Below are 57,538 nucleotides of genomic sequence, written 5' to 3'. Positions count from 1 at the left end.
AGAACGCTTCGGCGGCGTCGGCGCCGACCGGCAGCATGCCGATGTCATCGACCACGATCAGATCACAGCTGCAGATGCGGGCGACCGCGCGAGCGATCGACCCGTCGACCTTGGCTTTGCCGATCGTGGCGGTCAGCGACTCGAGGGTGAACCACGACACCCTCAGATCGTTCTCGATCGCCGAATGCGCGAGCGCTTCGACGAAGTGACTCTTTCCAGTACCCGATGGTCCAGCGACAGCTAAATTCTCTTGTCGCCCAACCCATTCCAGGGTAGCAAGCGCGTTCTGAGTGGCCTCGGTGATAGTGGACTCCTCCGGCCGCCAGGACGAAAATGTCTTGCCAGTTGGGAAATTCGCCGTCTTGCGTCGCATCCGCCGGGTCGCCGAGTCGCGGCCGGTGACCTCTTCGGCGAGTAGCACCCGCAGCACTTCGGCGGGGTCCCAGCGTTGGGCGCGGGCGGTGGCGAGCACGTCGGGTGCGGCCTTGCGCAGATAGGGCAGGCGCATCCGGCGGCAGATCTTGTCCAGCTCTTCCGGCAGCGCCGGTGGCCTCGGGTGGCTCATGCGCCGAACCTTTCCCAGTTACTGGTGCCCGGCTGCGCCGAGTGCGTCTCGTCGGCGCGCGTCTCGTCGGTGAGGCGAGAGAACTTCGCGAGGTGATCGAGGATCGCGGCCAGGTCGCCGTCGTCGAAGCGGCCCGCGACCGCAGCTACCCCGAGTGCTTCCTCGACCGCCTCTGAGCTAGTGAGGGCGGCCAACTCGAGGGCGCGGGTCATTTTCGCGCGGATCCTCGACACCCCGGAGGCTGAAGCCTCGACCAGCCAGCGGTGCGCGCCCTCGCCGAGTTCGAGGAACGCGATCTCCTCGACGGTGCGGGGCCGTAGTTTCCGCACCCGCGGCAGATCACCGCCGACGTGGTGCGGATAGTGCTCATCGAGGATGCGCGGGTTCCCTGGCGTCGAGAGCCGGTGCCGCGCGATCTCAGCCAACCCGGCCGGGGTCGGCCCGGTGATCACCAACTCCTCACCGGCAACCCGGCACCAGACTTTCCTGCCTTGGTGCCCGTCCGGGGTCGAATACCGCACCGACCCCCATCGGATCGTTTGATCGTCGGTGACCAGGCGTTCCTCACCGAGCGCCATCGCATGCGGCTCGGCGGGCAGCACATGCAGATGCTCACGTTCGATCCCCAGCCGGATCACCGGCGCCACGCCGGTCTCGCGGTGCGGGCGGGCGTTGATCCGCTCGCACCACGCCCAGCACGCGTCGGCCAGATCGGTGAACGTCGCATACTCCGCCAACAGGTTCGCCGTGGTCGGCACCAGATCGGCCTTGGCGATCTTCACCGTGTGTTCCGCCCCGCCCTTGGATTCCGGGTCGAACGGCTCACACGTCTCTACCTTGCAGCCGTAATGTCTTCCGGCAGCAATGATTTCGGGATGCCGCACCGGAATCCCCGCGATCCGGTCCACCGTCACGGTTCTCGGGTTGTCGGTCAGCAAATACGTTGGCGCACCACCGATCCGGCGCAACGTCACGTCCACACCTAGCACCAACGAACCCAGGGTTTGATCCCACGACGGGATCACCACCCGGAATCGTGACCACGCCAGCCACGCGCAGAACAACTGCGTGCGCCGACCCGCCACCCGCGGGCCCTCACCCCAGTCGAACTGCAACCACATCCCCGGCTCCGGCAGCCACGGCCGGTATTTTCTGCGGTGCCCGGTCTTGAACGCCGCTTTCGCCCTTGCGACCGCGCGCCGCGTGCTGCGGTCGGTGCCGGTGAACCCCATCGCCGTCAGCCGCTGATGCACCACATCCGCACGCACCCGGCCCCCGGACTTGTCCACCCATTCCTCGATCTTTCCCATGAACGGGTCTATCGCCCGCGGTCGCCGCAGCTTTGCCAGCGGGTCGTGGCCCGAGTCGCGGACCGCGACATACCGGGCCACCGTCTTCTCGTCCACACCCGCCAGCTCCGCGGCCGAATGCGCGCAGCGTGTTAAGTCGAACGCTTCCAGAATCTCCATGATCTCCCTGTCAGACTTGGTCAACGGGATCCCTTCGACGCGTCAGTTGGTTTGGCTCAGCAACCAAAACTCAACTCGCTCGAAGGGATCCCGTTTCGCATTTGCTCAGGCGTGTCCCGCAGACCTCGGATGTCCGCCCACCCGGAGAAATCATGTCCGCCGACCCGGAGCCAAATGTCCGCCCAACCGGATTATTACGTGTCCGCTAGCACCACCAATACCTTGCAAAGGAGTTGCTATGCCACGAGCCGAGATATCGCTTGGCGGACTCGGTAACGTCAGCTGCAAACTCCAGACGTCTGGCAGATACAAAGGAAAGTACCGAGCGCGAGGAACATTTCGACACCCCAACACCGGCAGGGACTATCCACTCGACTTCGTCGCCGAATCAGAAGGTAAGGCCAGAAAAAAACTACAGGACGATTATCAGGCGCGGCTGCAGCTCGCGGGCAAGAGCCTGGGTACTGGCAGCGGATCAATCACCCGGAAGTCCAAATTCTCCTGCCTGATCGACACATGGATCGAGGAGAAAGCACTCGAAGTCCAGGAAGGATCACTCGACCGCAGCACATTTGAGGGGTACCTGGATGAAATCAACGCGGCACAACCCCGCCTCCGGAAGGACGGGACCCCAGACAGACGCTACAGCAGCGACACCATCAAGATCCAATGCCACTTAGCTTGACGTGTTTTCGCAGGTCATCGGCATGATTGCGATGTAGTGCCAGCTGGTTGGTCTGTGAGACTGGTTGGTGTGGAGCGTTTTTGGGCGTGTCGGTGCCGGATCGTGTCGGTGCTGGGGTTAGCGTCGCCGACGTGGTGGATGTGGGTGCGGTGTCGTTGATCGATCAGGTGTCGTTGGGTGTGTTGACCGCTGTGGTGGACCGTGATGCGGTGGAGATGGCGATTTCCGAGCACGGCAAGGCGCCCAAGCGTCGCGGTGGGACGTTGCCGCCGCATTTGGTGATGTATTTCGTGGTCGCGTTGGCGTTGTTCGCAGGTGTGGACTACGAGGGGGTGATGCGGAAACTGGTTGGGCCGCTGCGGCTTTGGCGTTGTTGGGATCCGAAGTGGAGTTTGCCGACCTCGGGTGGGATCACCCAGGCCCGGCAGCGGCTGGGGTTCGAGCCGATGAAAACACTGTTCGAGCGGATCGCGGTGCCGGTGGCGTCGCGGCTGACCCTGGACGCGTTCTACGCGCGACGCAGGCTGGTCTCGATTGATGGCATGGTGTTCGACGTGGCCGACACCGAGGCCAACGCAACGGAATTCGGTAAACCGAGCAAGGGAGTGTTGCCACAGGCACGGGTGGTGACGTTGACCGAATGCGGCTCGCATGTGAGCCTGGGCGCGGTGATCGGGCCGGTCGTGGGCAAGGGCACCGGTGAACGCACCGCGCGGCCGAACTGATCTGGTTACTCGAACCCGGCATGATGTTGGTGTGTGACCAGGGGTTCTACAGTTTCAAACTGTGGTGCCAGGGCGCCGACACCGACGCCGACCTGTTGTGGCGTCTCGGTGACATTATGGACCTGCCGATCGTGGACCGCCTCGGTGACGGCTCCTATGTGACACTGCTTTTCGCGCCCAAAACCCCGGCGAAAATGCGGGCCGAGCTGCTGGAGGCGGCCATAGCCGGGGAGGAGTTGGACTGGGACCGGACTCGTTTCGCCCGCGTCATCGAGTACGAGATCACCGACCGTGGCGAAGGCGGTGAGCTGATCTGCCTGCTCACCACCATCCTCGACCCGCACGAGGCACCCTCGCTGATCCTGGCCGAGGCCTATCACCAACGCTGGGAACACGAAGCCGCGAACAGGCAAATCAAGACGCAGCTCCGCGGCCCCGCCAAAACCCTGCGCTCGCAAACCCCGGACATGGTCCGCCAGGAAATATACGGATTCCTCATCGCCCACTACGCGATCTGCTCGCTGATCTGCCGGGCCGCGGTCGAGACCGGCATCGATCCCGACCGCGTGAAGTTCACCCAGACCGTCCGACTCGCCCGCGACACCATCGCAGGCCCGGACGGTTTTTCCCCCTGACCGCCAACTCGAGCTCCACACCGAACTCGCCGAACAGATCACCGCAAAACGCCACCTCAACCCCCGCCGCCACCGCTCCTACCCCCGCGTCGTCAAACGCGCCAGACACAACAGCTTCCGAGTAAAACGCAAGGCAGACAAGGGAACCCGTCACACCGGACCCGCTACCATCCGGCTGGCCAACCAAAGCTGCATCACGCCGACACAACGACGACCATCCGCAAAACCGCCGGTCACAGCTCTATAGGGGGCGAGCTAAGCGGCATTGCATCAAGATCAGGCCAATGTTGGGTGAACTGCGAAACTGGGAAGTCGACGCCAACCGCCTTGATCGGCACCTCAAGTCCATTCGCGCCGCCGGATACACACGCAAGACCGAGGTGCACCATTTGATTCTCAGCGGAATCGTCCAATTGGGCGTCAAGTTGGGTGCGATGCCCATCGATCCGATGAGCGTGGTTCGGAAAGGCGGTCGACGGCGACGCGGCAAAGCAAAGGCAATGGACGAGGAAACTCGCGACGGCTTACAGGCCCAGCTGAAGAAATGGCTCGCGGGGGAAGAGATACCTGGAACTCCCGCCTATACGCATGGCCCGAAACGCGACCCCGACATTCTGCGTATCGCCGACATACTCTTAGCTTCAGGCTGTCGACCATATGAGGGCCTTGCCTTCCGCCGGTGCGATGTCGTCAAGAAGCCCGATAAATGGCAATTGATCGTGTGCGGAACCATCAAACGGAAAAAGGGGAAGCAAGGTCTCTACCGCCAGAACTGGACCAAGACCGACGCCGGCTACCGCATCGTCTTACTGCCGGGGTGGGCGGTGAACACCCTGAAGGAGATGGGGGCCGACGAATGGAGCGAGGACGACCAGGCCCCGCTATTTCCGTCTCGAAGAGGCGGGTGGCGCGATCCGCACAACACCGCCCGCACGTGGCGAGCCGCGCGCGGCTCCAAGTACGCGTGGATCACCGCGCGGACGATGCGCAGGACGAATCTGACCGCAGTCGCGGAGGAGTACGGAACGGAACAGGCCAGCCGACAAGCCGGCCACGCTGTGATCAGCACCGGTGCCGACATCACCGACCGCTACATCGACCGGCCACGGCAAGCTCCTGACTCTACGACCGCCCTCGAAAAGCTCCGCTAAGGCGAAACATGGGGGATTGAAGAATGGGGGAAACCATGGGGAAATCTTCCACTTTCAACAAGTCAGGCCCGGCAATGCCGGGCCTGACCTGCATAAACAGTGGAGCTAAGGGGACTCGAACCCCTGACCCCCACACTGCCAGTGTCAGTAGTGCTTTCCAGCGGGTGATCCCCAGTCCATCCCGTCCAGGTCAGGGGCGGTATCCCGTCCAGGCAGCACCGCTCCGTCCATCCCGTATGTACCCGTCTTGGCAAGATCTCGGCAAGATGGCGGAGACAGAAAACCAGCCCCTGACCTCGGCACAATCGAACGGCTCGGCAGGGTCGCGATGCGCCGTCCTCGCCCAGTTCCAGCGCAGCACTGATCAGCGCGCAGGCGCCGGCGCCGTGCACAACTTGCAGGGCAATGGACTTCTTTACGAGTGCCCCCGACGGCGAGCTACGGTGTTCAGCTGGCACCTTCCCGTCCAGGTCAGAGGGTATTTCACGTCCCACAGATGTCATCGTGTCCAGCGTACGATCGCACGCAGGCAAACTGGACGTCTGATGCCGGGCGCGGGCGGCATAGCGTCCGTGATGTCCCCACAAGTACAAACTCTCCCGTAATTTCGCCCTGCCGTGCCGAACCGCATGAGGCATTACGCATCGCATAGTGGCATCACGAACAAAGTCCCGTCGCGAAGCATTCGCACGAGACCGCGGGGTGTCCTACCGGATTGTGGTCCGGCCGAGATCGATTACGAGTATGAGGGCGGTGCGTTCAGTGGGCGATATGGCTGATCGGGAAACAGTGCAACGTGAGGTCAGCGAGGTGCTGGCGCGCGCGAGGGCTGCGCAGTCGGCGATCGCGGACTACAGCCAGGAGCAGGCCGACGAGCTGTGTGCGGCAGTGGCCTGGGCGGTATGCCGGGAAGATCGCGCCGAGGCGCTGGCCGCGCTGGCCGTGGACGAAGGTGGCTTCGGCAATGTCGCGGACAAGGTGATCAAGATCAAGAAGCGGGTGCTGGGCGTGTACGCGGATATGCGCCACACCCGAACCGTAGGCGTAGTTGAGGAGGATCCTCAACGTGGCTTGGTCAAGATCGCCAAGCCGGTGGGCGTTGTGGCAGCGCTGATTCCGACCACGGGTCCGGATGCCACTCCACCGTTGAAGACGTTGTTCGCGCTCAAAGGGCGCAATGCGATCGTGGTCGCCCCGCACCCGAGGACGGTGGAAACCACCGCCGCGGTGGTGAGTTACATGCGCGCGGCGTGCACGCAGGTGGGTGCGCCCGCGGACCTGGTGCAGATGCTGCCGGCCCCGTCGATCGCCAAGACCCAGGAACTGATGAAGCAAGCCGACTTGGTCGTGGCCACCGGCGGGGCGAACATGGTGCGGGCCGCCTACTCCTCGGGTACACCGGCCTACGGGGTGGGTGTCGGTAATTCGGTGCACGTGGTCGACGAGACGGCCGATCTCGACGACGCCGCGGACGCGATCGCGCAGGCTAAGACATTCGATTACGCGACGAGTTGCCTGGCTGACAATGCGGTGGTCGCCGAGCAGACCGTCTATCAGCCGATGCTGGAGCGGCTGATCGCGCGCGGCGGGCATCTGTGCACCCCCGACCAGAAATCGGCGCTGGCCGTGGCGATGTGGCCGTCCGGCGGTGAGATTCCGACGCCGGACGTCATCGCCAAGTCCGCGCAGCGGATCGCGGAGCTGGCCGGGTTCTCGGTGGCGGCGGACCGGACGTTTCTGATCGTGGAGGAGGACGGCGTCGGACCCGACTACCCGTTCTCGGGTGAGAAGCTGTCCGTAGTGCTGGCTCTCTACCGGTACTCCGGTGGCATTTCCGTGGCGGTGGACCGGGTCAACGAGATCACTGCCTACCAGGGGATCGGGCACACCTGCGGCATCCACACCGATCGCGACGAGCATGTCGACGCACTGGCGATGGGCACCAAGACGGCTCGGGTCATGGTTAATCAGAATCTCAACGACGGTGCCGGCAGTCCGCGCAACGGTTTGCCTTTCACGCTCAGTCTGAGCTGCGGGACCTGGGGCGGCAACATAACCACGGAGAACATCAACGCCCGCCATTTCGTGAACCTGACGTGGGTATCTCGGCCGCTTGCTCCGAAGGCGATGGACGAGCAGGAGCTGTTCGGCCAGTTCTGGCAGCGTCATGGTCGCTGAGCCACGCAGGCCGCGGCCGCCGGCAGCGCCGATGAACGGGGAACGTTGGTGACGATCAGTAGAAGGACCATGCTGGTCGGCTCGCTGGCTCTGGCTGGCGGCGCCATTCTCGACGGATGCACGCCCGACTCCGGTTCGGTGGGCGGCAAGACGCCGATTCGCATCGGCCACCAGTCGGCGGTGGCCATGCGGGCGGTCTTCATGGAGGCCACGGGGTATGCAGCTCGCACTATGGGCGTTCCGGTGAGCTTTTCGCTCATGGCGAGCGGGCCTGCAACGGTGCAGGCCTTTGCGCAGGAGCAGCTCGATATTGCCTACCTCGGTCCGGTCCCGGCATTGATCGGTATCGACAAGGGGGTTGCCCTGCGGGTCGTAGCGGCAGCTCACTGGTACGGATACAGCCTTGTCGGACAGGCGGGTCAGGTAAAAACCTTGGATGAGCTCGGCGGTGATCGGAAGGCGGCGGCCAAGCAGTTTCAGGGAAAGATCGTCGGTGCCTTCGCGAAGGGGTCGACCCAGGACGTGATTTGTCGCCATTTCTTTTCCGAGGCCGGGATGACGGAGGGGCGGGATTATACGATCCGCAATTACTCTGGCCCGGATGCCATCCAACTGCTGCGGGCCGGTGCGGTGTTCGGGTTCGTGGAGTTCTTCGAGAATGTCGCCATTGCGGTGCAGGAGGGTTACGTACCCATCGTTCAGGGCGCGCAACTGTGGCCCGGACTGGATAATGTCATCGTCGTCCGGAGTGGGTTCCTCGATGGGAACCGGGATCTCGTGCGGCGTTTCCTTGCCGTGGACGCGGATGTAGCCGAATTTCAAACTGCCTATCCCGCGGAATACGCTCGCCTGAGCGCCCCGGCGCTCAAAATGACCGAAGACGACGCGATCCGTCGCGTCGGCTACGACACGCACTACTGTCCCTCGCCCACCGATGCGGCGATGAATGCGGTATACGACCTGGTGCCCACCATGCGAGCGATGGGATATATGACGAGCGACCCGGATCGGGCCGCCGTCACCGACCTGGACATTGTTCGCGGAGTCGCCGGCCCTGGCGTCTCGTGCTCAGGAAAGGCCGAGCCCGATGCCGCGCTCCATCAGCGTATCCTCGGCCGCTGAAACGGCAATGCCGCGACCACGGCGACTGGACAGGCGCCGCCTCGCCGGGCACCGGATGGGCCGCGCAACGGCAGGCGTGGTCCTGCCGCTGCTGCTGGTATCGGTGTGGTGGGTGGCCAGCGCGGCGCATTCCCTGCCGAACTACCTGTTACCGCCGCCGGGGCTGGTCGGCCGGACCTTGGTGCAGTACTGCACCTCTGGGGCGTTGGTCCGTGATGTCGGTGCCAGTTTGCTGCGAGTCGGGATCGGTGTCGGCCTCGGTGCGCTGCTCGGGCTGCTGGTCGGCGCCGTAATCGGATGGTGGCCCAAAGTCGCACCAGTGCTCGAACCGACGGTCGACGTATTGCGTCACGTGCCGCCGCTGGCATGGGTGCCGTTCGCCCTGCTGTGGTTCAAGGGCGGCCTCGCTTCTGCGGCTTTCATCGTCATGCTCGTCGCGTTTTTCCCGGTTTTGACCGCTACGACGTATGCCATGCGTTCGGTACCTCAGCAACTCGTGGATATGGCGCGCACGGTCGGGTGCACTCGCGTGCGGATGCTGTGGTCGGTGGCCCTTCCGGCCGCGCTACCGGGCATTCTCTCGTCGTTGCGGGTCGCTCTCGGCGGCGGATGGATGGCCGTTGTCGCTGCCGAATATTTCGGGTATCGCGACGGCCTCGGGGCGTTGGCCTTCAACGCCTATCAGGTACTCAGGACGGATCTTCTCATTGTTGCCATGGTCGTGATCGGCATAGTCGGCTTCGGCCTCGACGCGATGATCAAAGGCGTTGTAAAGCGATTTGTTTGGTGGGGTGGACGATGATGGAAGTTGAGCTCCGAGATGTTCGCAAGGTCTTCCGGACCGAGGCGGATACCGATGTTACGGCGCTCGCCGGAATCGACATGGTGGTGCGGCCCGGCGAATTCGTGGCGCTGCTCGGACCCTCCGGTTGCGGGAAGAGTACCTTGTTGCGATTGGTGGCCGGGTTGGCGGAACCGTCCACGGGCGCAGTGCTTGTCGGCGGCGAAGCGGTTGGTCCGCCGGGGCCGGACCGGACGATGATCTTTCAACAGCCCGCATTGCTTCCGTGGCGGACAGCTGCGGAAAATATCGTCTTCGCACTCAAAGCGCTCGGTGTGCCGCGAAAGCAGCGGAAGGACCGGGCGCGTGAACTACTTGGCGTGGTAGGGCTGGAAGAATTCGCCGACTCCTACCCACACGAAATATCTGGCGGAATGGCTCAGCGCGTAGCAATTGCGAGAGCACTCGCCTCTCACCCGAGTGTGCTGCTGGCGGACGAGCCGTTCGGCGCCCTCGACGCCATATCCCGCGATGCGATGCAGGCCGAACTGCTGTCGTATTGGGCCGGTTATCACGCGACGGTGCTGTTTGTTACTCATTCGGCGGAAGAAGCCGTATTTCTCGCGGATCGAATCTATGTCCTGTCGACCAGGCCCAGCCGCGTCGTCGGCTCGGTGGAAGTCGGCCTCCCCCGATTGCGAGATCGGACTGGTGCGGAGTTCGGCCGGCTGGTACGGCAGGCCTTACAGCTGCTCGAGGAGGGCAGCGCGGGCTGATTGTCCGGGGGTAGCTATTCAGCTGTCCCCCTTGGGGTTTGATGGCGTGTCGGTTGGATTGTGATGGCCTGTCGGGCATAGTGGCGGGGTGTCTGGAGCGTCGTCGGTTGAGCAGCTCGTTGAGCGGGTGGCCGAGTTGACGGCGCAGGTGAGGGTGGTGCTGGCCGAGAACGCGGAGTTGCGGGCCGCGAATGCGGAGTTGCGGGCCGCGAATGCGGAGTTGCGGGCCGCGAATGCGGAGTTGCGGGCCGCGAATGCGGAGTTGCGGGCCGCGAATGCGGAGTTGCGGGCCGCGAATGTGGAGTTGGGTTCGGAGAACACAGAGTTGAAGGCGCTGGTGGGGTCGCAGTCCGAACAGGCTGCGGCGCAGGCGGATCGGATCGCAGTGCTGGAGCGGCGGTTGGCTGCGGATTCGTCGAACTCGGGGTGGTCGTCGGGGTCGGACTCGCCCTATGACAAGAAACCGGCCAAGAAGCGGTCGTCGCGGACCCGGTCGGGGCGGTCGGCGGGTAAGCAGAAAGGCTCGGCAGGCACGTCGCGGCCACTGCACGATGACCCGAACCACACGATCCGGTTGGAACCGCCCCGCTGCCAGGGGTGTTCGTGTTCGCTCGACGGTGCCGCCGAGGTCGCCTGCGAACGCCGCCAGGTCGTGGACACGGCACCGGCGGCGGCGCCGGTGATCACCGAGTATCGGCGTATCGCCCGCGAATGCGGGTGCGGGACAGTGACTGCCGGTGACTGGGCCGATGCGGCACCCGAGCATGTCGCGGTGATCGCGGCGGCGGGGTCGCCGGTGCGGATCGGGCCGGTGGCTCTGGCCCGGGCGGCGTTGCTGACCTGCGGGCATTACCTACCGATCGGGCGGAGCCGGGATCTGTTCGTCGCACTGTGCGGCCTCGATATTTCGACCGGCTGGCTGGCAGGGGTGCGTGGCCGCGCCGCGCGGCTGCTGGAACGACAGTTCTCCGTCCACATGCGAACTCTGCTGGCCACCGCGCCGGTGTTGCATGCCGACGAAACCACCGGCCGCGCCGCCGCGGAGTTGAAGTACGTGCACGTCGCCTGCACCGACTATCTGACGTTGATGCACGTCGGTGGCCGCTCCGCCGACGATATTGATGCCGGTGGTGTGCTCGGCGAGTTCACCGGGGTACTGGTCCGCGACGGCTACGCCGGGTACGCGCACCTCAAAGCGGCCCACGCGTGGTGCGGTGCGCACCTGCTGCGCGACTTGCGGTCGATCCACGATGCCGATCCAGCCGGGCAGGTATGGGCGAAAGCGATGATCGACTGCCTGCTCGACGCCCACACCGCCGCTGGCCGGGCCCGCGCCGCTGAGGCATCGGCTCTCGACGCCGACACCCTCACCGGGATCCGCCGCGCCTACGCCGGTGCGATCGGGCTGGGCCGCGACGACAACCGTGACCGGAAAACTACCTTGGCCGCCGACGCCCGCAAGCTGGTGGCCCGGTTCACCCGCTACGAAGACATGATCTTGCGGTTCGCGACCGACCTGACCGTCCCGTTTTCGAACAACGAAGCCGAAAGAACGCTCCGACCAGTCAAAATACAGCAACGAACCAGTGGTGGAGCATGGCGAACCCTGCAGGGAATCACCGACTTCGCGATCGTCACTTCCTACCTCGACACCGCCCATAAATGGGGCCTCGACAAACTCGACGCCCTCACCCAACTGTTCACCACCGGTCCGTCGCTACCGCCTGCCCTCACACCCGCAGCCGCCCCATAACCACGCACGCATACCACACCGACCACCGAAAACCTCACCACCCCAGGTGAATAGCTACGTCCGGGGATGCACGGGTGCTCGACTCGGTATTTCCGCAGTTTCAGAGGTAGGAGGTGAGCGAAGCCGTGAGGGCGAAGAAGGAACAGAAGTTCTGGCTGGATTCGATCTCCTTGCGGCTGCGCATTCCTGGATCGGGGCGAGGACGCGGATCTAACGGCGCCACCGTTTGATCAGACTGTCGTCCACCCGCCGTCGACCGTTAATGCCAGCCCGGTGACGTAACTGAGCCGCTCGGAGGCCAGCACCCCCACGGCGTCGGCGATCTCGTCGGGCTGCGCGACTCTGCCCATCGGAATTCTGGCTCGCAGCTTGTCGTGCGATTCGGGGATGTCCAGCCGCCACTGCGTCATCGGAGTCTGTACAAATCCGGGGCATACCGCGTTGGCCCTGATGCCCAATGAGGCGTAGTCGGCCGCCAGCGATTTCGTCAGTTGCAGCGCCGCGCCCTTGGAGGTGGAGTAAGCGCACCTGCCCGGGAAGGCCACGATGCCCGCGATCGAGGCTATCGTGATGATATGGCCGTTACCTTGGCGCAGCATCACCGGTAACGTCTCCCTGCTGCACAGGAACGGGCCGCGAGTGTTGACAGCCATCACCCGATCCCACTCCTCGACCGGGGTCCGATGGCAGACAGTCGCCTCGGCGGAGCCGGTGATGCCGGCGTTGTTCACCAGCACGTCGATCCGGCCGTAGGCGTCTACGATTCGCGCGACCGCGACAGACACATCGGCCGGGTCGGTGATGTCGGTCCGCAGCAGCGCCGCGGCCGGAGTGTCGGCTTCCGTCACATCCAGAACGACCACCGTCAACCCGTCCGCTACCAATCTGCGCACGGTGGCCAGACCGATACCCGAGGCACCCCCCGTCACCACCGCTACCCTGGCCGTGTCAGCGTTCTGTCGCTCAGTCATATGATCGCGTCTTTCGTCTGTGCCCTGGCCGTTCGGTGCTGGCGGATGGTGTCTTGGCTGAGAACGCGCGATGACCGCGACCGGGCGAGAGAGTGGGTGATATCGACCGGCAGTAGTTGACGCCGGTTCCACCGCATAACTTCCTTCGGACGTAACCCTAAACGTCGGCAGAGTGGAATCTGTATGACCCGATGAGACAGGGTGTCGGCCGGTTTTCGTCACATTGGGGCATGATCGCTCCGGTCTTCCGGAGTTTAGGTTTTGAGCAGTTGTCGAACGAAATCCGGAAGCGGCGGAGGGATGCCGGGCCGGGAGAATGGAGGAATTCCTGTGTGGAACTGTCCGGATTTCCTTGTTCTACCGAACCGTGACCAAAAGCCGAGGAACCGCGGCATTACACACGTGCTGGACAAGGGCATGCCGATACCGGTGTTGGACGCGCTGCTCGCCGAGGCCGGCCCCTGGGTCGACATTCTGAAGATCGGCTGGGGGATCGGATATCTGGACCCCATGGTCGAGCGGCGTGTCGAGGTGTGCGCGGCCGCCGGAGTAACCGCCTGCCTCGGCGGTACGTTGCTCGAAATCTGTGCGGCACAGGGCAAAGTTGACGAACTGCGGCGCTGGGCTGCTGATATCGGAATCGGCGCAATCGAGGTATCCAACGGCCTGCAGGCGATGACCTCGCAGGCCAAAACCGAACTGGTCGCGTCGCTGTCCACCGAATTCATGGTGCTCGCCGAAACCGGGACCAAGGACGATGCCACCCCGGTGGTGGTCGCCGACTGGGTAGCCGAGATGGCCGCCGATCTGGCCGCGGGCGCGCGCTGGGTGATCGCCGAGGGCCGCGAGAGCGGAACGGTCGGACTCTACGATTCCGCGGGCGTGGTGCGCGGTGACTTGGCCGATGCGATCGTCGATGCGCTCCCGGTCGAGCGGGTAATCTTCGAGGCTCCGCTCAAGGCACAGCAGGTGTGGTTCGTTCGGCGGCTGGGTCCCGCGGCGAACCTGGGCAATGTGCCGCCGGAGGAGACGCTGGCGCTGGAGACGCTACGGGTGGGGCTGCGTGCGGACACCGCCGTCGTGGGAGCGCACCTATGATCCCCGATCCGGCGGCGAACACGATTACCCGCCCCTATCGCGGTCTCTCGGTGCAGGAGGTCGACGTCCCGCTGACCGAGGCCGATCTGATGGCGTATCTGCTCGGCCGCGAGGTATATCGCCGGACTGCTTATTTGGTGCTGCGCAACGGTGCCGACGCAGCGCTCGTCGCCGTGCGCAAGGCGTCGACGGATCCGCTGTTCTCCCCGGTGGTCGAGGCTCGTCTACTGGCTGGGCCGGAGCAGGTGGTCTACCTCGTCGACCCGGACGTGGATGTCGGCAACGCCAGCGCGCTGGCCGCGGCAGCCCGCCGAAATGTCCGGTCCAGTGCGCGGGCATATGTCGTGTGTGGCCGTTTCGAGCACGTGAATTTTATTTGGGAGCCGCGGCCGATCACCATCACGGTCACCGAAGTCGTGCCGCCGGATCCGCCCAAATTGCTCGCGATGGCGCAGCAGGTGGTCGACTACGACGAGGACCTCCCACCGATCGAACTCGTGCTGGCCGCAGTGGATATTCGGGAGATAGCCGCGCGGAATGTCCGCGACAGCTACCTGCTGCCGTGCCGCGGGTCGGGTGTCGACCTCGACGGCGAAGTGTCCTTCCTGGATACCCGGCCGCCGAAGAACGGCGACTGGCTCCTGATCGGTTGCGACCGTTCACGCCAATTCCACCAGCATTTCTATGGCGACGAGCCTGCGCGGGTCGATATCTGCCCGAGGCTTCGGCTACGCCAGGCCGGGCACACCGGCGCCACGCTCACCAAGTGCTGTCTGTTGGAGCGTGGACTCGAACGAGAGGGCCCCGAGGGCGCTGTGGTGCCGTGGGGAGCCAACCTGGACGAGGTGCGGTTGGCGTTACGCCTGCTGACCGGCGTCCACGCGCCCCTACCCACCGGTCTCGGCGCCATCGTCGAGCAGGCCAGGTAGCCGCGCTATGGGCGCTCATCTCACCGACTCGGTGATCTACGGACACCTCTGGGGGACCGAGGAACTGCACCGGCTGCTCGACGACGAGGGCAGGATTCAGTGCTGGTTGGACATTCTGGCCGCGTTCGCCGAAGCGGAGGCGGAGGTCGGCTCGATGCCTGCGGAGGTAGCCGAACAGATCCGCGCGCACGCCGATGTGGCGCTACTCGACCTGCAGGCGGTGGCCGAACAGACCAGGGCGACCGGCCATTCCACGCTCGGGCTCATTCGCTGCCTGCAGCAGGTGCTGCCGGAGTCCGCCCGCGAATGGATCTACCACGGCGCGACCGTGCAGGACCTCTCCGATACCTGGACATCGCTGGTGATGCGAGCGATGGGCGACATCCTGGAACGCGACCTGGCCCGCATCGAGGCGGCGGCGAGCCTGCTGGCCCGTAAACACCGGGACACCATCATGTGCGGGCGCACCCACGGCCAGCCCGGGCTGCCGATCACCTTCGGGTTCAAAGCGGCGGTGTGGGTGTCTGAACTGCGCCGACACCGTCAACGGCTGGCCGAGGGGCGACAACGTTGGGAGGTTGTCCAACTTGGTGGTGCGGTCGGCACCATGGAGTTCTGGGGTGAACGGGCGCTCCCGTTGCTGACTGCGTTCGCCGACCGCCTCGAGCTGGCCACCCCGGATATCGCCTGGCTGACCGCCCGCGACCGAGTGGCCGAGTTCATCGGGCTGCTGGCGATGGTCGCGGGCACCCTCGGCAAGGTAGGCCAGGAGGTCTACGAGCTGCAGCGGCCGGAGATCGGCGAACTGCGCGAACCCGTTGGTGCGGGACAGGTGGGCAGTATCACCATGCCGCACAAGCGCAATCCCGAACTGTCGGAGCACTTGGTCACCTTGGCCAGGCTGGTCCGTGCGGACGCAAGTGTCGCGTGGGAATCGCTGCTGCACGAGCACGAGCGAGACGGCAGATCCTGGAAGGCGGAGTGGGCAGTATTTCCCGAGGCGTGCCTGTACACGGGCGTGGCCTTGGACTTCTGCCATCGACTGCTCGACGGTGTGGAGGTGGACAGCGAGCGGATGGCGGAGAACGTCCACTCACAGCAGGGTTATCTGCTGTCCGAGCCGGTGATGCGGCTGCTGGCCGACCGGATCGGCAAGCACACCGCGCATCAGGTGATCTATGAGGCCACCCTGGCAGGCCGCTCGCAACGACTCGACCTGAGGACCGCGTTGGCCGCCGACCCCCGGGTCACCGCCGTGCTCACTGCGGCGCACCTCGATGCCTGCCTCGATCCCGTGGCGGCGCTGGGCTCGACCACCGCCTTCGTCGATCGGGTGCTGGCTGCCACCGAGACCGGGAAATCGGTCCCGTGAAAGCGCTGACCACATTGCCCAGGGTGGCGCTGATGCGCGCCGACACCCCGCTGCACCCCGCGCCGAAGCTTTCGGCCGCGCTCGGCGTCGAGGTGTGGTTCAAACGAGACGACCTCACCGGTTTCGGACTGGGCGGCAATAAGGTCAGGATATTGGAGTACCTGATCGGCGATGCACTGCACAGCGGCTGCGACTGTCTGGTCACCGGGGCCGGTCCGCAGTCCAACTGGGCGATGCTGGCCGGGCTCGCCGCCCGGCACTACGATCTGGACCCCTACCTCGTGTTCTACGGTGCTGCGACCCCGCCGACCGGGAACCTCCTGCTCGGCCACCTGGTGCGTACCGACATTCGATTCACCGGCCTGCCGGAACGAAGCTCGGTGGACGATGCTGTCCGCGCGCTCGCCGCGCGGCTGCGTGCCGACGGGCGGAAGCCCTATGTGCTGCCCCGGGGCGGGGCGACCGCCCTCGGCTCGGTCGGCTACGTGCGGGCCAGCGTGGAGTTGGCGGGACAGCTGCTCACCGCGGGGCTGGCGCCCGAGCAGGTGTGGCTGGCGACGGGCTCCTGCGGTACACAGGCCGGACTGGTCGCTGCGGCGCGCTGGCTGTGCTGCTCGTATCAGGTCGTTGGCGTGACCGTCAGCAGGCCGCTCGCGGAGTGCGTCGACCGGGTGGCCTCGCTCGCCGACGGGGCTACCGAGTTGCTCGAGTTGCCGGATCGGCACCCGTCTGCCGGCTCGAATGTGCTGGTGAGAGACGGCTTCCTCGGGCCGGGTTACGGCAGGCCCTCGACGGAAGGCGCACGCGCTGCTGCGTTGGTCGCACGCACCGAGGGGATCTTCCTGGATCCGGTGTTCGGCGCCAAGGCGATGGCCGCGTTGATCTCCGCGTGCCGGGCAGGGGAGGTGGCGGGGCCGGTGGTGTTCGTCGTGACCGGCGGTGTGGCGACGTTGTTCAGTGTGCTGGACGAATCTTCGAATGGAGCGATGTGAACCTACGAACGCCAGAAGGATACTTGGGATCCGAAGGCCGGATCAGTTCCGGCCCGGCACCGGAATTGGTGGCCGCCGGGTACGCGCTGGAGTTGGCCGACGCACCGTTGCTGCACCGCGGCCTCGGGCTCGCCGATCTCGCGCACGTGCTGGCGCTACACGACGCCGGGGTGGTGCCGAGCGCGCAATCCGCTGCGCTACTGAGAGTTCTGCTGGAGTTCCAGGGGACTCCACCGGAACAGTTTCCCTACGACGTGCGCTACGGCGATGCCTACAACAGCCGGGAACGAGAGTTGGAGCGCAGGCTGGGTGATGTGGCCGGCTGGCTGCACACCGGTCGTACCCGCCGAGAGGCAGGCCGGATTGCGTTCCGCATTGCGATGCGTGAGCGACTGCTGGACCTACACGCCCAGCTCGGTGCGCTGCTCAGCGCGCTGGCTGGGGGCGCATGGGAACACGCGGAGACGGTGTGGGCCGACACTACGTACCTGCAGCCTGCGCAGCCCTCGACATTCGGACACTACCTCGGCGGTTTCGGTGAGGAAGCCATCCGCCACCTGACCCGGGTCGAGCAGTCCTACCAGTGGGCGGATCGCTGTCCCAGCGGGGTCGGCGGGGTCGGCGGCAGCAGAATTTCGCTGGATCGAGACCACATGGCCGAGATGCTCGGCTTCAGCGCGCCCGGCGCGCACACCAGGGACGTGATGTGGTCGACCGACGGGCTGGCCGATGCGGTAGTGGCCGCTACCCAGGCCGCGACGACGGTGGATCGGCTCGCCGAGGATTTGGAAATCTTCGCCAGCCCCGCGTTCGGGTACGTCACTGTGGACGCCTCGCTGTGCCGCGCCTCGGTATTGCTACCCCAGAAGCGCAACCCGTACGCGCTCGCGGTGATCCGATCCAGTGCAGGCACGCTCGTCGGCCGGGCTACCGGCCTGCTGGTCACGCAGCGCACGCCCTCGGCACGCACCGACAATTGGTTGCATGCCTACGGTGAAGTCACGACGTCGCTGGAGCTGGCCAGTCGGGTGGTCGCGCTGGGCGCGCAGGTAGTGCGAACGCTGACGGTTCATGTCGATCTCCTGGCCGACACTGCGGGCAGCCAGTTCACCGGGGCAGCCGATCTGGCAGAGGAACTGGTGCTGCGGTTCGGGCTGGACTACCGGTCGGCCTACCGGGTCGTGGGACGGGCAGTTGCGACCGCGGTGGACGCAGGCCGCGATGCGCTCACCGATTCGGATCTCCGCCATGCCTCCGGCAGCCTGCTTGGCCGGTCGTTGGAGCTATCGGCGGACGAGCTGCGCGCCGCACTGGACCCGGCTGTGATCGTCGCAGGCCGTACCGCGCTCGGCGGCAGTTCGCAGGCCCGGGTACGCGAGCACGCCGATACGCTGAGCGCCAGGGCCGCCGAGGCATCGCGCTGGCGTGAGCGGTGCCGCGATCGGGCCGAGCAGGCCGAGCAGGCGTTGACCGCCAAGGCTGAGCGGTTGGTGCGGGCAAGCGGCTGAGCCTGGATCCACCGGTGGAATGGCGAGGGAGGGACCACTCAGAACCTACGCCGGTGGATCCGGGCTGAGCGGCACCCCTCAAGAGTGTCCGCCGCCGGGCGACTCGGCCCCCGGTATCTGCGGATAGCTCTTATCGGTATCCCGACTGCGCAGCGCCGACAATGTGCTCCAGGCCCGAGTCGCCAACTGGAGGTTGAAAAATATCTCCGGGTCGGACAGGTTGTGCCCGGAGATCTCCCGGATTCGCTTCAGCCGGTATTTCAGCGTACTTCGGTGCACGACAAGCGATTTCGCCGTGGCATCGTAGCCACCGCCGTGCTGCAGGTAGCGCGACAGGGTGCGCACCAGATCGGCTTTGCGCAGCTCGTCGTAGGCCAGCAGGTCGCCGATCCACTGCTGCACGAAACGTTCCACCTCGGTGAGGTCTTCGATGCCGAGTAACAACCGGTACACGCCGAGGTCATCGAAGCGAATCGCCCGGTCATCCCACTCGGCCGCGGCAGGCAGCCGCAGCGCCAGCCTGGCCTGTTGATAGGAGCGCGGGAACTCCGAGACGCCTGTGCATCGTTCGCCCACACCGATCCGCGCCCGGCCACCGCCGAGCTCCTTGATGATCGACTGGCGCAGACATTCCCAATCGACCTCGCGATCAGCCAGCAGCACGACCTCCTGGCCACGCATCACGAGCAGTGATCCGGCCGCTTCGGTCTGCGCGGCTCTCCGCACGGCATGCACGAACAGGTCGTTGCTGCGCATTCGTCCACGCCCGTCGATCACTACCACGCGGTGGGGCCGCTGCAGGTCGTAGCCCAGCGCCATCGCCCTGTTCTGCGCACTACCCACCGTGGTGCCGTTGAGCAGTTCCTCCACCAGATCGCGGCGCAACCGCAATTCGCTCTCGGCAATGCTGTGAATTCTGGCCAACTCCATCGCCAGGACGGTCGCGCCGTGTTCCAGGGCCATCAACTCCTGATCGCCAGCCTGGCCCAGCGGATCGATCAGCACGATCACTCCGAGCGCGTCCCGGTGCGAGTTCGCGACGGCCAATACCCGCTTCCCGGCACGGATCGGACGCCCGTCCCACAATGCCTGGCGCAGCAACTGTTCGCGCTGCATCGGCGAATCCTTGGGGTAGAGCTCGGGACGATCGGGGCCAGCCCAGACGTGCAGGTTGCCGTACTGGTCCTCGATGGCCACCGGCAGCTTGGTCAGCTCGTGCACCGCCTTGGCGATCCCCTCCCTGCCCTCGCCGGACACGGCGACCGCGGTCAGCCTCGCGTGGATATCCATACTCCGTTGCAACGCCTCGACGGTGCTGCGAAGCTGATCGTTCACGACGGACAGTTCCCGCGCCGTGGTCTTTTCCTGAAGGTGAAGTCTGCAATTGACCAGCGCGGCACCGGTCTGCTGGACCAGGGTGCGCAGGAGGAACTGCTCCTCGCTCGAGGGTGCCGATTCGGCGGCGACCACGAGGAAGCCCAGGTTTCTGCTCCCGCTGCCCATCGGATACGCCCAGGCCCAGTCGGCTTCGACGAGATCGATCCGCCCGCCGCCAGTCCCCAGCCCGAGGATCTGATCGGATATGACCGGATTCGCGGGCTTGTCGGCCAGTTCGACGCCCACCGCCCAGCAGTTGGCCAGCGAGGCCACCGCCGTCTGCGCGAGCCCCAATATTTGATGCTCGTCGGCGTCGTCGGTCATCAGCCGGTCGAGCACCAGCAGACTACGTAAAGTAGACAGTAGATCCCGGTCGGGCTGGGTGAGTTCACCCAGCCCGATCGGGTTTACCGCCTCATCGTCAGAAATGTTTCCGGCTTGATATGCCATGGGTTGTCCAGCAACTCTCCGCTGAGCAGCACCTTGGAGTGCGTCCGCAGCAGATCGAGCAGAATCCGTCCGTCGATAAAGTGGTCAAGGTCGTAAAGACACAGGATAACCTGCGGATAGCGGGGCAGGAAATTGTTGAGCTGAGATTCATAAACCAACAATTGGTCGACACCAGGCATATCGCGCAGCGCCCAGGTCATCTCCCCCACAGCACGTACAAACCCGTAACCTTCGCCGTGTACTGCCGAACTCATCGTCCGATCCCAGAATCCGATCATCTCCTGCGGCTCGAAATATCCATTCGCCAGGTATGTTGCCATTGAGTACAACAAATCGAACTGACTGACCTTGTCGCAGGGTTCACCGAGCATCGCGTTCAGCGGTTCGAGGACCTTAGTGGTGTCCGGATCGTCCAGAACGCAGATGCATTTGTCGCCAGAGGTGATTGCCTCCCGCAGATAGGGCACTAGAATATCTTCGCGCTGCGCGTTACCCCGGAAGAACGCGCAGATATGATCACCCGGCGCGATCGCCACGTTAGACCATCCGGACGGCAAACCCGCCGCCATATCAACAATGGCTGGTGCGGCCACGACACCGCCCGGCGTCGACGCACTGTCTGGGGAATAACATCGCAGTTCGATCATGGCCTACTTCGTCTCTATCTCGGCACGTACCAGCGCGGCTCCGTCCGCCAGAGCACGCAGCTTGCTGGCGGAGATCATCCGATTCAAGTTAATCAACCCACAGTCAGTGGACAGCGCGAGCTTGTCCGCAGGCACGTATTCCAGTACCTGCCGAATTCGATCGGCCACCTCGTCCGCGGTTTCCGTGATGGTCGACTTCACATCGATCACGCCAGCCACGAACGGCCTGTCCCAGCCGTTCTCCACCAGCGGCTTGAGGTCGTCCGGCCCAAGCCGCCCGACCTCATAGTTCAGCGCGGTGATCTTGGTGTCATTCACCTGAGGGAAGATCGCGGCTGCCCGATCCGGCGTGGCCGATTCCTTGGTTCGCTTGTCCAGCACCCAGGCGCCGAAGTCCTTTTCGTTCTCCTCGGGAAAGTAACCGGGGGTTCCCGAGTAGTTGCCCCAGCAGGTGTGCACCCAGAAATCGCAACCGATGCCTTCCATCGCGGCGTTGATCGCATCGACTTCCCAATCGCCCATTCCGTAGGGCCAGACGAATTCGTCGAGCTGGATGATGTCGCAGCCATTGTCTTCCAGCTCCTTGAAGTCCTCGTTGAAGGCCTTCGCGATGGCCATACCCAGCTCACGGGTATCGCTGTAATAGTTGTTTGTCGCCGCTGCCGCCAGCACCTGTATCCCCACGTAGGACACCTTCACTGGCTTTTTGGTAGCCTTGCGGGTAGCGCGCAGCGTCGCCAGATGGAACGGATGCTCTCTGGTCACCTCCCCCACCACGTTCGGCGAGTACAACGTCGAGTAGATCGGCAGGCCGATGTTCTTCCCCGATGGCTTGAACCCGGTCATCCGCTCATAGTAGTGGTAAATGATCGAGGCGTACGGCGAATCTCCGCCATATACCTTGCCGTCTGCGATGATATCCAGGCCAGCCATCTCCTGGTCGTGCACGATGGCAAGTACCGCGTCCTCGAAGGCCTCCCGGCTGATCGCGTCGTAGATGAACTCCCCCTGGGGGAATTGGGCGAAACCATGTCCGTCATACCACCGAGGATTCGGGTAGTTCCCGACCATGGTTGTGGGCAGCAAGATGTCTTGAGAACCGATACGCACGACGACGCTCTCCTTTATTTTACTTTACTTCGTCTTAACCCCCCTGTTAACAGGTTAGTGTGTTGTAGATCTCATTTCCTGGCCCCTGGGAGCCGAAGAACGCGCCGCCCGATGGACCTGTCAGGACGAAATCTTCCAATCGACCGCGATCGCATCGTCCCGCGACGCCAACACCGGATTCAGCGTGAGCTCACGGACTCCGTCGGTGGCGACCAGCAGGTTGCCGACACCGACCACGACCTCGGCCAACGCGTCCAGATCGACCCGCGGTCCGCCCCTGGCCCCGGTCAGCAACGGGTAGCCACGCAGCTGCTTCAGCAGGGCCCTCGCTTCGGTGTGGTGTATCGGCGCGAGCGCGAAAGCCACGTCGTCGAGCACCTCCACCCAGATGCCGCCCAGCCCTGCCATGACCACCACACCGAAGGACGGATCCCGCAGCGCACCCACCACAACCTCCACCCCGCTCAGCTGAGGCTGCACCAGCAAGCCACCCGCGATGCCGTTCGTCCTCGCGACGGCCAGCAGCTCTTCAGCCGCCGCCCGCACCTGTCGCGGCTCGCTCAGTCCGAGACGGACGCCGCCCAGCTCAGTGCGATGCTCGGCGGCGGCCAGCTTCACCACGGCTGGCCACGCCGCCGCCGCGGCAAGTGCCTGATCCGGGGTGTCGCACTGCGTCGAAGTTGCGGTGCGAACACCGAACTCGGCGAGCAGCGCCGCCACCCCCAGCGCGTCGGTGTGCACCGGGCCAGCTCGCTTGTCCGGTACCGGCGGTGCGGGCAACACCCGGTGTCTGGCCTCCGCGTAACGGCGAGCGTGCCCGGCAACCCGGGCGACTCTGGCAGGCCACTCGAAGCACGGAATTCCCGCCTGCCGCAGCAGGTCCGCGTTGGGCTGCGCGGTGCGCGGCGCGACCCAGCAGACGTACACCGGCACCGCGCGCACCGCCGGTTGCCCATGCTCGCCCAACAGCTCGCTCAGCGCCCGGCTCGTGGGTGTGTCCAGGGCGGCGCGTTGCAGCAGCACCGGGATAATGATGTCGACTTCGCCAGACCGTGCCAGCAGATCCACCAGCGCCGGATACAGCTCGGCATAGCGTGACCAGACGGGTGTGATATCCACCGGATTGACCGAGCTGGCGAATGCTGGCAGGAGCGCGGCAATACGCTCCTGCAGTGCCCGGGACAGCTCGGGAACCGTCAGCGCCTCGTCGGCGAGCATGTCGGCCAGTTCGACGCCGATACCACCGGAGTTGGTCACGATCGCCACTCGGGATCCCGCTGGCAACGGTTGCGTATCCAACGCCTGCGCCACATCCAGCAGTTCCTGACCGGACCGTACCTCCACCACGCCAGCTTGGCGGAACGCGCCACGCCAGATCGCTTCCCTACCGGCCAGCGCCGCGGTGTGCGACACGGCTGCCCGCGCGCCAGCGGCGGAACGTCCGGTCTTCGACACGATCACCGGCTTGTCCGGTGTGGCCAGCCGGGCCTGCTCCACGAAGGCGCGACCGTCCCCGAGTTCCTCCAGCAAAAAGCACAGCGTTGCGGAAGCGTCGTCGAACCGCAACTCGGCCAAGAGTTCGGCAATCGACACATCACACGTGTTGCCGGTGGCCAGGATCTTGGCGAACTTCGAGAACTCGTCGATCGCCATGGTGTAAATCGCCATCCCGTACGCGCCGGACTGGCTCACCAGCGAAATCCCCCCGCCGCCCTGGGGCGTGCCCGCCGCCATCGAGGCGTTGAGCGGCAGGTCGCAATTCTGGACACCGAAACAGTTCGGGCCGATCACCCGCACCGCGCCCGCCGCCCGCACGAGTTCCTGTTGCAGGCGGGCGCCGGTCGCGCCGGATTCGGCGAAGCCGCCGGAAAGCACCACCATCGCCCGCACGCCCTTGGCCGCGGCGTCGGCGGCGACCCCCGGAACCGCCGAGGCGGGCACCGCAACCACGGCCAGGTCGACCTCACCGGGTACATCACGCAACGAAGCGCCTGCGCGCACGGCTACCACCTCGCCGGGAAACGACGCCATATTGCGTGCCAGCGTTTCGCCGAGCGTGCCCGCCCGATCCGACGCGCCCACCAGTGCCACCCGCCGCGGCGAGCATAATGCGGTCAGCAGGCGCATGGGGAGAAATCCCCGTCGCGAAAGCGCCGCTGTAACTCGTCCGCGGTGAACTCGGAACGCCGCACACCCATCGGGTCGACCGCACGAACCGCAGCCAGTTCCGCCGAACTCGGCGGGTGCAGCAGCCCGTGGGTCAGCTCGACCCGCAGATCGAAGCCGGTCGCCGCGCGCACTTGTTCGACGGTGACGTCCGGCCACAGCGCGCGCAGCCGGGCGTGACCGTCGGTGGCGAAATCGAACACGCCCAGCTCGGTGATCAACCACCGCGGCCCCCGACCGGTGTAGCCCAGCTCCACCCGTGTGCCCTCCGGGGTTCGGTGCCCGATATCGGTCAGGAAGTCCACCCGCGGCACCAGCGTTCGGCCCGCACGGTGCCGGGTGCTCCACAACGTCAGCTCACCGACGGTGGCCGACATGTTGCAGCCGCCGCCACCACCACCGAGCTTGACCTTCGGCCGGGTGGGATCGTGGCCGATGCCCGTCACATTGGTATTGCCATAGCCGTCGATCTGTCCACCGGACACGAACATGCGATCGATCGCGCCGCGGGACGCGGCATCGAAGAATTCCTCGAAACGCATCCGGTAGTCGGCATCACGATGCAATGCCAAATCGTTGCCGGTGGGCGGGATGAACACCGGGTCGGGATTGAGAGCATACGTCGCGCCCTCTACCAGGAGCATTCCCCTGGCGTGCGTCCGGCGCGCCACATGCATCGCCACCTGCGCGCATGGGCTGGCGAACCCATGAAAGACGACTTCGCCATCGCGGATGGTACGGGCCAATGCGACGACGAACCACTCGTCGATACTCCATCCGGAGTTCTCGTTCATCGGAACAACTCCTGCCACTCGGATACCGAATTCGACCAGGTGCTCAACCGCTCCGGTTGCACCGCATCGCGATATGCGGACTCCGGGACATGCACATATCGCTCCAGGTAGGCGGCGATCTCGGCCTCTCCGGCGCTGGCCGCCTCGAGGTATGCGGCCAGATGCGGCCGATCGTAGGCATAGCCGGGATAACACGAGGAGGGGTGCGCGCCGAAAGGCACCTCGACGACTGCCGCAACCAGGTGACCAGGGATAACGATGCCCGCTGCGGCCACCTCGTCCGGGCCGGCCAGCCGATCTACCGTAGCCACCACCGTGGTGCTGGCGGTCGCAAAATGCTCGTCCAGCACGTACGGCTGGTCGAAGTGTAGATTTCCGTGCCGGTCGCCGAGTGACGCGTGGATCAACGCGACATCCGGCCGCAACGGAGGAACCGCCACCAATTCCTCCCCGGTGAACGGGCACGTGACCCGGCTGTACTCGGGGTGCAATCGCGTCATACCGGTGCCCTTCACGCCGCGCACGGGCAGAAACGGCAACCCCATCGCGGCCGCGCGCAGCTGAGTCAGCACGGTTGCGCAACAGCTCTCCCGCGCCTCGATGAGGCCGTCGCGCGCCGCCCTGCGAAACGCTGGCGCCAACCCGAGATCCTGCTCGAAACCGACGTAGCTTTCCTCGCAGATTTTCACCGCGCCAGCAGCTATCAGCAGATCCACGTCGATGCTGTGCGCCGAACCGACGAGGTGCAGATCCCGGCGGTTCTGCCTGATCAGTTCGCGGACCAATGCCATCGGTAACCTCGCGCACAGCCCGCCGCCGAGCGCAATCTGTGCGCCGTCGGTGACGGAGGCGACGGCCTCGGCCAGCGATGCGCGCTTGTCTGCCGCGAGGTGGAAGCCGCTCACTGCGCCGTCATCCCGCCGTCGGCGCCGACGGCCGAGCCCGTCATAAAGGAGGACTCGTCGCTCGCCAGGAACAACGCGACGTTGGCGATCTCCGCCGGTGTGCCGAGCCTGCCGATCGGGTACTTCGCCACCGTTTTGGCCAGCCCGACCTCGAGGTCCCCGTCGCCGCGCGCCCGCAGCATCGGCTCCATCAGCGGGGTGTACACCGTGCCGGGACAAATGACGTTCACCCGCACGCCGGTCGCCGCCAGGTCCACCGCCATCGAGCGCGTCAGCGCGACCACCGCACCCTTGGCCGAACAGTACGCGGCGAAGTTCGGCACGCCGACCAGGGCGGCCACCGAGCCCTGGTTGACGATCGAACCGCCCTCCATATGCCGCAGTACCGCCCGCGAGCACAGAAATGTGCCCTTGACGTTGACATCGAAAGCCCGGTCCCAATCGCTCTCCTCGGCGACCGCGACCGAGCCCCGACTGTCCACGCCAGCGTTGTTGTACAGCACGTGCAGCGCACCGAACTCGGCCGCGGCTCGATCTACCGCGTCCTCCACCTGCGCGGCATCGGAGACGTTCACGGTCAGCGCCAGTGCGCGGCCACCCTGCTCGGCAATCAGCTCCGCAGTTTCGGTGGCCGCTTCCGCGCGCAGGTCGAGCACCCCGACCGCTGCGCCTTCCTCGGCGAACCGCAGTGCGGCCGCCCGGCCGATACCCGAGCCTGCGCCGGTGATCAGCGCAGTCTTACCCGCCAGTCTGCCATTCATGATGTCCTCGACCTTCCCTCGAAAAACCGGCCTGTTACCGGTCGTATGGTTGTGCTCTGCGTCCATTCGGGCGCGACTCCAGAAGTTCGGCTCACGTCGCCGCCGCTCCGCGCCATCGAACCGACTGCGCGGCCAGCAACAACGGGTCGTAGACCGGCGCGTAGGGCGGCGCGTAGGACAGGTCCAGTTCGGCGAGCTCGGACACCGTCATCTGGGCCTGCAGCGCCGCGGCAACCACATCGATGCGTTTCGCCGCGCCCTCCTGCCCCAACAGCTGCGCGCCGAGCAGCCGACCGCCCGGCTCGTGCACGAGCCGCACATGCAGCGGTGCCGAGCCGGGGTAGTACTTGGCCCTGCTGCGGCTGATCACGTCGGTTGCCGTGGCAGCAAACCCGGCGGCCTCGGCTTCGGTGAGGGTCAGCCCGGTGCGAGCCACCTCGAGATCGAAGACCTTGACCACGGCCGTACCCACGACACCGGGAAACCGTGCGTCGCCGCCCGCCGCGACCGCGCCTGCCACGCGCCCGGTCTTGTTGGCCGCTGGGCCCAGCGGCACGGACGCCGCAGCGCCCAGCACCCGGTGGTGCACGGCAGCGCAGTCGCCTGCCGCCCACACCGACGGCAGGCTGGTGCGCATCTGTTCGTCCACCTGCAGCGCGCCACCCGGGCCAACCGCTGCACCGGCGGCGGCCGCGAGGGATCCGGCCGGGCGCACGCCTGCACACACGACCACCACGTCCACGTCGCCCGCGGGCCCGGCAAGCAGCTCGGCGACATCGGTATCGAGCAGTAGCTCCACCCGTTCACGCACATGTTCCTCGACCATCGCCGCGATCGGCGGATCCACCGTCGGCAGCACCCGGTCCAGCCGATCGGCCACCGTCACCTGGCAGCCCCTGACCTGCAGCGCCTCCGCCATCTCCAACCCGATGTAGCCGGCACCCACCACCAGCGCGCGGCCCACGCTGCCCACGTCCAGCAGGGCGCGCAACCCGATAGCGTCCTCCAGTGTTCGCACCGTGTAGACCGGCCGGTTCGGCCTGGTCGGTAGCGCGGGCACATTCGGTGTGCCGCCTGCCGCGATCACCAGCGCGGAGTACTCCAGCCGCTCTGTCCGGCCGGCCTGACGGACGCCCAGCGTGCGTTGATCCGGATCGAGGTCCAGCGCTCTGGCATGCAGGCGCAGGTCCAGTCGGCGCCGCTGCCGGAAGAAATCCGGCGGATAGGAAATCAGGTCCTCTGGTTGCGCGATCAGCCCCGAAATGAAGTACGGCAGACCGCACATCCCGTAGCCGGCGTACCCGGTCGCCTCCAGCACGACGATCTCCAGATCAGGCGCCACGCGCCTGGCCGAGGACGCGGCTGACAATCCGGCGGCCCCGCCACCGATTACTACCAAGCGCTCGATCATGAGACGAAATCTATGGTCGAAACGCCGCGCAGCGATATGTCTCGATGAGCCAGCATCTCCGCTAAATATGGTCCGCCAGAGACATATCGCGGGTGAGGCTGTGGCAGCTGGACTGGTGTCTGCCGCGGCGTCTGACCAAGTCTCTTACGACAAGGGCGTTGCCACGGCGCCAGGAGTAAGCCGCGGTGAGGTTCTTTATCCGGCGGGGTAGTCATGCGGTCCGGATGTATCCGGATATGGGTACCCATCCGGGGTCTGGAGACCTGCCGTCGAAAGCCATCGGAACTACACAACCAATAGAGAACGGTGCAACACATGGATATCCGAGATCAGCATCCGAATCTTGCCGAGTGGGACGATTTGATCGAGCAGTGTTTAACCGATCCCGGCTCCGAGCCGCTACTCAACCTCGAAGGCGACGATAACCCGGTCTATGACGCGATCTTCGTAGGAGGCGGGGGCGGTGGCCGGTTCGGTGCCGCTTATATGCGGGCGATGGGCGGGCGGCCGCTGATCATCGACGCGTGGCCCTTCCTCGGCGGCTCGTGCCCACACCAGGCCTGCGTACCGCACCACCTGTTCTCCGAGGCGGCCGAGGAACTCGATCGAATGCGATGGCTGTCCGGCAAACTGTTCTACCCAAAATTCGACCCAACGCGAGCCGGAATTCTCGATCTGGTGAAGCTGTTCCTTACCGGCCGCAACAGCGCGCACGCATTCATGAATTGGCAGACGAAAGAACAGCTCGAAGTCGAATATGTGCTCAACGCACCGGCTACGATCGTCGACGCCAACACCGTCACCGCGGCCGGCCGCACATTTGTCGGGCGCAACCTGGTCCTCGGTATGGGTGCCCGCCCGGCGCTGCCCGATATTCCCGGTGTGGACCTGCACGGCGTCTACGATTTCGTCAGTCTGATCGAGGAATTGGACTACGAGCCGACCCGGTGCGTAATCATCGGCGGCAGCAAAGTGGCGATGGAGTACGGCTCGTTCTTCCAGGCGACCGGCTGCGAGACGACACTCGTGTCGCGTTCACCGTTGATGCGCACGAATGCGCTTCACCATGTGGACGAGGATCTGCGCACCTACGTGGTCGACGGTATGCGCAAGCGGGGCATGACCATCCTCGAGGAGGCGACGCCGGTCTCCATCAACGGCACGGACGGCGTCGTGCGCAGTGTGACAGTGCGGTTGTCCTCGGGAGAGCAGGTCGAACTGGAAACCGACTTCGTCTTCTTGGGCACCGGTGAGCGGCCGAACGTCGCGCAGGCACAACAGGCACTGGGCATCCAGGTGGGCTCGACCGGCCGGGTGGCGGTGGACAAGCGGATGCAAACCACCGTTCCCGGTGTGTACGCGGTCGGCGACATGATCGACGGTCCGATGGAAATGTTCAAAGCCCGCAAGTCCGGGGTCACCGCGGCGCGCAACATTATGGGTGAAGAGGTGGAATTCGATTTCGCCGAATACCCCGACTTCCTGCATACCACCTACGAGGTGAGCTGGGTCGGGCAGACCGAAGCCGAGGCACGCGCCACCCACGACGATGTGATCATCATCCAGATGCCGCCGTATGTGGAAGGACTCGACACCAACCACCTCCCACTGCCCTGCGCCGAGGGAACCATGCTCTACGCATTCACCAACCCTGAGCTATCCGGCTTCCAAAAGCTCGTCGTGGACGGCACCACCCGCAAAGTGCTGGGCGCGCACCACGTGGGATACGGCGCCAAGGACGCATTCCAGTATCTGGACTACCTCATCCACCGGGCGGAGGGGCTCACGATCGACGAATTGGGCTGGATGAATGAGCTGTTCCTCAACCCGGAGCACTTCGTGCAACTGTCCCGGCTGCGCGCAGGCAAGTCCAAGCTGGTTCACCTCTGAGTGAGGATCCGCCTCCGGCCCGCGCCCGGAACGGTTCGTCGGAGCGCGGCGGGGACTGTTCCCCACCACGCCCCGTGCACGAAGATGACATCGTGCCGCCAGAGTCCATCAGTCTCGCCGAATGTTGCCAGCGCGTCCTACGGGTCGGAGCCGAGGGGACGGACCGGGCGTTCGCCGAATTGACGAAGGCTGCCAGTCAACTGACTGGCGCTGCGGGTGCCAGCGTGGTCAGCTGGCAGCCCACCGGCCCGACGGTGGTGGCCGCCGTCGGGGCGACACCGAGCCTGTCCGGTAAGCGGATTCCGGAGGGCATCAGCCGGTCCGGTCGGCGGGCGGTGGCGTCACTGGTCGTGCAGGGGCGCGTCGATCTGGTCGTCTGGTGGGAGGCGGGCCCGCTCGGCTCGGCCGACCAGCCGACAGAGGCACAGCTGACCGATTATGCGGACGAGGGTAGACCGTAAACAACAAGGCAGGTATCGAACATGGCCGTTGACCGTGAAACCGAGCTTCTCGCGAGGCTGGGCCTCGAATAGCGACTGTCCGGGAAACTGAGCAAGCTCACCGGGACTGGGGTGCGCTGTATTATGGCTACCCGTTCGACGCCGAGGGTGCGCTGCTGACCGATGAGATCATCCGATCCCGCACCGGCACACCAGATCCCGCGCTGCGTGTCGTGTCGGCGTCGCCCCGTCGGGCGGCGCCCGCAACCCCGCTGGCATCGTCGCGGGCGACCTCGACGACACCGGCCGGTTCTGCTAGACCCGTTCGCGCCCCGCCCCGTATGCCGTCGGAGGCGTAGTCATGGGAAGCGTGCCTGCGCGCGCATGGGGTCGGCGCGAATCGCATCGTGTTCTACGCCAACTACAGCGGGGACAGGGCCAGCATGCTGATCAAACACGCATGAGTCGCGCTGCGCGCCGAGGGCGCGACCAGTTCGGATGCGTTGTGCCCGTATATCAAAGCCCTGCACTGTCAATGGCCAAGTTTCTCATGGCCACGGACACGCGCTCGCGCCGATCGAAAGCGCTGCGCACTGAGCCGATCGCCCACACCGTCACCAAGGGCGGGCCTGGTTCAGGCCCGCACCCGACGCTGCGGGACCTGCGCACCACAGTGCACGATGTGGGAGCCGGGGCTCGACCTGGTCGTGCGCACTGGACGCCGCAGCGCATTTGGCGTGGCAGCTGCTGCCGCCGATCGCCTCGGGAGCGGTGACGAATTCGATCGCCCGGCGTCAACGCGATGCGACCACGACCAGTCGAGGCGTCGCGGCGCATCGCCATTGAGGCGGCGCGGAGCAACTGTGAACTTGTTCCACGCCATGTCGATTGAGGGATCGGCACGGCTCAGCGGTTCTGCACGAGTCTCAATGCTGGCCGTTCGATTCGGACGGGCTCGGCGACCTGGTCGCTCACGGCGGAAACACTGTGCAACTCTGCTCGATTCATGATCGAGCAGCAGCAGTCGCCGGAGGTCGCAAGCAAGATTCTAGCCGCGCCGAACCGATCAATACCTACGTCGCCAAGAACGGCAAAAAGTCCTATTCGTTTCAGGTCGATGTCGGCGTGCGGCCGGACGGGACGCGCATCCGGCAGCAGTTCACCTACGACACCTTGAAGATGGCCCGCAGCGAATACCGCCGGATCAGCGCCGCCGTGGCCGCCGGAACCTTCGTCGGCCGGATCGACCTCACCGTAAAACAAGTGTGTGCCAAGTGGTTGAAGTCCCGCCCGGACATCCGAGCGAACACGCAGCGGAACTACCGCGATTCGCTGAAGTACGTCACCCGCGACCTCGGCGCGATGAAGGTTCAGGCGCTGCGGCAGGCGCATGTGGACGAGTGGGTGTCCACGATGCTGGAAGCCGGGCCGATGAACGGCAAGCCTCTGGCACCGGCCACGGTGCGCCTGGCTCTGGTGATGCTCCAACAGGTCACCGAGTACGCCACCCGGCAAGGTCTGATCGCCCGCGATCCGGCCGAATACGTCCAGGCACCCCGGCAGCGGCCCACCAAGGTCGCCGCCTCAGACGTGTGGACCAAGGAACAGGTGCAGACCTTCGCCGCCAAGGCCAGCGCACACCGCTTGCACGCCGTCTACCTCATGTCCTGCTACGGGCTGCGCCGCTCGGAGGTATGCGGGCTGCGCTGGACCGACATCGACCTGACACGCGGCACGCTCAGCGTCGAGCAAAGCCATGTAGAGGTGGAAGGCAAGGACCACGCGGTGGACGAACCCAAGACCGAGCGCTCACGCCGGACTCTGCCGATGCTCGATGACGTGGCAACGACGTTGCGGGAGTTGAAGACTCGCCAGAAGCTGGAACGGCTCGCGCTCGGCCGGTCCTGGGACGAAACCACGCATGTGTGCTCGGACGAGACCGGCAAGGCCGTCCTGCCCCGGACCTACACCGGATGGTTCCACCGCATTCGGATCGCAGCCGAGCTCCCCCGGATCACCTTGCGGAACCTGCGGCACACCTCGGTGTCCGTCATGCTTCACGCGGGAATCCCAGCCTCCACCGTCGCCGCGTGGCACGGGCACGATGTTCGCATGACCACGGCCGTCTACAACCGGGTCTATGACGAAGGTCTGACCGCAGCCGCCTCGGCCATGTTCGGCGGCACCGAAAAGACCGTCTAAGACGGGCCGTTAAGGGGGTTCCCCCTACCGTTGGCAAAGAACTTGGCAAGATGGTTGAAACACAAAAGCCAGGACCGATGTCTATAACCGGCCCTGACCTGCATAAATACTGTGGAGCTAAGGGGACTCGAACCCCTGACCCCCACACGGGGATTCAAGGACGCGCGAGACATCTCAGCAGTTCCCAAAACAGCCTGTCACCTGCAATGATGGCAATCATAAACGGCCCACAGTAACCCAAAGAATCCCAGCGTCTTTCATACGAACCGTGGGGGAAACCCTGGGGAACGTCGAATCTGTGTGCCATAGGCAGCGGCAAGTGCGTGAGTGGCGGCTCGCGTAGCCTCAGCCTTCGCGGGCCGGACTTCACCAAGCGGCCTCGGCGCCAGCCGGACCCGCACGTTGCCAGTCGTAGGACCACCGACAGCAGGTGATCCGCTGAGAGAACATGTTCCAGATCCGCTATGCGGACCGATCATGGCGACGGCAGCAGAACGACCGGTAATGCCGATTTCCGGGCATTCGGGAACCCTGCTGCTACCGGCGTGGTCGACCGGACACACGTCCAAACCGGTCTACAGCTGCACTTTTCGCGCCAAACCGCCGAAAATCCGTGCTTCGATCCGGAAATGCAGCGGGCGGCCGGAGGCTACCTCGAGGGGACATGGTTGCATCGCCCAAGCCGATGCGGGTCAGGTCCGCGCTGCCGGGGGTTCATAAGCGGTTGTTCGCGCGTCGGCTGTGGTGCAGGATTCGAGATCGACAGGGAGGCAGGAGGATTCTCCATGGACGAGCAACTCGTATTTACCGATACTCCGTTCGGAGCACTTCTGCAGCTGCTGGCACTGGCTCTGCAACGCTCGGCTGGTGATAGGCCAGCTGTGCTCGTTGAGGAGAGTCCAGACGCAGACAGCCGCTCGCCAGACTGGGGACCTGGCACGATCTACACCGCTGGTGAGAATCTCTCAGCGATGCTGTCGGCACTGCTGGAAACACATCCCGGCGTCGTATGGATTCCTCTGTGGGAGCGCGACGACGCCGAGTGGCGCCGGCCACACTACGACCAGCACCTGCAGGAGCTCCGGCCATATTCGCGTGATTCGGGCCTAGCAGTCCTCTTGCCTGCGGAGGAACTCAGCTCCCGGTCGGCGGTGACGATGCGGCAGAACATGTATGCACACTGGGACGTGGCTGCGGTAATCGAGGCCACAGGTGGTCACCCCCTTGAGCATCCCCGCATGCGAGTCGCAGCTATCGTGCTCCGGGCCAAGGCTGATCCTGCGCCCCCTGTCAGGATGTTCCGCGTTCCGACAGACGCCGACGCCGACGCTGTCAGATCCGACTTCGCGCATCTGGTCAAGCAAGGCGGAGGCCGCAGCAAGTTCGGATACGTTTTGCGCGAGAGACCAGACGCGGACATCGGGCTCAACTTCGACGCTCACGACCCCGCTATCGAGCAGCAGCGCGCAAGCCTGTCAGGGTTCGGCGGTGTGGTTCGCCTGGGCGACCTGTACGAATTCCCGCCCACGATCCGTTCGTCGCAGCTGAAAACAGAAATGAAATGTGCACCCGATGCCGCGGGTGCGGCGCGGGTTCTGCGGGGCCGGGACGTCCGCCGCGATGGGACCCTGGCAGCACCGAGCAAGCACACGCAGTGGGCCTGCATACCCGAACAGTTCCACCTTGCGGTAGATGACGTACTGGTGCAACGCACCTACCGTCGCAACGATTCCGGCGGTCTGGTGCTAGCCACCGTTCGCCCGGAGGACCTTCCCGCCGTGGTTACGTACCCCCTGCTGGTGATGAGACCGCGTGACCAGCAGGCGACGCGAGACAGAGATTTCGCCCTGCGGTTCCTCCGAACTCCTGTTGCTCTGACGCTGCTCAACGCCGCGCTGAGCAGTGCCCACGACATGGTGCATATTCGGGCGGCGCCGTTGGCGGAGATGGTTGTACCGCGGCCGGATCAGGATTTGGCCGACGCGTTGGATGGTCTGGACGCAGCGAAGGAGCGCCTTCAACGATGGCAGGCGCAGGCCGATGAGATCCTCACCTCGGTGTTCCGCAGCGACACGCCGTCGGAAGCTCGGCGACGCGTCATAGAGTCCGGCCGTACCCTGCGGTTACGTGTCGAGGCTGCCTCGTTGTTGGACGACCTCGGCCACACGGTGCGGACGCGTTTCCCGTACCCGGTCGCCGCACGCTGGCGCACCGCCGAGGTACTGCAGAGCACGGCACCAACCAGGGAAGCCTACGCAGCAATTCTGGACGCGACCGAAATCCTGCTGTGCTACAGCGCGCTGGTGACGTTGGCGTTGACCCGCCAGGAGGGTATCGAACTCGGCTCCGCCGGCGAGCTCCGGGCGAAACTTCGCACCGGCCGCACGGGGCCAGGTCTGGGTGAATGGACCGCAGTCCTGACCGAGGCCGCCACCAGTAAGCGGCTCCGATCCATGACGCCGTCACATCCGCTCGGTGATCTGCGTGGCTTGCTCGCCAACGCCGCAGTCAATGGTGCACGGCAACGGCTCTCCGACCGACGCAACGATCAAGCACACATGCGTCACCCCGACGCAACCGATTTGCCCGACGCGGTGCGAGATGCCGCCAATGACTTGAGAGTCCTCCTCGACGCCGCCCGATTCCTGACCGACTGGCCACTTGTGCAGGTAGCAGCGGTGCGGCGCGATTCGCTGACTCGGCGTTCCTACATCGAGTACCGCGAGCTGATGGGTGACCACCCAGTGGTACCGGTCAGCTCGTCCGAACATACGGACAACGAGTTGGAAGTCGACAGTCTCTACCTGCGCGGTCCCGAACAGCGGCTGCATCTTCTCCGGCCATACCTGATCGGCAGGGATTGTCCGGAGTGCCGGAACTGGTCGACGTTCCATGTCGACAGGGCGCCGCAGGGTGCGGTGGTCCTCAAGAGCCTCGAGCATGGTCATACGACGGTAGATCCAACGCTCAGCGACGTTCTCCAGGTCGTCGGTCTGCTTTAGTCACCGTCCAGGCATGAGAGTCCCTGCTACACGGTGGTGGGACCCACTACCCGCCGGACTGTGGTGCCAGGCCCTGTAATGCCGCGTTCCGCGCGTTCGTCCGCATCTGCCGATGACAGCGCGTACGAACACGACGCGGGAACCACACCGCCCTTCGATTCGGCTTTCGTGAGCGTGGGGCAGAACTCGACCGGACCACGGGGCATCGCGGTGAGTGCCGATCAAGTCGAAACGCCCGAATCGCGAGCGCAGCGAAGCGGCGGGAGGCAGCAACCCGGGCGTTTGTCGATGTGGCGTGCAGGCCGCCGTTGGCCATCAGCATGAGGATGAGGTCGTCCAGGACGAAGTCGGGCCGCAGGTGGCCGGTGTCCTTGGCACGGCGAGCGAGCGAGGTGAGCGCGTGTTCGCGCCCCGCGGCGAGATCCATGGCGTGAGGGAAGGTCGAGGTGAACGCCGTAGTGAAGCCCCGGTTTCGTGCGTGCAGCTCACAGAGCTTCTCGATCACGAGGCACAAGCCGTGCCATGGATCCGGGTCGGCGAGCCCCTCCTCGACAATGGCGTGGCACGCGTACATCTGCTCTGTGAAGGCCTCAGTGGCCAGCGCCTGTTTGGTGGGGAAGCGGCGGTACAGGGTGGCGGGGCCGACCCCGGCGCGCCGGGCTATCTCGCGCATCGGCACGTCCAGGCCTTCGGCGGCGAACACTGCTCGTGCCGCGTCGAGGATGCGCTCGCGGTTGTCCAGCGCGTCCGTACGTAGCGTCTGATGCAAACGGTCGACCACTCTCCCACTTTAGCTAAACGGACGCCGACGTCCGCTAGCGTCCCAAGCAACCAGGAGTCGCTTAGCGGCGGTTTTGATTTAGCTCACGAAGAGGGACAACAGTGAAGGCAGTCGCGATCAAGGAGTTCGGGGGTCCCGAGGGGCTGGCAGTCATCGACATCCCTGGCCCGGTTCCCGCTCAGGGACAGGTGTTGATCGCCAGTGAGGCGATCGGCGTCGCAGGCGTCGACGTCATGATCCGAAGCGGTGCTCTCGCTGCCTACGGCTTCCGGGAGGGTCATGTCCCCGGCGGCGAAGTGGCGGGGACGGTGACCGCGGTGGGCGATGGCGTCGACCCCGCATGGGTCGGGCAGCGCGTGTGGGCGTTCACCGGTACGGGCGGCGGCTACGTCGAGCAGGCGATTGCGCCGATCGGAGAGGTCTTGTCCCTCCCGGCGAGCCTTTCGGCTGTCGACGCCGTGACGCTCGGGAGCTCCGGGGTCGTGGCCCACTTCGGTCTCTCCCACGCTCACTTCTCTTCGGGCGAGGCCGTGCTGGTGCGCGGCGCGGCTGGCAGCATCGGGATCATGACCGTCCAGCTCGCGGCTCGCGGTGGTGCCAGCGCCGTGGCAGTCACCACCTCCTCCCCTGAGCGTGGCCGTCAACTGCGCGACCTCGGTGCGACCCACGTGCTGGACCGCTCCGGAGAAGGAGGGCCGGACGATCCCCCGGGCTACGACGTAATCATCGACGTCGTAAGCGGTGAAGACATGCCTTCGTTCTTCGACAGGCTCAACGCTAACGGTCGACTCGTGGTTGTCGGCGCAGTCGGGGGCCAGCCGCCGGCCGACTTCGGCACGAGGTTGATGGCCGCATTCCAGAAGTCCATGTCCTTCGCCACCTTCAGCGCCGCGACGGTAGCGGAGCCCGCTCGACGTGCCGTGAGGATGGAGCAGTTCGCTGCCGCGGGTCGTGGCGAGCTCCAGACGGTGGTGCACGAGGTGCTGCCGCTCGAGCACGCCGTGCTGGCGCACCAGAAGATGGACGCTGGCGAGGTCTTCGGGAGGATCGTGCTGATCCCGTAGTCACCTGATCACGGCAGGTGACGATTTGGCTCGCGCAGCACGACGTCCCGGGTCTGTCGTCCAAGCCCACTCATCTGCCGCGACCCGAGCGAATTCGGCTGGTGTTCTGGGCATCGTGGAGCATGGGTACTTCATCGGATATCGACGTCACCTTCGCCGGTGACGATCTCGTACTGCGGCTGGCCTCCGCGGCCTACCTTGCCCGGTTTACCGGCAGCTCCCGTATCCACTGCGGATCTGATCTGCGCCTGTACTTCACCTGGTGCACCGAACGTCATCTCCTACCGCTGTTAGCGGTGCGCGCCGAGATCGAACGGTACGTGCGGTGGATGCAGGAGACCCGCCGATTCAAGCCTTCTACCGTTGCCCGCCGTACCGCAGTAGTGACCGGGTTCTATCGCACCTGCGTCATCGACGGCGTCATGGACCACTCGCCGGCCGAGTACGTCCGCCGACCCCGAGTGCCGAACGAGTCACCAACACTCGGACTTTCGCACCTACAGTTCGAAGCACTGCTCACCGCGGCGCGAGATTCCGCCAACCGGTTCGACTTCGCGCTCGTAGCAATGCTCGGACTGCTCGGGTTGCGGATCTTCGAGACCTGCAAGTCCGACGCCGAGGACATCGGCGAGGAACACGGCCACCGCGTCCTACGCGTAGTCGGCAAGGGCTCAAAGCTTGCCCTGATTCCTTTGCCGCCAGCGGTCGGGCGAGCAATCGACCGCGCCACCGGCGACCGCGACCACGGACCGATCCTGCTCAACCGTCGAGGATGGCGCATGGATCGGCATTGCGCCACAAGACGACTGCGCCGCCTGGCCCAGGATTCGGCGATGCGGCTACCCCGCATGCACCCGCACATGCTGCGCCACACCTTCGTCACCACCATGCTCGACGCCGGAGTCGACCTACGAGACGTCCAGTTCGCAGCACGCCACGCTGACCCCCGCACCACCATGCGCTACGACCGCGCCCGCACCAACCTCGACCGACACCCCAACTACATCCTCGCCGCCTACATGGCGTCGGGCACATAACAGCTCAACACACGCGACGTGGAGAACGTAGTCGCAGTCAGCGACCGCGTCCGCCCACCCGTCGTCGCTGTGCAGGTCGGCACGGACGACGGTCAGAAGCGCGTCATCGAATTCGGTCGCGGCGTGCAACTGTGCCCGCAGCGTGGGTTCACGTCCCAGGTCGCGGACCGTGGTGCGCACGTCGTGACCGGCTTGCAGCAGCGCGAGCACGCACCAGCTCCCGATGAATCCGGATCCGCCGGTGACCAGAACGGTTGTCATGGGTGTCTCCTCAGCACGCTTCCTGATTTCCGGTCGAGCGCTCACGCGAGGCCGTGGCCGATGAGGCTTTCGGCGCATTCGACGGCGGCCTGCTCGGCGGGGCGCGGGGCCCAGCCGAGGATCTGTTGTGCTTTCTGTGTCGTGTGCCTGTTGCGGCGGCCGAGTGAGATGGTGATCGCCTTCAGCGACGGGGCGAACAGCGACGTCAGTCGGACGAGGACATTCGGCAGTTCCCGCGCGGAGACCTTCGCTGCCTTGTCGCCGGAGGGCGGCCTCGAGGGCGTGGGCGATGTCGGCCATCCAGATGAACGGCCCGGTGCCGAGGAACCGTTGGCCTGCCGCGTCGGGTGAGGTCATGGCGCGGATGTGGAGGTCGACGAGGTCGCGGACGTCGACGACCTCCAGACCGATCTTGGGGGCGCCGCGCATCTGTCCACGGAGCATCCGCTGGATGATCGACGCCGTGCCGACGTTCTCCGGTGTGAGAATGGGGCCGAGCACTGCACCGGGCAGCACCGAGGAAAGTTCGGTCAGGCCGTCGTAATCGGCCATGAAGTCCCATGCTGCCTTCTCCGCGATCGTCTTGGAGCGTCGGTAAGCCGGCAGGGACGGGTCGTCGACGGTCCATAGTGTCTCGTCTGTGACACCCTCAGCCGTGTAGGGTCGCCGCGCGCAGCACGCGGAGCGCACCGTCGCGAGCGGGAACGATCAGCGCGTCGGCGTCCTTGTCGCCTCCATCGCCCAGCGGTGACGCGACGTGCAGGACGAAGTCGATACCGGCCATCGCCGCATCCCACCCGTCGTCTTTCGTCAGGTCGGCGTAGGCGAAGCTCAACCGCTCACCCGGATCGACCTCGGTGGATACCGCATCGATCACCGCCTGCTCCCGGGACGGGGAGCGAACGGTCGTGCGCACGTCGTAGCCGCGCTGGAGAAGGGCGACGATCGCCCACCCGCCGACATAACCGGTGCCCCCGGTGACCAGAACCTGCGCCATATCGTTTCCCGCTCTCTTCTCTATGTTGGACGGGTGTGTTGGATGAGCTGGCCCGCGCCGACCCACCCGGGATCTACCGGCCGACGGCGACCGGCTGGCGGTGGACCGCCTGTCGGACGCCGATGAGCCCGCTGCCGAGGAGAACGTGGCCGGTCAAAATCGGGTAGATCACGGCGCGTTCGAACATGCCGATGTTCCACGCCCAGCCGGTGAACACGTCGGCGATGAAGACCGGGAACGCGACCAAGCCGACGATGCCCAGCACGATGCTGACGATGCTGCGGCCAGGGCTTATACCGATTCGGGCGCCATTGGCGCCGACGATGATCGCCATGAGGTTTCCGGCAAGCATGACACCTTGCGCACCAGAGGTGTGGAATGCGATCAGGCCGTTCGCGACGTTCGCGCTGGATCCCTGGGATCCCCACGAGGGACACGCCGACACCGGACAAGATCGCCACTACGACGATCGCGATCGGCCGCGGGCCCTTGCGCAGATCGAAGGTGAGTAGCACGCCGACGATGAGCAGGATGCCGTAGAGGACCCAGCCGGTGTCCATGACGGCCCCCAGCGGGGAGTTCCCGACCTGCCCGAACGCGACTTGGCTTGGGCCGGTCAGACCCAGATGGCTGACCCAGTTGTACAACGGCGAGTAGTGCGGGTGCTGCCAGGCCGCCGCCGTGATGAGCTCCGCCACCCACGACACCCCGCGGGCCGATGAAGATCAGGATCGCTCCGACGCGGGCAGCGGGGCCAGAGCGAACAATCGGCCTCACGTCAGGGCCATTCCCGGGACACGGGCGCGGATCGCGTCCATGGTCGCCTCGTCCGAGACGCCCTGCCAGTCATACCGTGGCGTGTAGGGGGCGGTGAGGGCGCGTACGTCCTCGTCGGTGAGTTCGACGTCCAATGATGCGATCGCGTCGTCGATCTGCTTAATCGAACCGGCGCCAACCAGCGGGGCGGTGACGACCGGCTGGCGATGAAGCCAGGCCAGGGCGATGGACGCGCGGCTCACGCCGTGGATGGCCGCGACTCGGCCGACCGCATCGATGATGGCGCGGTTGGACGTCTTTTGCTCGGGCGAGTAGAGCACGTCGGCGTAGGCGCCGTCTGTATCGGAGCGGGCGGTGGATTTCGCGTCATCCCAGCCGCGGGCCAGACGGCCGCGAGCGAGCGGGCTCCAGATAATGGTGCCGACGCCCTCGTCGAGGCACAGCGGGATCATCTCGCGTTCCTCTTCGCGGGCGAGCAGGTTGTAGTGGTCCTGCATGGACACGAACCGGGCCCAGCCGTTCTGCTTCTGCAGGTGCAGGGCCTTGGCGAACTCCCAGGCGAACATCGACGACGCGCCGAGGTAGCGGACCTTGCCGGCCTTGACCAGATCGTGCAGCGCTTCGAGGGTTTCCTCCAGCGGGGTCGCGTGGTCGTTGCGGTGCACCTGGTAGAGGTCGATGTAGTCGGTGCCGAGCCGCTGCAGCGAGTGGTCGACCTCGGTCATGATCGCCTTGCGCGACAGTCCCCTGCCGTTCGGCCCGGGGCGCATCGGGTGGCGCAGCTTGGTGGCGATCACCACGTCGTCGCGGTTCGCGAAGTCGCGCAGCGCACGCCCGAGGATCTCCTCGCTGGACCCGTTCGAATACATGTTCGCGGTGTCGAAGAAGTTGATGCCTGCGTCCAGGGCGTGCTTGATCAGTGGACGGGCGTCTTCTTCGCCCAGGGACCAGACGGGGTGGCCGCGGTCCGGTTCGCCGTAGGTCATCGCGCCGATCGCGATGGGCGAGACGTCCAGTCCGGTGGTGCCAAGCTTCACATAACGCATGAGTGTCTCCTGTAAGTCGGAACTCGCGGACGATCCTCCGCAAGTTCAAACTAGCGGAGGATTGTCCGCGAGTCAATTGGAGGGCATCATCGAGGCATGACCGACGAGACGCCGAGCACCTACGGCACGCAGCGCAAGGCCGCCGCGCGCAACCGGGTCGCGATCATCGAGGCCGCCCATGCGCTGTTCGCGGACAACCCGCTCGTGCCACTGAGCGAGATCGCCAAGCGCGCCGGCGTCGGCGCAGGGACGCTCTACCGCCATTTCCCGACCCGTGAGGACCTGATCCTCGCGGCCTACCAGCACGACATCGAACGCCTGACCATCACTGCCGACGAGGTACTGGCGCGTCACTCATCGGCCAAGGCCGCGTTCGTCGAGTGGTTCGAAATCCTGTCGGCCTACATTCGCATCAAGCACGGCCTCGGTGACGCTTTACACAGCGCTGCGGCCCAGGACGTGATCAGCGCGTCCTGGGCGCCGACCACCGCCGCGGTAGCGAAGCTGGTCGATGCCTGCGTGGCCGAGGGCACCATCGCCGCCGGGCACGACCCCGCCGACATCATCATGCTGATGAGCTTTTTGTGGCGCGTCGCGAACAACGACGACGGAGCGGCCCAGGGCAGACGCCTTATCGCTGCCGTTTTCTCGGGCCTACAGACCGCACCCCAGCCGACCTGAGCGCTCGCCGCAACAGCTCTCGCCCTACCGAAGAGCTGAAACGCCTTGCCGCCCCATACAGTCCGCATCCAGCACCGGCCTATTACCGAACTCGTAGGTAGCCCGCGCCTGGCTATACCTCGGACAAATAATCGCTCATGCCGCGGTGCGGGCGTTCGCACCGTCGCAACCGTTGATCAGAGCCGATCCCACGAATATCCGCTTCTGCCGATTACCGTGCATCAGTTGCGGAACGTCCACTGCTGGTAGGCGGACAGTAGTGAGGGCGGGCCAACGGGCCCGCCCTCACAGCTTCGAAACAACACCTAGCCGATCTGTAGGACGAGTTTGCCGCGTGCCTGTCCGGACTGGCTCACCTCCGCAGCCGTGAGCCAGTCCTCCAATGGGAGGGTGCGGGCCACCGGTACCGAGAAGCGATCCTCGGACGCCAGTTGGGCGTATTTGCCGAGTACGTCGTGGCGCAGTGCGGCGGCAGCGGTGTCGGCGTCGCCGAAGGCGGTTCGCACGCCCAGTTCAGCGGCCGCGGCGAAGTCGCTGAGTGTCAATACATGTTCCGGTGCCTCGACGGTGCGCACGAGGCCCGGCAGCGCATTGCTGACCGGTGCCGTGTCGAGAGCGAGGTCGACCGGTCCGCCCGCCAGTGCCCGCACTCGCTCGGTCATGCCGTCGCCGTAGCTGGTGACTTCGGCACCGGCGGCGCGCAGGGCAGCTGCGTACGTCTCGCCGGCGGTGGCGATGACCCGAGCACCGTGCTCGATCGCGATCTGCACCGCCGCGTACCCGACGGTGGTACCGGCGCCGTTCACGAGCACTGTTGTGCCGTCGCGGACGCCGAGCATGTCCAGACCTCGATAGGCCGTCTCGACCGCCATCGGCAGCGCGGCGGCGTGGACCGGGTCGAGCCCCGGCGGGCGCGGAAACCAGATGTCTAGCAGAGCCTGCTCGGAGGCGCCGGCGGTCGGTCCTGCGAAGGACACCGGGCCGAACACCGGATCACCGATCTCGACGCCGGTCACCCCGTCGCCGACGGCGTCGACCGTACCGGACACCTCAAGCCCGATACCGCGTGGCAGGTCACCGGCGAAGAGTCCGCCGCACAGCGCCCAGTCCGCCGGGTTGAGCCCGCACGTCTGGACCGTGGCGCGGATCTGGCCCGGTCCGGGTGTGGGAGGTTCGGCGTCTTCGAGTCGCAGAACGTCGAGCGGTGCGCCGTACTCGTGGAAGCGAAGGGTGCGCATGAGGTCTCCTCGTGAGATAGCGACAGCAGATGCTGTCGTCACTTACTCTAGCAGAGTGACGACAGCATCTGCTGTCGCTATGCTGACAGAATGGCACGGTGGGAAGGCAACGCTCGCGGTCGGCTCGAACGAGCGGCGCTGGAGCTGTTCAGCGAGCAGGGCTACGACCGCACGACGATCGCGCAGATCGCGCAGATCGCGAACCTCACCGAGCGGTCGTTCTACCGATGGTTCGCCGACAAGCGTGAAGTGCTGTTCGGCGGCGGCGAAGATCTCGAGCAGCAGCTCGTCTCCGCGATCCACGCCGCTCCTGCGGACACCGGCCCGCTGCCCACGCTGCTGGCCGCGTTCGCCACCGCGCCCCAGGTGTTCCGTCCACGCGAGTTCCTGCGGGAGCGCTCCGCGGTCATCGCGGCCAATCCGCAGTTACGGGAGCGCGAGCTGATCAAGCTGGCGTCGATATCCGAGGCGCTCACAGCCGCCCTGGTGCAGCGCGGCTGCGACCGACAAACGGCGCGGCTGGCCACCGATGTCGGCATGGCCGTGTTCCGCCTGACCGCCGAACGGTGCATGGCCGACGAGCAGGCCGATTTCGCCCAGATGCTGTCGAGAAGCGCGGCAGACCTGCTCGCCGTCACCGCGGACAGCATCCCGAACGTCTCCAGACCTTCGGCAGCCGGCAAATCGTGACCGAGCGTTCCGCGCTGGACAGCACCGGAAACGCCTGATTACGCCTGACTGCGAAGATCCGCTCATGCCGCGTAGCGCGCGTTCGCTGGCGATGCGCGCTCATGCCGATGTCCGTACACTCGCGGAGATGACAGGCCACACGGATCCGTGATGCAGTGGGCAAATGACGAGCGAGACACCGCAGGTTTGCTCAAAGATAAATCTGTCCACGACATTCGACGCACCTTCTATCAATCGACGATGTCATTCTGCCGCACAACATGATTCGACATCCGCAACCGTGCACTTGCGTGCACCCACCCGGCTCGGCCGCACAGACCAATCGCTCGTGGACGTTCGTCAGTCCGTGGCGTCCTCAATCAGCCCGTATGGCGGTACTGCGTAGCTACGGGAGTAGCGGACCACGACGTCGTCCGCAACCAAGTCCGGCGGGCTGTTGTCCACCACAACCAACTGTGCACCCGCGCCCGGCCCTGCGAGCCACTCTTTGACATGGCGGTAGAAGTTTTCCACCAGACGTGTGTCAGCGAAATCGGGATCGTCCGGATGTGCACCATGGCCGAGGTTCTTTTGCGGACTGTCGATAATCAGCAGGCCAGGCGCCCGAGCGCCCGTTTCGTACGCCACTTCCCACAGGGACAAGTACCAGGCCAGGCTTATCAAAACCAGGCCACCACTGCTAGCCGCCGTGTACGGAAGACCTCGAACCGAGGGAGTCAGTCGATCATCGAGCCTAGGATCGCTGAGTTTCGGGTAGCCGATCGCCGAAAGCACTTCACCGAATCGAGCCGAGAGCTGGCGCACGACGGCAGCGCGGTCCGGGCGCGTGACAGTCGCGGACCGTTCCGCTCTCAGACGCGCAGCTTGCCCCGCAAGCCGATCTGCTACTTCTTCGGCTTGACGAACCCGCTCCCATAGGCGCAGCCCGGCCGCCGTTTGTTGTTCTAGCAGAAGGGCTTGAGCATGTCGGCGGGCAAGATCATCGCGAACTGCCAGGTAAGGGGCCGGTGTACTCACTATTCTGTCGACTGCGGCCGATGCCGCCTCTGCTGCTCGATTTGCTGCGTCACGCGCTGCTCGAAGCGCGGACAAATCTTGGTCCAATCGATTCCAGTAGTCGTTCAGTTCCGCCAGCCGACGAGTTGTGGCCTTGAGCTCTGCGGCGAGTACCACCGTTGCACCCGAGTTCCCTCCACTGATGCCGTTGCCGGTTTCCGTGTCCCCCAGTGATCCACGATCCGATTGCTGGACTGCTTGTGCCCTTTCTTCGCTCGGCAAGTTGTGCTCGCAGAGGCTGCATGCCTCATTGACAATGACTGGACTTGCGTCCAAGGTCGACAAACATGCAGGACATACGCTGACCTGCAAAGGGTCGAACAGTAACTCCGCCTCTTTGAGAAAGGTCAGCTTCTTCTTGTCGTCTGCGTACTGGCCTCGAAGCGCGGCCAACCGCTCCAGCAGGCTCTCTCGGCCCCGGACGCGAACTGCTGCATCGCGGGCCTCGGACTGCGATGCCGCTAATGCCTGACGAAGCTCAGTGATGCCTGCCCCACGCACCGTGTGGTCATGATCAAGCTGAGCGAGTTGGGCACTGATCGCTTGTGCTTCCTGTTTAGCGCGCTCATGATCGGTTTCGAGTACAAGTGGCCCTACCGGATGCTCGCCTTTGACAATGACGCGAAGAGCTTTCGCGGCCCGGTCGGCTTCACGTGCTGCATCAGTTGCCGTCTTCAGCCGCACCGCAAGATCATTACCTTCGGCGTCGTGCACATCGAACATCACGTCGATTGTCTGCAGAAGCTTTTGGCGCACAATGTAGTTCGAGTGTTCGAAAAGTAGGTTCTTGTTGTCAAGGCGCTCATTAGGTAGCCACATAATACGAAAGAGATCGCGGATGCTCAGCATCTGAGTGGCCGATTCTAGCTGCGTAGGCGCCGTCGGAAGTTCCACGTTGTCCAAACCACACGCAGCCAAGAGAAACTGGGATAACCCAGTCGGCTCCGACGTGGGTTCGATCGAAAGGCGTAGTTCGGTCGAACCAGGCAGATCGTCCAGCGCAGCATCCCACACCGAGGCAAACTTCGATCCGGGACCAGTTGCAGCCCGTTCGATGGTTACCGGTCGACCCGCGAGTTTAGTTTCCAACAATGCCGCGCGCACAGCTGCGAGCACCTCGGGATGTTGTGGATGCTCAGTATCCCCCAGGCAATACCGAACGAAATCTATGACGGATGTCTTACCCGTCTGACTGGGGCCAGCGATAACCGACAACGGGCGCCACGAGACGTCGGCACTGTCTCGGAAATCCACCCGGTAGGACCGACGCGTCGCTGCAAGGCCACCAAGCCGCAACTCGGCCAGACGGATACCCCGAATCACATCACTGGCGGCCACGATGACTCCCTCGGTTCTGTGTGGTGCGGGGCGTTGTTTCCGAGACATCGTCGAATAGGTCGATCAACAACCACGACCGACCCAACCAATTCTCTGCGTTCTGCGTCAACTGCCGGTCTGACAGTCGTTTCAACCGTCGCAGCACCACGGCAGCAGCCTCCCGGTACGCCTGCGCATAAATGGAGGTCAATCCGGCAGCCAGCTCACGACCCGATGCAGTAAGCCCGTAGCCTTGGTTGTCAATGCGGACCAGGCCGTACGCAACCAACCGCGCCAGGTCGTGTTGGAGCCGGCGCCGCCGACTGACGAATCGCTGGCCTGTCGAAGCGTACGACAGTTGGTGGTCGCTAAATCCCGCTAATCTCAGCACCAGGCGATCAGCGGCATCGCGTTCGTCTGCACCGGCAGTGACGACGAACGGATTCGCTGAGAAAAAGTCGTAGAACCCGAGACGGTCGATCGAACGGACAGGGACTCTCTCCAGATCGGCCGTCTCGAGCAGCAGCGCTAGTTGGGCAAGTCGAAATACCTGCGAATCTTCAGGACCCCATGGCACAGCCGCAGACAGCCGCGAAGAGTCTTCGTGGAATTCTTCCCAAACGGACTCAGTCACGACCCTCCTCCGTCCACCATGTCAGCAAGAAGAAGTTTGGCTACCTCGCCCGCAGGTCGCCCTTTGTGAGATTCAGCGATAGTTCGCCAATCGCGTACCCAACCAGCTCGCGCGTCTTCGACAAGGCGATGCACAATTCCCTTGCGATGTGCCGGTCTCAATCGAAGCTCTTCCGGATCGGCGCATACCGTTGCGGCGGCCAGCACGTCCTCGACAAGCTTGTTGATCCTTCCGCCCGGATCGGCGGCGCCAACGCGAGCGTTGAAATGTCCCTCCCATAACGCATGCACCTCTAGGTGTAATTCTTTCAATGCCGCGATACCCGCCCGGTTGCCCCCCGATGCCAGATCTCGCGCCAATGCCTCTGCGGCAAAGAATAGACCGCGTGCTGCGTCCGTTTCTGCCATCCCAGCTTCTTCCAGCTGCCGAACGAAGAGTGCGTCACTGAATCCGCTGACATCATCGAGGGTGTGGACCTGGAGCGAAGCAAGCGATGCCGATCCTCCGCCGAAGTAGCCTCGATACACGGCGTCTGCGTCAGGTTGCATGAGCTGCCGTCGCAGTTCCACGCCGTTCCACAGCGCTATCCTGACTCCGGTGATGCGACGTTGCTTGGCCGACCAGCCGTCCCACCACTTCTGCTCTGTGGGCGCGAGCAGGCATGGGACACATAGGGTCCAAGCGGCCAGCTCGAACCCCTCGGATCTGGCCTTCTCGTTCACCTGTTTGAACGAGTCTCGAATCTGTCCGCGCTGATCCTCACCGGTCCACGAAAGAAAGAACTTGGACTGCCATACAACGACCGACTGATCCAGGCGACCGACGTACGTATCGATTCCCCAGTCTCCACCACCCGGTCCACTCACCTCGTTCGCCGCCGGATAGCGGAGCGCGATCAGATCGGTAACGAGCGCTTGGAACATCACGCGAGCCCCAGCCACTGTCCCTGCGTCGAACTCCAGCCGACGGAACAGTACGTCCGACAACGGAATCACAGACACCACCACCCCACGTGCACAAACCAGAACACTATTCGATGGTTGATCAGATTGTGCGATTACAGCTTTTGAAGCGCTCAGCCGACCTGTTGTTCGTTGACCGCGGCGTTGATCTGCAGGTTGACGTCAAGACTGTCCCGGACGCTGTCGGGACTGATGCGGTTGATTGCCTCATCCCGCAGGCACGCCAGACAGTGGTAGGAGTCCGTCAAGATATCAACTCGCCGCCTGACCGGACATCCGCTCATGCCGCTGGGCGCGCGGTCGGCGAACGTCCGTTTCTGCCGAATACGGGACGTTTGTCCGTAGCAATCCTTTGCTACACGTGGTACTTCGGGGTCTCTGACTGGCAGACTCGCGTATTCAACTGTCGAATTCTCGGGCGTCGGCCGACGGACACTCCGCCTGCTGACATCGTCGAAATGACGAGTCTCACAACTATCGGCCGTGGTGTGGCTGATCGGGATATCTGTCACTTGATCAGGCTATTTGTCACTGTGTAGGCACCGCCAAGAACGGCTGGGAACTACCGTCAACGACACCCGGGAGCTGGCACGATCAGGTCTGCTCAGCCGCCCACCGGCCGCCAGCTATGGCTAGGAGTCGGTGCGACACGAGGTCGCACGTGTTGAGTGAACCAGATGAACAGGAGGGTCGAGTGATCGACAGTATGGTTCCAGGTTAGTGTCCGCTGCCCGTCCCCACTTCGACGTGCGTCGCAGGTAACTGCGGGGTGCGGAGCTCGAAGCGAAAGCCCAAGGACGCCTGTTCCATCCAGGTGTCACAAGCGAGGGGAAGACCGGACGGGTCGATGACACCTCGTTAAGCTTGTCTCCGCAGGTGGGAAGCAGTAGCGGAGTGTAGGGCCTGCCGTTGGAAAACGGCGCTGGCGACTGGTCGCGACTTGCCGGTCGTGTGGGCACCAGGGCCTCGGGGGAGAGAGGGCACCCACCCCGGTCGTATCTCAATCGTGCGGAACGTGGAAACCGTGCGCCACGAGGCGCTTCATGACCGTGCGGAGGTGAAAGGACTCCGTCGTCGAGTCGTCGCAGCGGAATTTGTCAAGCCGAATGAGACCGCTGGGTGTGTTATGCGGCTGCGGTATCGGTCTCCTGGGTGTTGTCGTCGGCGGGTCGGTTGATCCAGACGGTGTGGGGCAGGTCGAGGATCTTCGGCGGTGTTGTGGTGGCGAAGCGGTGCGGGTGTCGGGCGCGGGCCGCGTCGAGCACGGTGCGCCGGTCGGCTGCTTTGCCGGTGGCCAGCCCGTAGTGGACATCGGCGGGTGTGTGTAAGCCGATGCCGGTGTGGCGGTGTTCGTGGTTGTACCACTGGGCGAATGAATCCATGAATTGTCTTGCCTCGGTGAGTGTTCCGAAGCGTTCAGGGAATTCCGGCCCGTATTTCAAGGTTTTGAACAGCGCCTCGGAAAAGGGGTTGTCGTTTGACACCCGCGGCCGGGAATGCGACCGGGTGACCTCGAGGTCTGCGAGCAGCGCTGCGACGGTCTTGGATGTCATCGAGGTGCCCCGATCGGCGTGCACGACCTGCGGGATGCCGTGGACACCGAAGATCTCCTTCATCAATTCCGTTGCCAGAACACCGGATTCGTGAGTATGGACATGGACACCGACGATGTAGCGGGAGTAGATGTCGATCATCACGTAGGCATCGAAATATTGGCCTTTGATCGGGCCGGCGAGCTTGGTGATGTCCCACGAATACACCTGCCGGGACGCGGTCGCGACCAGCTCCGGACACACCTTCGCCGGGTGTCGCGCCAGTCGTCGGCGTTCGCCGACTTGCCGGTTTTCCCGCAGCACCCGATACATCGTGGACACCGAACACAGGTAGACACCCTCATCGAGCAACTGGGCGTAAATCTGCAGCGGCGCCAGGTCGACGAACCGGTCGCTGGTGAGCACCGCCAGAATGCCCGCTCGTTCCAGGACGGTCAGCTTGTTAACCGGGTCCGGAGGCGGTGTCGTGGACACCACCACAGTGAGCGCGGCGGCGGCCTTGCCCCGGCGGATCGCGGTCGAACGCACCAGCCCGGTCAACGACGCCGCTTGCCGGGTGGGCACCCCAGCGGCGGTCAACGCCGTATACGCGGCGGTCAACGCTTCTTGCGCTGCTCGTCGGAATCCGCTCTCTCGGAAAGGTTTTCCAAGAGAGCGTGCGCTTTTCCCATAATATCCAGGGCGGCCTCGGTGGTCGACAGGCGCTTGTTCAGCCGGGCGTTCTCCCGCGTCAACCGGGCGATCTCGGATTGCTCGGCGGTCAGCTTGCCGATCTTGTCGCTGGGCTTGCGGCCCGCGAGCACCCCGGCGTCACGCTGCTTGCGCCACTCGCTGATCAACGACGAGTACAGGCCCTCACGCCGCAGATACCCACCGCCGTCGCCGTGCTCGACAGCGGCCTCGTAGGCCCGAAGATGAGCGAGCTTCTCGGCCGCGCTGAACGCGCGGCGCCGCTTGGGCTCGTCGGCTCGTGGCCCCGGTGAATCCATCCGTCCATTGTGGCCCCCGATCGTTGAGGTCCTCGTGCTGGTGGTCATGAAGAAGTTGATCCGTATCTCGCCCTGCGTCAGGCCGATTTGCTGTGAACCAGTGGACTCAACTCAGCCTGACACGCAGGGCAGCGACTCGATAGGAGCTGAGGGCAGCCTGATCCGGGAGATGCCGGGGAGGGCGGGGAGCGGCCCTGACAACGACGGGACGTGCCGGTACTGCCAGACGGTGCGGGTCCGGCAAGCGGGACGAGAAGGTGCACGAACAGGAATCAGTGGTTAAAGCCCCGTAAGAGTTCCACCGGCTCAAATCTGGCGGATATGGGTCGGGATGTAGTGCGTGACCTCGCCTGGCGGCGGGGTCAACTCCGTAGCCGGTTGGTTTCGCCGGCGAGGAGGCCACGGTGAAGGACTGCGGCGTAACCGTGGCGATGCTGCCGGGGCAGGAGCTGGGCGCCTAACTCGTCGAACGGTCGTGAGGTGAACGTGGGAACCGCTCGTGATCGCCCTCCCTTTCCGGATCTCCAATCCGGCAGGTGGGCAGGCTCATCGTCAGCTGATGGCCACGAGTGGGGCGGAGGCCCCGTAGTAGTCGCGGGAGTAGCGACCCGTCACGGAGGCCGGGAGAACCGGTCGCAGGGCCAAGGGGGCCAGCAAGTCGAGCAGTGGAGGAAATTGGAATGCTCGGAGGTCGCCGGTGAATACCGATGATCCGCCGTCTGGGCTGTTTTCAGCCGAGCGTCGGGTACGAGAGATTCAAACCAAACTGCACCAATGGGCCAGCGATGATCCCCATCGCAGGTTCGATGATCTGTATAACCTTGTTTGTGATCCCGCGTTCGTGTTGGTCGCGTGGGATCGAGTGAGGAGTAACAAGGGCGCTCGCTCGGCTGGGATCGACGGCAAGACCGCGTATGCGATCGAGACCGAGGTCGGGGTCGAGGTATTCTGCGACCGGCTGCGGGGGCAATTGAAGGCCCGTAGCTTCGTCCCGGTCCCGGTGCGGGAGCGCATGATTCCCAAGGCGGACGGAAAGAAGCGCCGTCTGGGGATCGCGACCATATCCGACCGGGTGGTCCAAGCGTCCATGAAACTGGTGTTGGAGCCAATCTTTGAGGCGGATTTCCTCCCGTGCTCGTACGGGTTCCGTCCGAAGCGCCGGACCCATGACGCGATAGCCGAAGTGCATCATTTCACGACCCGCACTTATGAGTGGATCGTGGAGGGTGACATCAAGGCATGCTTTGACGAGATTTCACACTCAGCCCTTATGGACCGGGTGCGGAAGCGGATCGGAGACAAACGCGTTCTGGCTCTGGTCAAAGGCATTCCTGAAGGCTGGAATCCTCTCCGAGGACGGCAGCCTGACCGACACCGACGCCGGTACTCCGCAAGGAGGATTATGCGCAGCTGCGCATAACGCTCCTTGCGGTGATCCTTCCGTCGTCTCCAACCACTGCCCATCCTCGACGACACCGGCAGCCAACCATTTACCGACGAGCCGCAGGACCCGCCGATCCGCGATCCGCTGCTCGAGAAACTTCCCCAGCCAGCCTCGATCAAGCTTGCCGAAGAAGTCGCGGACATCCGCGTCGAGCACCCAGTTCACCTTCTTCCGCTCGATCCCGACCGCGAGCGCGTCCAACGCGTCATGCGGGCCGCGGCCCGGCCGGAAACCATAGGAGAAGCCCTTGAAATCCACCTCGTAGATGGCGCCCAGCACCTCGACGACGGCCCGCTGAACGATCTTGTCCTCCAGCGAAGCGATGCCGAGCGGCCGCTGCCGTCCGTCCGCCTTCGGGATGTACACCCTCCGCGATGGTTCCGGCTGGTAGCGCCCTGTGTGCAGCCGGGCATGCAGATCCTGGAGGTTGCCCTCCAAACCCTGCCGGTAGTCCGCCCACTTCACCCCATCCACCCCCGGCGCGGCTTCCGGGCGGATCGCCCAGAACGCCGCCCGCAGGCGGTCGACGGTGACATGGTGCAACAGCGCTGTGAACCGTGCTTCCTTGTCCTGTCGTGCAACTTGACGCACACGCCCCAGCGCACTTGGCACGCCTGGTCCGGCTCTGTGTCCGGGACGTGTTTTGCCGGCCGTGTTCTCCTCGGCCAGCCCCCTTTCCTCCACCATCTCCGCAACCACCGAGGCGGTCTTGTTCGACGGCTTCGCAGGTACTACGGGGCTGTCAGACTTCCCACGCTCGTTCATCCCGGGATTACCGCCTCAGCGTTCCCCGAGCGGCCCGCCCCGTGATCAGCGAGATGGGCGAGACATGGGATCTCCCGGTTCTCGCGCATGGAGATTCCGTACATGCCCTGGTTCTCCGACCGCGCGGGGTCCGCCGACGGCTCGCGCATAACGCCGCCGACGATGTTGCCTTCCGACCACTTTGACGGCGTCGGCACCCCGAACACACTGATTTCGCGGCTCAATAGCCCGGCCTGCACGTACCCCGACACCAACGCTTCACCAATACCCTCACGAGCATCAGCGCATGGGCGGGGCCATCGTGGATCGCTACTCCTTCGATGCAGAGCTCTCTCATCTCCTTCTCCATGCCGGTTTATCCCGGCGCTCCAAAGTCCCATTTCAGCTGGTAGTAACCCGTTTTACCGCTCGTTTCGGTTGTCTTGCGTTGTGGCGTAAGGCTTTTGCGATGTTGTGGTGGCCGGCGAGGCGGAGCAGGCTGAGTGCGGAGGCCGGCCATCATCCGTGGTCCGCCGTACCGCGCCACACCACGGATCAACAGCCGGAGTTAATCCAAATTCAAAACTGTTCGAGGAGGTCGGCGGCCTTTACAGTGGCCACACTGGTGAGTCCATCACAGTTCGCCCGACGCTGCTGAACTATAGTTGAACTGTGGCTAGAAAAACCCGGGTGGAGCCGTCCATGGAAGATGGTCAGTCGACAGAACCCAAGTCCGCTCGGACGCGGCAGCGGATCCTCGATGCGGCGGCGCATGTCCTGAGCATGAAGGGCTACTCGGGGACGCGCCTGTCCGATGTGGCCGAGTATGCCGAGTTGCAGGCGCCGGCCATCTACTACTACTTCCCGTCCCGCGAGGAGCTTATCGAGGAAGTGATGTGGAGCGGGATCGCCGACATGGTCAAACACCTCGAGGCGGTCCTCGACGAGGTGCCGAGCGAAATGTCACCGCTGGACCGGATCCTCGTCGGGATCGACGCCCACCTGCGCCACGAGCTGGAGCTGTCCGACTACGCGACAGCGGCCATCAGGAACTCCGGCCAGATGCCCGAGCACCTGCATGCCCGCCAGCTGGCCGAAGATGCCAAGTACGGCACGATTTGGCGCAAGCTCATCAAGGATGCCGCAACAGAGGGGCAGCTCAGAAACGATCTCGACCTGCACGTCACCCAGATGCTGATCATGGGATCGCTCAACTGGGCCGCCGAGTGGTGGACGCCGCGCCGGGGATCCTTGGAGACCGTTATCCGGACGGCGCAATCGTTAATCCGCAACGGAATCGCGGCACCGGACGCGGCCGCGTCTACCCCGGCGCCCGCCCGGCGCAAGCGTGCGCCGCGGCAGGCGTTGAACCACCCGGAGTAGGTCAGTGCACGACCCGCAGCGCCTCGGTCGGGCAGCCTCGCACCGCTTCCTCAACCTCGGCGAGTTCGCCGTCGGTGATGTCCTGCCGAAGGAGCACGAGTTCGCCGCTGTCGTCGACCTCGAAAATGGCCGGCGCAAGCGACTCACAGATGCCAAGGCCCGTGCACTTGGCCCGGTCGACGACAACCTTCATCACCGACTCCCTTTCGTCTCGTCCACCCATCGGCCGCCAGTCCGACGATCTTCTCGCCGACGCCCACCTCGGATGCTATCTTTTGAATCGAAGATAAATTAGATTCCCCGTCGGGTCAACCTGCGGGGCATCCGACAGGAAGGGCCCGACCATGGACCTGGGGCTCTCCGGTTCGCGCGTACTCGTGACCGGCGGCGGATCGAACATCGGACGTGGCATCGTGCACAGTTTCGCCGCCGAGGGCAGCCGGATCGTCATCTGCGACATCGATGCAGAGCAGGCCGAGAAGGTCCGCGTCGAAGCGCTCGCCCTCGGGGCCGCGGCGGCGGAGGTTGTCGCCGTGGATCTCACTCGCCCGGGCTCCGCCGCGCAGGCCGTGGCGCGGTCGGTCGACAACTGGGGCGGTCTGGACGCGCTGGTCAACAATGCGGGCTGGAGCAGACCCGGGTTCCTTGTCGAGGACACCGACCCCGCACTGTGGCAGCGAACCGTCGAGATCAACCTGTTCACCGCGATCGCCGCCACCCAGGCCGCCATCGCGCCGATGCGCGAATCAGGTCGTGGCTCTGTCGTTTTCATTGCGAGCGACGCGGCCTTTGGCCAGATCCGGCAGGGTGTTTACGGCGCGACCAAAGCGGCCTTGATCGCACTCGCCAGAACCACCGCCAAAGAGCATGGGCGCCACGGGATTCGGTCTAACGTGATCTGTCCGGGGTTGGTGATGCCCGAGGGTCCCGAGGCCGTCGGCCGGGACAGCCTCTGGGCCGTAGGCTCCGACGCAGTGTTCAACGAGAAGCAGATCGAGTTCCTGCGCAAGGACATTCCGCTGCACCGCCTCACCACCGCCACCGACGTCGCCAACGCCGTCGTGTGGATCTCCTCCGAGATCGCCGCCAGGCAGGTCACCGGGCAGTTGTTCTCGGTCAGCGGCGGCTATACGATGCCATGACCGCCGACCTCCGCTCCCCTTCACCGATGAACGCGACCCACGAACGCATCCTCGCCGCTGCGGCGCACATCTTGAGCAGGCGAGGCGTCGCGGGCACCCGGTTGGCGGACATCGCCGAGCACGCCCAGTTGCGCACTCCGGCGGTGTACTACTACTTCCGCTCCCGTGACGACCTGATCGCCGAGGTCATGTGCGAAGGCCAGCGGCGGGTACGCACACATGTGCAGCGCGCCATCACCGCACACCCGCCGGGCACCCCGGTCGCGGCGCTCATCGACGCCGCGATCGACGCACACCTGCGGATCGAGCTCGGGCTCTCGGATTTCGCGTCCGCCGTCACCCGCAACGCGGGGCAGCCGTCACCGGCGATCCGCGCTTCACTCCGTCAAGAAAGCGCTGCCTACCACGCCATTTGGCGCGGACTACTGGAGCGGCTCGCCGAGACCGGAGAGCTACGGCCGGGACTGGACCTCGGTATCGCGCGCATGCTGGTTGTCGGCGCGCTCAACTGGACGACGGAATGGTGGAATCCCGAACACGGTTCGCTCGACCAACTGGTGCACACCGCACAGTCGCTCATCCGCAACAGCCTCATGACACCACCGGACCCCTCGTCTCGACGCCGGTCACGCGCCGATTGCACCGGGACTAATTTTGAGTCTATATTAAATTAATTCCGTTTCGAACTTTGTCAGGAGATACCGATGCCCGAGGCGTACATCGTCGATGCCGTCCGTACCGCGGTCGGAAAGCGAGGCGGCGGCTTCGCCGGGTCGCATCCGGCGGATATGGCGGCCCATGTCATCAAGACGGTGGTCGGACGGCACGACTTCGACCCCGCCGACATCGAGGACGTCATCCTGGGCTGCCTCGACAACATCGGCGCCCAGGCGGGCGATATCGCCCGTACCGCGGCGCTGGCCGCCGGGTTGCCCGAGTCCGTGCCGGGTGTCACGATCGACCGGCAGTGCGGATCCGCCCAGCAGGCGGTCCATTTCGCGGCGCAGGCGGTGATGAGCGGGACCAGCGACCTCATCGTGGCGGGCGGGGTGCAGAAGATGAGCCAGTTCCCCATACTCAGCGCGTTCCAGGCGGGCGAGCCCTTCGGCTCTACCGACCCGTGGACTGATTGCGAAGGCTGGGCGGCCCGCTACGGCACTGAGGAGATCTCCCAGTTCCGCGGCGCGGAGATGATCGCCAAGCACTGGAACCTCAGCCGCGAGGCGAACGAGGCCTTCGCCTACGAAAGCCACCGCCGCGCGCTGCACGCGATCGACGAGGGCCGGTTCACGGACGAAATCACCGAATTCGCAGGCGTTTCCGTGGACGAGGGCCCGCGACCGGACACCTCGATGGAGAAGATGGCGAAACTGAAGCCCCTACGCGAGGGTGGCCGGCTCACCGCGGCGGTGGCCAGCCAGATCTCCGACGGGGCCGCGGCGCTGCTGATCGCGTCGGAGGCGGCGGTACAGCGCTACGGCTTCACGCCACGGGCTCGCGTCCATCACCTGTCGGTACGCGGAGCGGATCCCGTCATGGTGCTGACCGCTCCTATCCCGGCCACCCAACATGCGCTGAAGCGAACCGGGTTGTCGATCGATGACATCGACCTGGTGGAGATCAACGAGGCGTTCTCCTCGGTCGTACTCGCCTGGCTGGCCGAGACCGGAGCCGATCCGGCGAAGGTCAATGTCAACGGTGGTGCGATCGCCCTCGGGCACCCGATCGGCTGCACCGGCGCACGCCTGATGACCTCCATGCTGCACGAGCTCGAGCGCACCGGCGGTAAGTACGGCCTGCAGACCATGTGCGAGGGCGGTGGCCAGGCCAACGTGACCATCATCGAAAGGCTCTGAGCATGCGGCGCACGCTCTATG

At 64.9% G+C, this 57,538-nt stretch carries 51 protein-coding genes and 2 pseudogenes (2 of these 53 running past the window's edge); 28 read left to right on the top strand and 25 right to left on the bottom strand.

The window, feature by feature from the left end; all coding sequences use genetic code 11:
* Positions 1–565: the 5' portion of an ATP-binding protein gene (locus ACV7NQ_RS25970; RefSeq protein ID WP_463361311.1), read on the bottom strand. Its footprint begins 197 nt before the window's first position; only the first 565 of its 762 coding nucleotides appear in the window; it begins with the start codon at positions 563–565; its stop codon lies off the left edge, out of view.
* A complete protein-coding gene (gene istA, locus ACV7NQ_RS25965) occupies positions 562–2,034 on the bottom strand; it encodes an IS21 family transposase (protein WP_463365817.1) in 1,473 nt (490 codons plus the stop codon). The genes ACV7NQ_RS25970 and istA overlap by 4 nt, the downstream gene beginning before the upstream one ends.
* Before the next feature lie 238 nt (positions 2,035–2,272).
* Here istA and ACV7NQ_RS25960 point away from each other — a divergent pair, with 238 nt between their 5' ends.
* The 9 genes from ACV7NQ_RS25960 to tnpC all read left to right on the top strand — a co-directional run bounded on the left by ACV7NQ_RS25960 (position 2,273) and on the right by tnpC (position 11,840).
* Positions 2,273–2,719: a hypothetical protein gene (locus tag ACV7NQ_RS25960; protein WP_463362025.1), complete on the top strand. Its 447-nt coding sequence runs from the start codon at positions 2,273–2,275 to the stop codon at positions 2,717–2,719.
* 86 nt (positions 2,720–2,805) lie between these two features.
* Complete coding sequence (locus tag ACV7NQ_RS25955) at positions 2,806–3,444, top strand: transposase domain-containing protein (RefSeq protein WP_463365625.1); 639 nt, start codon at positions 2,806–2,808, stop codon at positions 3,442–3,444.
* Positions 3,445–3,464: 20 nt separating this feature from the next.
* Entirely contained in the window at positions 3,465–4,079 is a 615-nt protein-coding gene (locus ACV7NQ_RS25950) for a transposase (protein WP_463358709.1), read from the top strand.
* Positions 4,080–4,363: 284 nt separating this feature from the next.
* Complete coding sequence (locus tag ACV7NQ_RS25945) at positions 4,364–5,230, top strand: hypothetical protein (protein WP_463362024.1); 867 nt, start codon at positions 4,364–4,366, stop codon at positions 5,228–5,230.
* A gap of 771 nt (positions 5,231–6,001) precedes the next feature.
* A complete protein-coding gene (locus ACV7NQ_RS25940; protein ID WP_463362023.1) occupies positions 6,002–7,408 on the top strand; it encodes an aldehyde dehydrogenase family protein in 1,407 nt (468 codons plus the stop codon).
* Positions 7,409–7,456: 48 nt separating this feature from the next.
* On the top strand, positions 7,457–8,530 hold the full coding sequence (locus ACV7NQ_RS25935; protein WP_463362022.1) for an ABC transporter substrate-binding protein: 1,074 nt from the start codon (positions 7,457–7,459) through the stop codon (positions 8,528–8,530).
* 7 nt (positions 8,531–8,537) lie between these two features.
* Positions 8,538–9,332, top strand: a complete 795-nt coding sequence (locus ACV7NQ_RS25930) for an ABC transporter permease (RefSeq protein ID WP_463362021.1) — start codon at positions 8,538–8,540, stop codon at positions 9,330–9,332.
* The gene (locus ACV7NQ_RS25925; protein WP_463362020.1) at positions 9,332–10,087 is read left to right on the top strand and encodes an ABC transporter ATP-binding protein; all 756 of its coding nucleotides are present in this window, start codon (positions 9,332–9,334) and stop codon (positions 10,085–10,087) included. The genes ACV7NQ_RS25930 and ACV7NQ_RS25925 overlap by 1 nt, the downstream gene beginning before the upstream one ends.
* A gap of 262 nt (positions 10,088–10,349) precedes the next feature.
* On the top strand, positions 10,350–11,840 hold the full coding sequence (gene tnpC / locus ACV7NQ_RS25920; RefSeq protein WP_463365555.1) for an IS66 family transposase: 1,491 nt from the start codon (positions 10,350–10,352) through the stop codon (positions 11,838–11,840).
* A 230-nt stretch (positions 11,841–12,070) separates the two neighbouring features.
* Here the strand turns inward: tnpC and ACV7NQ_RS25915 are convergent, their stop codons facing one another.
* Positions 12,071–12,811: an SDR family NAD(P)-dependent oxidoreductase gene (locus ACV7NQ_RS25915; RefSeq protein ID WP_463362019.1), complete on the bottom strand. Its 741-nt coding sequence runs from the start codon at positions 12,809–12,811 to the stop codon at positions 12,071–12,073.
* A gap of 300 nt (positions 12,812–13,111) precedes the next feature.
* Here ACV7NQ_RS25915 and ACV7NQ_RS25910 point away from each other — a divergent pair, with 300 nt between their 5' ends.
* Genes ACV7NQ_RS25910 through ACV7NQ_RS25890 form a run of 5 tightly spaced genes read left to right on the top strand, consistent with a single transcriptional unit; the run spans position 13,112 to position 18,710 of the window.
* Positions 13,112–13,909 (top strand): phosphosulfolactate synthase, encoded by a 798-nt coding sequence (locus ACV7NQ_RS25910; protein WP_463362018.1) that lies wholly within the window; start codon positions 13,112–13,114, stop codon positions 13,907–13,909.
* Complete coding sequence (locus ACV7NQ_RS25905) at positions 13,906–14,838, top strand: XcbA family protein (protein ID WP_463362017.1); 933 nt, start codon at positions 13,906–13,908, stop codon at positions 14,836–14,838. The genes ACV7NQ_RS25910 and ACV7NQ_RS25905 overlap by 4 nt, the downstream gene beginning before the upstream one ends.
* A 7-nt stretch (positions 14,839–14,845) precedes the next feature.
* Complete coding sequence (xcbD, locus tag ACV7NQ_RS25900; protein ID WP_463362016.1) at positions 14,846–16,210, top strand: 3-sulfopropionylcysteine synthase XcbD; 1,365 nt, start codon at positions 14,846–14,848, stop codon at positions 16,208–16,210.
* 32 nt (positions 16,211–16,242) lie between these two features.
* Positions 16,243–17,202 (top strand): 1-aminocyclopropane-1-carboxylate deaminase/D-cysteine desulfhydrase, encoded by a 960-nt coding sequence (locus ACV7NQ_RS25895; RefSeq protein ID WP_463362015.1) that lies wholly within the window; start codon positions 16,243–16,245, stop codon positions 17,200–17,202.
* A gap of 23 nt (positions 17,203–17,225) precedes the next feature.
* Complete coding sequence (locus ACV7NQ_RS25890) at positions 17,226–18,710, top strand: lyase family protein (protein ID WP_463362014.1); 1,485 nt, start codon at positions 17,226–17,228, stop codon at positions 18,708–18,710.
* Positions 18,711–18,788: 78 nt separating this feature from the next.
* On the opposite strand, the gene ACV7NQ_RS25885 is transcribed toward ACV7NQ_RS25890, so the two are convergent.
* The 8 genes from ACV7NQ_RS25885 to ACV7NQ_RS25850 all read right to left on the bottom strand — a co-directional run bounded on the left by ACV7NQ_RS25885 (position 18,789) and on the right by ACV7NQ_RS25850 (position 28,331).
* Positions 18,789–20,537: a PucR family transcriptional regulator gene (locus ACV7NQ_RS25885; RefSeq protein ID WP_463362013.1), complete on the bottom strand. Its 1,749-nt coding sequence runs from the start codon at positions 20,535–20,537 to the stop codon at positions 18,789–18,791.
* Positions 20,495–21,184 (bottom strand): MEDS domain-containing protein, encoded by a 690-nt coding sequence (locus ACV7NQ_RS25880; RefSeq protein ID WP_463362012.1) that lies wholly within the window; start codon positions 21,182–21,184, stop codon positions 20,495–20,497. Before ACV7NQ_RS25880 ends, ACV7NQ_RS25885 begins: the two co-directional genes overlap by 43 nt.
* A gap of 3 nt (positions 21,185–21,187) precedes the next feature.
* The gene (locus ACV7NQ_RS25875) at positions 21,188–22,294 is read right to left on the bottom strand and encodes a cobalamin-independent methionine synthase II family protein (protein ID WP_463362011.1); all 1,107 of its coding nucleotides are present in this window, start codon (positions 22,292–22,294) and stop codon (positions 21,188–21,190) included.
* A 120-nt stretch (positions 22,295–22,414) separates the two neighbouring features.
* Entirely contained in the window at positions 22,415–24,421 is a 2,007-nt protein-coding gene (locus tag ACV7NQ_RS25870) for an acetate--CoA ligase family protein (protein ID WP_463362010.1), read from the bottom strand.
* Positions 24,409–25,254 carry a CoA-transferase gene (locus tag ACV7NQ_RS25865; protein WP_463362009.1) on the bottom strand — a complete coding sequence of 282 codons (846 nt, stop codon included), beginning with the start codon at positions 25,252–25,254 and terminating at the stop codon, positions 24,409–24,411. The genes ACV7NQ_RS25870 and ACV7NQ_RS25865 overlap by 13 nt, the downstream gene beginning before the upstream one ends.
* Positions 25,251–26,159: a CoA transferase subunit A gene (locus ACV7NQ_RS25860; protein ID WP_463362008.1), complete on the bottom strand. Its 909-nt coding sequence runs from the start codon at positions 26,157–26,159 to the stop codon at positions 25,251–25,253. The genes ACV7NQ_RS25865 and ACV7NQ_RS25860 overlap by 4 nt, the downstream gene beginning before the upstream one ends.
* Positions 26,156–26,920 (bottom strand): SDR family NAD(P)-dependent oxidoreductase, encoded by a 765-nt coding sequence (locus ACV7NQ_RS25855; protein ID WP_463362007.1) that lies wholly within the window; start codon positions 26,918–26,920, stop codon positions 26,156–26,158. The genes ACV7NQ_RS25860 and ACV7NQ_RS25855 overlap by 4 nt, the downstream gene beginning before the upstream one ends.
* 91 nt (positions 26,921–27,011) lie before the next feature.
* A complete protein-coding gene (locus tag ACV7NQ_RS25850; RefSeq protein ID WP_463362006.1) occupies positions 27,012–28,331 on the bottom strand; it encodes an FAD-dependent oxidoreductase in 1,320 nt (439 codons plus the stop codon).
* 315 nt (positions 28,332–28,646) lie between these two features.
* Between ACV7NQ_RS25850 and ACV7NQ_RS25845 the strand changes: the two genes are divergently transcribed.
* The 4 genes from ACV7NQ_RS25845 to ACV7NQ_RS25830 all read left to right on the top strand — a co-directional run bounded on the left by ACV7NQ_RS25845 (position 28,647) and on the right by ACV7NQ_RS25830 (position 35,865).
* Positions 28,647–30,221 carry an FAD-dependent oxidoreductase gene (locus ACV7NQ_RS25845; protein ID WP_463362005.1) on the top strand — a complete coding sequence of 525 codons (1,575 nt, stop codon included), beginning with the start codon at positions 28,647–28,649 and terminating at the stop codon, positions 30,219–30,221.
* Between the two features lie 92 nt (positions 30,222–30,313).
* A complete protein-coding gene (locus ACV7NQ_RS25840; RefSeq protein WP_463362004.1) occupies positions 30,314–30,682 on the top strand; it encodes a hypothetical protein in 369 nt (122 codons plus the stop codon).
* A gap of 966 nt (positions 30,683–31,648) precedes the next feature.
* Positions 31,649–32,863, top strand: a complete 1,215-nt coding sequence (locus ACV7NQ_RS25835; RefSeq protein WP_463362003.1) for a tyrosine-type recombinase/integrase — start codon at positions 31,649–31,651, stop codon at positions 32,861–32,863.
* 785 nt (positions 32,864–33,648) lie between these two features.
* Positions 33,649–35,865: a hypothetical protein gene (locus ACV7NQ_RS25830; RefSeq protein WP_463362002.1), complete on the top strand. Its 2,217-nt coding sequence runs from the start codon at positions 33,649–33,651 to the stop codon at positions 35,863–35,865.
* A 46-nt stretch (positions 35,866–35,911) separates the two neighbouring features.
* Here ACV7NQ_RS25830 and ACV7NQ_RS25825 read toward each other — a convergent pair whose 3' ends face one another.
* A complete protein-coding gene (locus ACV7NQ_RS25825; protein WP_463362001.1) occupies positions 35,912–36,646 on the bottom strand; it encodes a TetR/AcrR family transcriptional regulator in 735 nt (244 codons plus the stop codon).
* 101 nt (positions 36,647–36,747) lie between these two features.
* On the opposite strand from ACV7NQ_RS25825, the gene ACV7NQ_RS25820 reads away from it, so the two are divergent.
* Entirely contained in the window at positions 36,748–37,710 is a 963-nt protein-coding gene (locus ACV7NQ_RS25820) for a zinc-dependent alcohol dehydrogenase family protein (protein ID WP_463362000.1), read from the top strand.
* Positions 37,711–37,727: 17 nt separating this feature from the next.
* On the top strand, positions 37,728–38,747 hold the full coding sequence (locus ACV7NQ_RS25815) for a tyrosine-type recombinase/integrase (protein ID WP_463361999.1): 1,020 nt from the start codon (positions 37,728–37,730) through the stop codon (positions 38,745–38,747).
* A 15-nt stretch (positions 38,748–38,762) separates the two neighbouring features.
* Here the strand turns inward: ACV7NQ_RS25815 and ACV7NQ_RS25810 are convergent.
* The 4 genes and pseudogenes from ACV7NQ_RS25810 to ACV7NQ_RS25795 all read right to left on the bottom strand — a co-directional run.
* A pseudogene (locus ACV7NQ_RS25810) lies at positions 38,763–39,008 on the bottom strand (NAD-dependent epimerase/dehydratase family protein); the annotation flags it as partial.
* 649 nt (positions 39,009–39,657) lie between these two features.
* A complete protein-coding gene (locus tag ACV7NQ_RS25805) occupies positions 39,658–40,005 on the bottom strand; it encodes an NAD-dependent epimerase/dehydratase family protein (RefSeq protein ID WP_463361998.1) in 348 nt (115 codons plus the stop codon).
* A 73-nt stretch (positions 40,006–40,078) separates the two neighbouring features.
* Entirely contained in the window at positions 40,079–40,357 is a 279-nt protein-coding gene (locus ACV7NQ_RS25800) for a hypothetical protein (RefSeq protein WP_463361997.1), read from the bottom strand.
* 421 nt (positions 40,358–40,778) lie between these two features.
* Entirely contained in the window at positions 40,779–41,828 is a 1,050-nt protein-coding gene (locus ACV7NQ_RS25795) for an aldo/keto reductase (protein ID WP_463361996.1), read from the bottom strand.
* Between the two features lie 96 nt (positions 41,829–41,924).
* On the opposite strand from ACV7NQ_RS25795, the gene ACV7NQ_RS25790 reads away from it, so the two are divergent.
* Positions 41,925–42,509 carry a TetR/AcrR family transcriptional regulator gene (locus tag ACV7NQ_RS25790; RefSeq protein ID WP_463361995.1) on the top strand — a complete coding sequence of 195 codons (585 nt, stop codon included), beginning with the start codon at positions 41,925–41,927 and terminating at the stop codon, positions 42,507–42,509.
* Positions 42,510–42,814: 305 nt separating this feature from the next.
* On the opposite strand, the gene ACV7NQ_RS25785 is transcribed toward ACV7NQ_RS25790, so the two are convergent.
* Positions 42,815–43,747, bottom strand: a complete 933-nt coding sequence (locus ACV7NQ_RS25785; protein WP_463361994.1) for an NADP-dependent oxidoreductase — start codon at positions 43,745–43,747, stop codon at positions 42,815–42,817.
* Between the two features lie 90 nt (positions 43,748–43,837).
* On the opposite strand from ACV7NQ_RS25785, the gene ACV7NQ_RS25780 reads away from it, so the two are divergent.
* Positions 43,838–44,437 (top strand): TetR/AcrR family transcriptional regulator, encoded by a 600-nt coding sequence (locus tag ACV7NQ_RS25780; protein WP_463361993.1) that lies wholly within the window; start codon positions 43,838–43,840, stop codon positions 44,435–44,437.
* A 339-nt stretch (positions 44,438–44,776) separates the two neighbouring features.
* On the opposite strand, the gene ACV7NQ_RS25775 is transcribed toward ACV7NQ_RS25780, so the two are convergent.
* From ACV7NQ_RS25775 to ACV7NQ_RS25755, 5 genes are all read right to left on the bottom strand, one after another.
* Positions 44,777–46,831, bottom strand: a complete 2,055-nt coding sequence (locus ACV7NQ_RS25775) for an ATP-binding protein (RefSeq protein ID WP_463361992.1) — start codon at positions 46,829–46,831, stop codon at positions 44,777–44,779.
* Positions 46,818–47,444 (bottom strand): hypothetical protein, encoded by a 627-nt coding sequence (locus tag ACV7NQ_RS25770; protein ID WP_463361991.1) that lies wholly within the window; start codon positions 47,442–47,444, stop codon positions 46,818–46,820. The genes ACV7NQ_RS25775 and ACV7NQ_RS25770 overlap by 14 nt, the downstream gene beginning before the upstream one ends.
* Positions 47,441–48,439, bottom strand: coding sequence for a hypothetical protein (locus ACV7NQ_RS25765; RefSeq protein ID WP_463361990.1), 999 nt, complete (start codon positions 48,437–48,439; stop codon positions 47,441–47,443). Before ACV7NQ_RS25765 ends, ACV7NQ_RS25770 begins: the two co-directional genes overlap by 4 nt.
* A gap of 80 nt (positions 48,440–48,519) precedes the next feature.
* Positions 48,520–48,654 (bottom strand): hypothetical protein, encoded by a 135-nt coding sequence (locus tag ACV7NQ_RS25760; RefSeq protein WP_463361989.1) that lies wholly within the window; start codon positions 48,652–48,654, stop codon positions 48,520–48,522.
* Positions 48,655–49,530: 876 nt separating this feature from the next.
* Positions 49,531–50,948 (bottom strand): IS3 family transposase gene (locus ACV7NQ_RS25755; protein ID WP_463361988.1). Its coding sequence is split into 2 segments (ribosomal slippage): positions 49,531–50,582 and positions 50,582–50,948, totalling 1,419 coding nucleotides; the frame shifts between segments, so codons are not numbered across the junction.
* An 886-nt stretch (positions 50,949–51,834) separates the two neighbouring features.
* On the opposite strand from ACV7NQ_RS25755, the pseudogene ACV7NQ_RS25750 reads away from it, so the two are divergent.
* Positions 51,835–52,293, top strand: a pseudogene (locus ACV7NQ_RS25750) (reverse transcriptase domain-containing protein); the annotation flags it as partial.
* Here ACV7NQ_RS25750 and ACV7NQ_RS25745 read toward each other — a convergent pair.
* Entirely contained in the window at positions 52,210–53,079 is an 870-nt protein-coding gene (locus ACV7NQ_RS25745) for a reverse transcriptase domain-containing protein (RefSeq protein ID WP_463365816.1), read from the bottom strand. The pseudogene ACV7NQ_RS25750 and the gene ACV7NQ_RS25745 overlap by 84 nt on opposite strands.
* Before the next feature lie 74 nt (positions 53,080–53,153).
* A complete protein-coding gene (locus ACV7NQ_RS25740; RefSeq protein ID WP_463361987.1) occupies positions 53,154–53,408 on the bottom strand; it encodes a hypothetical protein in 255 nt (84 codons plus the stop codon).
* 430 nt (positions 53,409–53,838) lie between these two features.
* On the opposite strand from ACV7NQ_RS25740, the gene ACV7NQ_RS25735 reads away from it, so the two are divergent.
* Positions 53,839–54,519: a TetR/AcrR family transcriptional regulator gene (locus ACV7NQ_RS25735; RefSeq protein WP_463361986.1), complete on the top strand. Its 681-nt coding sequence runs from the start codon at positions 53,839–53,841 to the stop codon at positions 54,517–54,519.
* Between the two features lies 1 nt (position 54,520).
* Here the strand turns inward: ACV7NQ_RS25735 and ACV7NQ_RS25730 are convergent, their stop codons facing one another.
* On the bottom strand, positions 54,521–54,712 hold the full coding sequence (locus ACV7NQ_RS25730) for a ferredoxin (RefSeq protein WP_463361985.1): 192 nt from the start codon (positions 54,710–54,712) through the stop codon (positions 54,521–54,523).
* 151 nt (positions 54,713–54,863) lie between these two features.
* Between ACV7NQ_RS25730 and ACV7NQ_RS25725 the strand changes: the two genes are divergently transcribed.
* The 4 genes in view from ACV7NQ_RS25725 to ACV7NQ_RS25710 are tightly spaced (at most 30 nt apart) and all read left to right on the top strand, a layout consistent with a single transcriptional unit that may run on beyond the window.
* The gene (locus tag ACV7NQ_RS25725) at positions 54,864–55,661 is read left to right on the top strand and encodes an SDR family NAD(P)-dependent oxidoreductase (RefSeq protein WP_463361984.1); all 798 of its coding nucleotides are present in this window, start codon (positions 54,864–54,866) and stop codon (positions 55,659–55,661) included.
* Positions 55,658–56,335, top strand: a complete 678-nt coding sequence (locus ACV7NQ_RS25720; RefSeq protein ID WP_463361983.1) for a TetR/AcrR family transcriptional regulator — start codon at positions 55,658–55,660, stop codon at positions 56,333–56,335. The genes ACV7NQ_RS25725 and ACV7NQ_RS25720 overlap by 4 nt, the downstream gene beginning before the upstream one ends.
* Positions 56,336–56,365: 30 nt before the next feature.
* Positions 56,366–57,517: an acetyl-CoA C-acetyltransferase gene (locus ACV7NQ_RS25715; RefSeq protein ID WP_463361982.1), complete on the top strand. Its 1,152-nt coding sequence runs from the start codon at positions 56,366–56,368 to the stop codon at positions 57,515–57,517.
* Positions 57,518–57,519: 2 nt separating this feature from the next.
* Positions 57,520–57,538, top strand: partial view of an acyl-CoA dehydrogenase family protein gene (locus tag ACV7NQ_RS25710; RefSeq protein WP_463361981.1) — the start only. 1,127 nt of this gene lie beyond the right edge of the window; only the first 19 of its 1,146 coding nucleotides appear in the window; the start codon lies at positions 57,520–57,522; its stop codon lies off the right edge, out of view.

The sequence above is a fragment of the Nocardia sp. Tas62D01 genome, assembly GCF_055232035.1.
Note: the sequence above shows the minus strand (reverse complement) of the source record. Positions and strands in the feature narration are given on the sequence as shown.

What these genes read in the sequence shown, in the direction of transcription:
- istA (WP_463365817.1), bottom strand. Translation starts at nt 2,034, where the DNA reads ATGGAGATTCTGGAAGCGTTCGACTTAACACGCTGCGCGCATTCGGCC.
- ACV7NQ_RS25960 (WP_463362025.1), top strand. Translation starts at nt 2,273, where the DNA reads ATGCCACGAGCCGAGATATCGCTTGGCGGACTCGGTAACGTCAGCTGC.
- ACV7NQ_RS25950 (WP_463358709.1), top strand. Translation starts at nt 3,465, where the DNA reads ATGATGTTGGTGTGTGACCAGGGGTTCTACAGTTTCAAACTGTGGTGC.
- ACV7NQ_RS25945 (WP_463362024.1), top strand. Translation starts at nt 4,364, where the DNA reads ATGTTGGGTGAACTGCGAAACTGGGAAGTCGACGCCAACCGCCTTGAT.
- ACV7NQ_RS25940 (WP_463362023.1), top strand. Translation starts at nt 6,002, where the DNA reads ATGGCTGATCGGGAAACAGTGCAACGTGAGGTCAGCGAGGTGCTGGCG.
- ACV7NQ_RS25930 (WP_463362021.1), top strand. Translation starts at nt 8,538, where the DNA reads ATGCCGCGACCACGGCGACTGGACAGGCGCCGCCTCGCCGGGCACCGG.
- ACV7NQ_RS25925 (WP_463362020.1), top strand. Translation starts at nt 9,332, where the DNA reads ATGGAAGTTGAGCTCCGAGATGTTCGCAAGGTCTTCCGGACCGAGGCG.
- ACV7NQ_RS25915 (WP_463362019.1), bottom strand. Translation starts at nt 12,811, where the DNA reads ATGACTGAGCGACAGAACGCTGACACGGCCAGGGTAGCGGTGGTGACG.
- ACV7NQ_RS25910 (WP_463362018.1), top strand. Translation starts at nt 13,112, where the DNA reads ATGCCGGGCCGGGAGAATGGAGGAATTCCTGTGTGGAACTGTCCGGAT.
- ACV7NQ_RS25905 (WP_463362017.1), top strand. Translation starts at nt 13,906, where the DNA reads ATGATCCCCGATCCGGCGGCGAACACGATTACCCGCCCCTATCGCGGT.
- xcbD (WP_463362016.1), top strand. Translation starts at nt 14,846, where the DNA reads ATGGGCGCTCATCTCACCGACTCGGTGATCTACGGACACCTCTGGGGG.
- ACV7NQ_RS25895 (WP_463362015.1), top strand. Translation starts at nt 16,243, where the DNA reads ATGCGCGCCGACACCCCGCTGCACCCCGCGCCGAAGCTTTCGGCCGCG.
- ACV7NQ_RS25885 (WP_463362013.1), bottom strand. Translation starts at nt 20,537, where the DNA reads ATGGCATATCAAGCCGGAAACATTTCTGACGATGAGGCGGTAAACCCG.
- ACV7NQ_RS25880 (WP_463362012.1), bottom strand. Translation starts at nt 21,184, where the DNA reads ATGATCGAACTGCGATGTTATTCCCCAGACAGTGCGTCGACGCCGGGC.
- ACV7NQ_RS25870 (WP_463362010.1), bottom strand. Translation starts at nt 24,421, where the DNA reads ATGCGCCTGCTGACCGCATTATGCTCGCCGCGGCGGGTGGCACTGGTG.
- ACV7NQ_RS25865 (WP_463362009.1), bottom strand. Translation starts at nt 25,254, where the DNA reads ATGAACGAGAACTCCGGATGGAGTATCGACGAGTGGTTCGTCGTCGCA.
- ACV7NQ_RS25855 (WP_463362007.1), bottom strand. Translation starts at nt 26,920, where the DNA reads ATGAATGGCAGACTGGCGGGTAAGACTGCGCTGATCACCGGCGCAGGC.
- ACV7NQ_RS25850 (WP_463362006.1), bottom strand. Translation starts at nt 28,331, where the DNA reads ATGATCGAGCGCTTGGTAGTAATCGGTGGCGGGGCCGCCGGATTGTCA.
- ACV7NQ_RS25845 (WP_463362005.1), top strand. Translation starts at nt 28,647, where the DNA reads ATGGATATCCGAGATCAGCATCCGAATCTTGCCGAGTGGGACGATTTG.
- ACV7NQ_RS25830 (WP_463362002.1), top strand. Translation starts at nt 33,649, where the DNA reads ATGGACGAGCAACTCGTATTTACCGATACTCCGTTCGGAGCACTTCTG.
- ACV7NQ_RS25805 (WP_463361998.1), bottom strand. Translation starts at nt 40,005, where the DNA reads ATGGCGCAGGTTCTGGTCACCGGGGGCACCGGTTATGTCGGCGGGTGG.
- ACV7NQ_RS25800 (WP_463361997.1), bottom strand. Translation starts at nt 40,357, where the DNA reads ATGCTTGCCGGAAACCTCATGGCGATCATCGTCGGCGCCAATGGCGCC.
- ACV7NQ_RS25795 (WP_463361996.1), bottom strand. Translation starts at nt 41,828, where the DNA reads ATGCGTTATGTGAAGCTTGGCACCACCGGACTGGACGTCTCGCCCATC.
- ACV7NQ_RS25790 (WP_463361995.1), top strand. Translation starts at nt 41,925, where the DNA reads ATGACCGACGAGACGCCGAGCACCTACGGCACGCAGCGCAAGGCCGCC.
- ACV7NQ_RS25785 (WP_463361994.1), bottom strand. Translation starts at nt 43,747, where the DNA reads ATGCGCACCCTTCGCTTCCACGAGTACGGCGCACCGCTCGACGTTCTG.
- ACV7NQ_RS25780 (WP_463361993.1), top strand. Translation starts at nt 43,838, where the DNA reads ATGGCACGGTGGGAAGGCAACGCTCGCGGTCGGCTCGAACGAGCGGCG.
- ACV7NQ_RS25745 (WP_463365816.1), bottom strand. Translation starts at nt 53,079, where the DNA reads ATGGTGGAGGAAAGGGGGCTGGCCGAGGAGAACACGGCCGGCAAAACA.
- ACV7NQ_RS25735 (WP_463361986.1), top strand. Translation starts at nt 53,839, where the DNA reads ATGGAAGATGGTCAGTCGACAGAACCCAAGTCCGCTCGGACGCGGCAG.
- ACV7NQ_RS25730 (WP_463361985.1), bottom strand. Translation starts at nt 54,712, where the DNA reads ATGAAGGTTGTCGTCGACCGGGCCAAGTGCACGGGCCTTGGCATCTGT.
- ACV7NQ_RS25725 (WP_463361984.1), top strand. Translation starts at nt 54,864, where the DNA reads ATGGACCTGGGGCTCTCCGGTTCGCGCGTACTCGTGACCGGCGGCGGA.
- ACV7NQ_RS25720 (WP_463361983.1), top strand. Translation starts at nt 55,658, where the DNA reads ATGACCGCCGACCTCCGCTCCCCTTCACCGATGAACGCGACCCACGAA.
- ACV7NQ_RS25715 (WP_463361982.1), top strand. Translation starts at nt 56,366, where the DNA reads ATGCCCGAGGCGTACATCGTCGATGCCGTCCGTACCGCGGTCGGAAAG.